The organism is bacterium (genome assembly GCA_030649055.1).
In the GTDB taxonomy this organism is placed as follows: Bacteria; Patescibacteriota; Minisyncoccia; order UBA6257; family JAUSGH01; genus JAUSGH01.
This window is the reverse complement of sequence record JAUSGH010000019.1, coordinates 1-56,456: the sequence shown is the minus strand read 5'-3', so window position 1 is coordinate 56,456 and position 56,456 is coordinate 1. Positions and strand designations below refer to the sequence as shown.

At 52.2% G+C, this 56,456-nt stretch carries 60 protein-coding genes and 1 rRNA gene (1 of these 61 running past the window's edge); 11 read left to right on the top strand and 50 right to left on the bottom strand.

Annotated elements, in window-relative coordinates; translation table 11 throughout:
* On the top strand, positions 1-1,594 hold the 3' portion of the coding sequence (locus Q7R85_04230; GenBank protein MDO8585293.1) for a VCBS repeat-containing protein. 377 nt of this gene lie to the left of the window's left edge; the window shows 1,594 of its 1,971 coding nt (coding positions 378-1,971); its start codon lies off the left edge, out of view; the stop codon is at positions 1,592-1,594.
* A 76-nt stretch (positions 1,595-1,670) separates the two neighbouring features.
* Here the strand turns inward: Q7R85_04230 and Q7R85_04225 are convergent, their stop codons facing one another.
* The 9 genes from Q7R85_04225 to Q7R85_04185 all read right to left on the bottom strand — a co-directional run bounded on the left by Q7R85_04225 (position 1,671) and on the right by Q7R85_04185 (position 6,488).
* A complete protein-coding gene (locus Q7R85_04225) occupies positions 1,671-2,105 on the bottom strand; it encodes a pyridoxamine 5'-phosphate oxidase family protein (GenBank protein ID MDO8585292.1) in 435 nt (144 codons plus the stop codon).
* A 10-nt stretch (positions 2,106-2,115) separates the two neighbouring features.
* Positions 2,116-2,511 carry a cupin domain-containing protein gene (locus Q7R85_04220; GenBank protein ID MDO8585291.1) on the bottom strand — a complete coding sequence of 132 codons (396 nt, stop codon included), beginning with the start codon at positions 2,509-2,511 and terminating at the stop codon, positions 2,116-2,118.
* 18 nt (positions 2,512-2,529) lie between these two features.
* Positions 2,530-2,853: a hypothetical protein gene (locus tag Q7R85_04215; GenBank protein ID MDO8585290.1), complete on the bottom strand. Its 324-nt coding sequence runs from the start codon at positions 2,851-2,853 to the stop codon at positions 2,530-2,532.
* Between the two features lie 50 nt (positions 2,854-2,903).
* The gene (locus tag Q7R85_04210; GenBank protein ID MDO8585289.1) at positions 2,904-4,166 is read right to left on the bottom strand and encodes an aminoacetone oxidase family FAD-binding enzyme; all 1,263 of its coding nucleotides are present in this window, start codon (positions 4,164-4,166) and stop codon (positions 2,904-2,906) included.
* Positions 4,163-4,666 carry a transcription elongation factor GreA gene (gene greA, locus Q7R85_04205; GenBank protein ID MDO8585288.1) on the bottom strand — a complete coding sequence of 168 codons (504 nt, stop codon included), beginning with the start codon at positions 4,664-4,666 and terminating at the stop codon, positions 4,163-4,165. The genes Q7R85_04210 and greA overlap by 4 nt, the downstream gene beginning before the upstream one ends.
* Before the next feature lie 51 nt (positions 4,667-4,717).
* The gene (locus Q7R85_04200; GenBank protein MDO8585287.1) at positions 4,718-5,008 is read right to left on the bottom strand and encodes a winged helix-turn-helix domain-containing protein; all 291 of its coding nucleotides are present in this window, start codon (positions 5,006-5,008) and stop codon (positions 4,718-4,720) included.
* 27 nt (positions 5,009-5,035) lie between these two features.
* Positions 5,036-5,686, bottom strand: a complete 651-nt coding sequence (locus Q7R85_04195; GenBank protein ID MDO8585286.1) for a phosphatase PAP2 family protein — start codon at positions 5,684-5,686, stop codon at positions 5,036-5,038.
* A gap of 76 nt (positions 5,687-5,762) precedes the next feature.
* Positions 5,763-6,269 carry a TspO/MBR family protein gene (locus Q7R85_04190; GenBank protein MDO8585285.1) on the bottom strand — a complete coding sequence of 169 codons (507 nt, stop codon included), beginning with the start codon at positions 6,267-6,269 and terminating at the stop codon, positions 5,763-5,765.
* A 9-nt stretch (positions 6,270-6,278) separates the two neighbouring features.
* On the bottom strand, positions 6,279-6,488 hold the full coding sequence (locus Q7R85_04185; protein ID MDO8585284.1) for a superinfection immunity protein: 210 nt from the start codon (positions 6,486-6,488) through the stop codon (positions 6,279-6,281).
* An 84-nt stretch (positions 6,489-6,572) separates the two neighbouring features.
* Here Q7R85_04185 and Q7R85_04180 point away from each other — a divergent pair, with 84 nt between their 5' ends.
* The gene (locus Q7R85_04180) at positions 6,573-8,303 is read left to right on the top strand and encodes a helix-turn-helix domain-containing protein (protein ID MDO8585283.1); all 1,731 of its coding nucleotides are present in this window, start codon (positions 6,573-6,575) and stop codon (positions 8,301-8,303) included.
* Positions 8,304-8,339: 36 nt separating this feature from the next.
* Here Q7R85_04180 and Q7R85_04175 read toward each other — a convergent pair whose 3' ends face one another.
* Positions 8,340-8,576 carry a hypothetical protein gene (locus tag Q7R85_04175; GenBank protein MDO8585282.1) on the bottom strand — a complete coding sequence of 79 codons (237 nt, stop codon included), beginning with the start codon at positions 8,574-8,576 and terminating at the stop codon, positions 8,340-8,342.
* Positions 8,577-8,755: 179 nt separating this feature from the next.
* Complete coding sequence (locus Q7R85_04170) at positions 8,756-10,609, bottom strand: VanW family protein (GenBank protein MDO8585281.1); 1,854 nt, start codon at positions 10,607-10,609, stop codon at positions 8,756-8,758.
* A gap of 75 nt (positions 10,610-10,684) precedes the next feature.
* Here Q7R85_04170 and Q7R85_04165 point away from each other — a divergent pair, with 75 nt between their 5' ends.
* Positions 10,685-11,200, top strand: coding sequence for a C39 family peptidase (locus Q7R85_04165; protein MDO8585280.1), 516 nt, complete (start codon positions 10,685-10,687; stop codon positions 11,198-11,200).
* A gap of 22 nt (positions 11,201-11,222) precedes the next feature.
* Here the strand turns inward: Q7R85_04165 and Q7R85_04160 are convergent, their stop codons facing one another.
* The 10 genes from Q7R85_04160 to Q7R85_04115 all read right to left on the bottom strand — a co-directional run bounded on the left by Q7R85_04160 (position 11,223) and on the right by Q7R85_04115 (position 21,648).
* The gene (locus Q7R85_04160; GenBank protein MDO8585279.1) at positions 11,223-13,937 is read right to left on the bottom strand and encodes a hypothetical protein; all 2,715 of its coding nucleotides are present in this window, start codon (positions 13,935-13,937) and stop codon (positions 11,223-11,225) included.
* A gap of 94 nt (positions 13,938-14,031) precedes the next feature.
* Positions 14,032-16,704 carry a hypothetical protein gene (locus tag Q7R85_04155; GenBank protein MDO8585278.1) on the bottom strand — a complete coding sequence of 891 codons (2,673 nt, stop codon included), beginning with the start codon at positions 16,702-16,704 and terminating at the stop codon, positions 14,032-14,034.
* 6 nt (positions 16,705-16,710) lie between these two features.
* Positions 16,711-16,992, bottom strand: coding sequence for a hypothetical protein (locus Q7R85_04150; GenBank protein MDO8585277.1), 282 nt, complete (start codon positions 16,990-16,992; stop codon positions 16,711-16,713).
* A gap of 72 nt (positions 16,993-17,064) precedes the next feature.
* A complete protein-coding gene (locus Q7R85_04145; protein MDO8585276.1) occupies positions 17,065-17,265 on the bottom strand; it encodes a cold shock domain-containing protein in 201 nt (66 codons plus the stop codon).
* A 106-nt stretch (positions 17,266-17,371) separates the two neighbouring features.
* Complete coding sequence (locus tag Q7R85_04140; protein ID MDO8585275.1) at positions 17,372-17,695, bottom strand: DsrE family protein; 324 nt, start codon at positions 17,693-17,695, stop codon at positions 17,372-17,374.
* Between the two features lie 3 nt (positions 17,696-17,698).
* Positions 17,699-18,019: a hypothetical protein gene (locus tag Q7R85_04135; protein MDO8585274.1), complete on the bottom strand. Its 321-nt coding sequence runs from the start codon at positions 18,017-18,019 to the stop codon at positions 17,699-17,701.
* Between the two features lie 9 nt (positions 18,020-18,028).
* On the bottom strand, positions 18,029-18,511 hold the full coding sequence (locus Q7R85_04130) for a hypothetical protein (protein MDO8585273.1): 483 nt from the start codon (positions 18,509-18,511) through the stop codon (positions 18,029-18,031).
* Positions 18,512-18,711: 200 nt separating this feature from the next.
* Positions 18,712-19,461 (bottom strand): hypothetical protein, encoded by a 750-nt coding sequence (locus Q7R85_04125; GenBank protein ID MDO8585272.1) that lies wholly within the window; start codon positions 19,459-19,461, stop codon positions 18,712-18,714.
* 23 nt (positions 19,462-19,484) lie between these two features.
* Positions 19,485-20,024 (bottom strand): Kazal-type serine protease inhibitor, encoded by a 540-nt coding sequence (locus tag Q7R85_04120; protein ID MDO8585271.1) that lies wholly within the window; start codon positions 20,022-20,024, stop codon positions 19,485-19,487.
* Position 20,025: 1 nt separating this feature from the next.
* Positions 20,026-21,648, bottom strand: coding sequence for a hypothetical protein (locus Q7R85_04115; protein ID MDO8585270.1), 1,623 nt, complete (start codon positions 21,646-21,648; stop codon positions 20,026-20,028).
* 480 nt (positions 21,649-22,128) lie between these two features.
* Between Q7R85_04115 and Q7R85_04110 the strand changes: the two genes are divergently transcribed.
* Entirely contained in the window at positions 22,129-22,413 is a 285-nt protein-coding gene (locus Q7R85_04110; protein MDO8585269.1) for a hypothetical protein, read from the top strand.
* A gap of 35 nt (positions 22,414-22,448) precedes the next feature.
* On the opposite strand, the gene Q7R85_04105 is transcribed toward Q7R85_04110, so the two are convergent.
* Complete coding sequence (locus Q7R85_04105) at positions 22,449-22,892, bottom strand: hypothetical protein (protein ID MDO8585268.1); 444 nt, start codon at positions 22,890-22,892, stop codon at positions 22,449-22,451.
* Between the two features lie 174 nt (positions 22,893-23,066).
* On the opposite strand from Q7R85_04105, the gene Q7R85_04100 reads away from it, so the two are divergent.
* The 3 genes from Q7R85_04100 to Q7R85_04090 are packed head-to-tail and all read left to right on the top strand — an operon-like array spanning position 23,067 to position 24,371.
* The gene (locus tag Q7R85_04100) at positions 23,067-23,447 is read left to right on the top strand and encodes a hypothetical protein (protein MDO8585267.1); all 381 of its coding nucleotides are present in this window, start codon (positions 23,067-23,069) and stop codon (positions 23,445-23,447) included.
* Positions 23,448-23,478: 31 nt separating this feature from the next.
* The gene (locus Q7R85_04095) at positions 23,479-23,931 is read left to right on the top strand and encodes a hypothetical protein (GenBank protein MDO8585266.1); all 453 of its coding nucleotides are present in this window, start codon (positions 23,479-23,481) and stop codon (positions 23,929-23,931) included.
* Between the two features lie 2 nt (positions 23,932-23,933).
* Positions 23,934-24,371, top strand: coding sequence for a hypothetical protein (locus Q7R85_04090; protein MDO8585265.1), 438 nt, complete (start codon positions 23,934-23,936; stop codon positions 24,369-24,371).
* A 124-nt stretch (positions 24,372-24,495) separates the two neighbouring features.
* Here the strand turns inward: Q7R85_04090 and Q7R85_04085 are convergent, their stop codons facing one another.
* The 10 genes from Q7R85_04085 to lepB form a co-directional block, all read right to left on the bottom strand.
* Complete coding sequence (locus Q7R85_04085; protein ID MDO8585264.1) at positions 24,496-26,790, bottom strand: ATP cone domain-containing protein; 2,295 nt, start codon at positions 26,788-26,790, stop codon at positions 24,496-24,498.
* A gap of 229 nt (positions 26,791-27,019) precedes the next feature.
* Entirely contained in the window at positions 27,020-27,760 is a 741-nt protein-coding gene (locus Q7R85_04080) for a nuclease-related domain-containing protein (protein ID MDO8585263.1), read from the bottom strand.
* 426 nt (positions 27,761-28,186) lie between these two features.
* Positions 28,187-29,419 (bottom strand): cell division protein FtsZ, encoded by a 1,233-nt coding sequence (ftsZ, locus tag Q7R85_04075; GenBank protein MDO8585262.1) that lies wholly within the window; start codon positions 29,417-29,419, stop codon positions 28,187-28,189.
* A gap of 424 nt (positions 29,420-29,843) precedes the next feature.
* Positions 29,844-31,076, bottom strand: a complete 1,233-nt coding sequence (gene ftsA, locus Q7R85_04070; GenBank protein MDO8585261.1) for a cell division protein FtsA — start codon at positions 31,074-31,076, stop codon at positions 29,844-29,846.
* An 8-nt stretch (positions 31,077-31,084) separates the two neighbouring features.
* Positions 31,085-31,471 carry an rRNA maturation RNase YbeY gene (ybeY, locus tag Q7R85_04065; GenBank protein MDO8585260.1) on the bottom strand — a complete coding sequence of 129 codons (387 nt, stop codon included), beginning with the start codon at positions 31,469-31,471 and terminating at the stop codon, positions 31,085-31,087.
* Positions 31,472-31,476: 5 nt separating this feature from the next.
* Positions 31,477-31,929 carry a GatB/YqeY domain-containing protein gene (locus Q7R85_04060; protein MDO8585259.1) on the bottom strand — a complete coding sequence of 151 codons (453 nt, stop codon included), beginning with the start codon at positions 31,927-31,929 and terminating at the stop codon, positions 31,477-31,479.
* Between the two features lie 101 nt (positions 31,930-32,030).
* A complete protein-coding gene (locus Q7R85_04055) occupies positions 32,031-32,255 on the bottom strand; it encodes a bS21 family ribosomal protein (protein MDO8585258.1) in 225 nt (74 codons plus the stop codon).
* A 7-nt stretch (positions 32,256-32,262) separates the two neighbouring features.
* On the bottom strand, positions 32,263-32,670 hold the full coding sequence (locus Q7R85_04050; GenBank protein ID MDO8585257.1) for an HIT family protein: 408 nt from the start codon (positions 32,668-32,670) through the stop codon (positions 32,263-32,265).
* Between the two features lie 34 nt (positions 32,671-32,704).
* Entirely contained in the window at positions 32,705-34,078 is a 1,374-nt protein-coding gene (gene hisS / locus Q7R85_04045) for a histidine--tRNA ligase (GenBank protein MDO8585256.1), read from the bottom strand.
* Positions 34,079-34,144: 66 nt separating this feature from the next.
* The gene (gene lepB, locus Q7R85_04040; GenBank protein MDO8585255.1) at positions 34,145-34,705 is read right to left on the bottom strand and encodes a signal peptidase I; all 561 of its coding nucleotides are present in this window, start codon (positions 34,703-34,705) and stop codon (positions 34,145-34,147) included.
* A 52-nt stretch (positions 34,706-34,757) separates the two neighbouring features.
* Here lepB and Q7R85_04035 point away from each other — a divergent pair, with 52 nt between their 5' ends.
* Entirely contained in the window at positions 34,758-35,300 is a 543-nt protein-coding gene (locus Q7R85_04035; protein ID MDO8585254.1) for a hypothetical protein, read from the top strand.
* Positions 35,301-35,321: 21 nt separating this feature from the next.
* Here Q7R85_04035 and Q7R85_04030 read toward each other — a convergent pair whose 3' ends face one another.
* From Q7R85_04030 to Q7R85_03970, 13 genes are all read right to left on the bottom strand, one after another.
* Positions 35,322-36,833, bottom strand: a complete 1,512-nt coding sequence (locus Q7R85_04030) for a PilN domain-containing protein (protein ID MDO8585253.1) — start codon at positions 36,831-36,833, stop codon at positions 35,322-35,324.
* 8 nt (positions 36,834-36,841) lie between these two features.
* Positions 36,842-37,306, bottom strand: coding sequence for a hypothetical protein (locus Q7R85_04025; GenBank protein MDO8585252.1), 465 nt, complete (start codon positions 37,304-37,306; stop codon positions 36,842-36,844).
* Positions 37,303-38,262 (bottom strand): hypothetical protein, encoded by a 960-nt coding sequence (locus tag Q7R85_04020; GenBank protein ID MDO8585251.1) that lies wholly within the window; start codon positions 38,260-38,262, stop codon positions 37,303-37,305. The genes Q7R85_04025 and Q7R85_04020 overlap by 4 nt, the downstream gene beginning before the upstream one ends.
* 3 nt (positions 38,263-38,265) lie before the next feature.
* Complete coding sequence (locus tag Q7R85_04015; GenBank protein ID MDO8585250.1) at positions 38,266-38,937, bottom strand: prepilin-type N-terminal cleavage/methylation domain-containing protein; 672 nt, start codon at positions 38,935-38,937, stop codon at positions 38,266-38,268.
* Positions 38,912-39,367: a hypothetical protein gene (locus Q7R85_04010; protein MDO8585249.1), complete on the bottom strand. Its 456-nt coding sequence runs from the start codon at positions 39,365-39,367 to the stop codon at positions 38,912-38,914. Before Q7R85_04010 ends, Q7R85_04015 begins: the two co-directional genes overlap by 26 nt.
* A gap of 115 nt (positions 39,368-39,482) precedes the next feature.
* Positions 39,483-40,697, bottom strand: coding sequence for a type II secretion system F family protein (locus tag Q7R85_04005; protein ID MDO8585248.1), 1,215 nt, complete (start codon positions 40,695-40,697; stop codon positions 39,483-39,485).
* 2 nt (positions 40,698-40,699) lie between these two features.
* A complete protein-coding gene (locus tag Q7R85_04000) occupies positions 40,700-42,406 on the bottom strand; it encodes a GspE/PulE family protein (GenBank protein ID MDO8585247.1) in 1,707 nt (568 codons plus the stop codon).
* Between the two features lie 37 nt (positions 42,407-42,443).
* Positions 42,444-43,034 (bottom strand): hypothetical protein, encoded by a 591-nt coding sequence (locus Q7R85_03995; protein ID MDO8585246.1) that lies wholly within the window; start codon positions 43,032-43,034, stop codon positions 42,444-42,446.
* Between the two features lie 10 nt (positions 43,035-43,044).
* Positions 43,045-43,626 (bottom strand): type II secretion system protein, encoded by a 582-nt coding sequence (locus tag Q7R85_03990; GenBank protein MDO8585245.1) that lies wholly within the window; start codon positions 43,624-43,626, stop codon positions 43,045-43,047.
* A 168-nt stretch (positions 43,627-43,794) separates the two neighbouring features.
* Positions 43,795-44,175 (bottom strand): response regulator transcription factor, encoded by a 381-nt coding sequence (locus Q7R85_03985; protein ID MDO8585244.1) that lies wholly within the window; start codon positions 44,173-44,175, stop codon positions 43,795-43,797.
* Between the two features lie 349 nt (positions 44,176-44,524).
* Positions 44,525-47,267 (bottom strand): 16S ribosomal RNA (locus tag Q7R85_03980).
* 390 nt (positions 47,268-47,657) lie between these two features.
* The gene (locus Q7R85_03975) at positions 47,658-48,173 is read right to left on the bottom strand and encodes a hypothetical protein (protein MDO8585243.1); all 516 of its coding nucleotides are present in this window, start codon (positions 48,171-48,173) and stop codon (positions 47,658-47,660) included.
* Positions 48,174-48,607: 434 nt separating this feature from the next.
* On the bottom strand, positions 48,608-48,811 hold the full coding sequence (locus tag Q7R85_03970) for a type II toxin-antitoxin system HicB family antitoxin (protein ID MDO8585242.1): 204 nt from the start codon (positions 48,809-48,811) through the stop codon (positions 48,608-48,610).
* Positions 48,812-49,387: 576 nt separating this feature from the next.
* Here Q7R85_03970 and rpmE point away from each other — a divergent pair.
* The 3 genes from rpmE to Q7R85_03955 all read left to right on the top strand — a co-directional run bounded on the left by rpmE (position 49,388) and on the right by Q7R85_03955 (position 51,970).
* Positions 49,388-49,639 (top strand): 50S ribosomal protein L31, encoded by a 252-nt coding sequence (gene rpmE, locus Q7R85_03965; protein MDO8585241.1) that lies wholly within the window; start codon positions 49,388-49,390, stop codon positions 49,637-49,639.
* Positions 49,640-49,720: 81 nt separating this feature from the next.
* On the top strand, positions 49,721-50,368 hold the full coding sequence (locus tag Q7R85_03960; protein MDO8585240.1) for a 50S ribosomal protein L25: 648 nt from the start codon (positions 49,721-49,723) through the stop codon (positions 50,366-50,368).
* Positions 50,369-50,575: 207 nt separating this feature from the next.
* Positions 50,576-51,970, top strand: a complete 1,395-nt coding sequence (locus tag Q7R85_03955) for a lytic murein transglycosylase (GenBank protein MDO8585239.1) — start codon at positions 50,576-50,578, stop codon at positions 51,968-51,970.
* 48 nt (positions 51,971-52,018) lie between these two features.
* Here the strand turns inward: Q7R85_03955 and Q7R85_03950 are convergent, their stop codons facing one another.
* The 5 genes from Q7R85_03950 to Q7R85_03930 form a co-directional block, all read right to left on the bottom strand.
* The gene (locus Q7R85_03950; GenBank protein ID MDO8585238.1) at positions 52,019-52,621 is read right to left on the bottom strand and encodes a hypothetical protein; all 603 of its coding nucleotides are present in this window, start codon (positions 52,619-52,621) and stop codon (positions 52,019-52,021) included.
* Between the two features lie 39 nt (positions 52,622-52,660).
* Complete coding sequence (locus Q7R85_03945; protein ID MDO8585237.1) at positions 52,661-53,410, bottom strand: PCRF domain-containing protein; 750 nt, start codon at positions 53,408-53,410, stop codon at positions 52,661-52,663.
* Positions 53,411-53,471: 61 nt separating this feature from the next.
* The gene (locus Q7R85_03940) at positions 53,472-53,774 is read right to left on the bottom strand and encodes a hypothetical protein (GenBank protein ID MDO8585236.1); all 303 of its coding nucleotides are present in this window, start codon (positions 53,772-53,774) and stop codon (positions 53,472-53,474) included.
* A 118-nt stretch (positions 53,775-53,892) separates the two neighbouring features.
* The gene (locus tag Q7R85_03935) at positions 53,893-54,768 is read right to left on the bottom strand and encodes a class II fructose-bisphosphate aldolase (GenBank protein MDO8585235.1); all 876 of its coding nucleotides are present in this window, start codon (positions 54,766-54,768) and stop codon (positions 53,893-53,895) included.
* A 350-nt stretch (positions 54,769-55,118) separates the two neighbouring features.
* The gene (locus Q7R85_03930) at positions 55,119-56,351 is read right to left on the bottom strand and encodes a hypothetical protein (GenBank protein ID MDO8585234.1); all 1,233 of its coding nucleotides are present in this window, start codon (positions 56,349-56,351) and stop codon (positions 55,119-55,121) included.
* Between the last annotated feature and the right edge of the window lie 105 nt (positions 56,352-56,456).

Genomic DNA, 56,456 nt, shown 5'->3' with positions numbered 1-56,456 from the left:
CCTTGTGGTGGCAAACGGTGGCGTCATCACTGTCTCCGTGCTCATCGGTGATGGCGCGGGTTTATTCGCCGACGCGGTTAATTATGGAGCCGTGTTAGCGGACTTTCCTTCAGGGCTCGCGCTTGGAGATATCAACGGCGCCAACGGCAAAGATATCTTGGTAACGAACGCCAATAATGCCGTCACCGTTCTTTTAAACAACGGTAGCGGTGTTTTCGGCGTGGTTAGCTTAGCGGCTACGGTTGGTGCCGCACCTACCTTTATCGTCGCCCTTGATCTTGACGGCGATACCGACATTGACTTCGCCAACGTCAACGGAGACGGTGATTCAATTTCTATCGGTCTCAACAACGGTAGTGGAAGCTTTACGGTAAGCTCTAAAGCGGTCGGCGACGATCCGGTTTCTATTACGTCAGGAGATTTTGACGGAGACGGCGACCAAGACCTTGCCGCCGCGAATTATTTTGACAACAATGTTTCCGTGCTTCTCGGCGTTGGTGACGGTTCATTTGGTTCGGCGACAAATTACACCGTCGGGACAAATCCGTGGTCAATAACTTCCGCAGATCTTGACGGTGATGGAAATGCGGATCTCGCAACTGCGAATAACACCTCCAACAACGTTTCCGTGCTTATTGGCGCGGGAAACGGCACCTTTGGCGCGGCAACAAGCATTGCCGCGGGAACAACGGCGACATTCGTCCGCGCCGCCGATTTTAGCGGCGACAACAAGTTAGATCTTGCGGTTGCGAATTATTCCGACAATACCGTCTCAATTTTTCTGAACACCACAGTCGCCGCCGCTTCTACTAATTCCGGTGGCGCTGGTCTTTCAGGATTTGTGCGACGCCTGCAAGGAGGTTTCGCGGCGCGGTATGCCTCCCGCGCATATATCCCACGCGATCTTGCGCTGCGCGCCGAACATTGCACGTCCACTTCTTGCGATGCGATTCTTCAATTCAAATCGCCAGAAGATGCCGAGCTTGAACGGTTTACCCTTCATCAAAGCGAAAATCATCGCCACATTCCCTTCGCCGTCGAGCGCAATAAAGAGCTGACCACTTTTCGTTTTCCCTGGCCTTCAAACGCGGAACTTCCCGTACAGCTTTGCTATACGCACCAAAACAACGCGGAGTTTTGCGTGGAATCGCGCATCTGGACTCCCGCCGCGTTTGCGGCAAGCGAGGTTAACATTGAGCAGTTGGGGCGCATAAAAGATCAATTTGTTGTTACCCTGCGTATCCCGTCATTCAATAATTTTTCATACATCACCTCCGGGAAAAGCCTGGTGTTAGTGAAGGTGTATGACGCGGACGGCAACCTCATGTTCAAGCAAAGCGTGAACCGATCCCAGACGATCAAGCTATTGCTTGACCCACGACGCTATACCATACGCATGACTCCCGTGAACGCCGCCGGGGAAGAAGGAGCGACGGTAACGATACCGCTCGATGTGTATCTGTTAACTACAAAAAACCCGTCAATCCACGCCGGACAAATCAACGTCGCGCAACAACGCATTTTTGACGCGCTCAATGCGCTATTCAACCGTCTCATACAGCGAATTAAAGATATGGGCGGCGAAGCGATGTAAGTACGCTTGATTCGTCACCGGCAACGCGAACGGAAACAGCTCAACTTTCTATAATTAAGTCTTTAACAATATCGTATTACGGAATAATCTGCTGAAAATTTTCCGCCTCGCTTTTTGTTTCGTCAAGAAACCGCAACCATGCGGGGTGTAACTTAAAAAACTTAAGAGGTGATGCAAAAAACGGTTTCATCGCGGGATTCTGTTCCGCGAAAAATATCTTCGTCTTCGTGATATCCGCTTCATGTTCAATCGGCTCCATCACGCCTTCAATTTGCGCGCTCTTCGGCTCTTTAACCGTTGCACCGACCACAATCGCCGCCTGTTTATTTTTTGCCAAGTTCTGATACTTCCGATATTTCTCGAACGTGCCAAAATAAAACACAAAGTCGTCATCAACCGCGAAAAGCACGGTGGCCGCTTCCGGTTTTCCCTCGGGCGAAACCGTCGCCAGTACGCACTCGGGATGCGCGCGCAGGAATTTCAGCACTTCCGTTTTTGTTATTGGTTCCATGTGGTGGTGGTTATTCGCTTGTTTTTCCGTCAAACGCTTCCTCGTCTTTCTCCGCGTCTGCTTTCGTGCGGTGAATCACTCCGTCGCGATGGTTCGGCGGAGCGTACAGCGTATATAATTTCATCGGCTTGTCGACGGACGTATTCACAATATTGTGTCTTGCCCCGGAAGGGACAATCACGACAACCCCATCGCTCAACGCATGCTCCGCGCCATCTAAAATTGCCTTGCCGGTCCCCGCTTCCACGCGAATAAACTGATCAAGATGGTGCACCTCCGCGCCGATTTCCTCTCCCGGATTCAAACTCATCACCACAAGCTGGCTGTGTTCCGCGGTATACAGCACCTTCCGAAAATAGTCGTTCTCGAGCGAAAGTTTTTCGATGTTTGCGACAAATCCTTTCATAATAATTTCATTATACTCTTATGCGCCGTCCATTTTTTTACTTTCATTCGGATCCGGCAGACCCCACATCCAACGCGGCCGTTCACCGGTCTTCCAGCAAACCGCGAGCAAAATGATAACCAAAATAACGTTCTGGATAACAAACGGTCGCACGGTGTCGCTTACGGAGTACGACTGCGCGTCAATGCGAAAAAAGTTCAACACCATAAGCCCGATAAACACCAGCAGTGTCAGCCACCCCTGCCACCGCACCGGAGTCCAGCCCCAGCCGTATGGCTTTGCTTTGAACCAATAACCATAGGGATTGTCCTTCGCGTACGCGATATATTTTTTGATAAACATAAAATGAACTCCGTACATCTAATATATCACGCGCCGCGGGAAAAATCCCGCTAACAACTGTTCCCCGCGACATACCCCGTTGTCCAACAAAGCTGCAGACTATATCCTCCCGACGGCCGGTCAACGTTCAGCACGTCACCAACAAGATACAGATTAGGGATAAGGCGCGATTGCATGGTCTTGAAGTTCACCTCTTGCAGTGCCACGCCGCCGGAAGAAACAATCGCCTTGTCCGCGCCGAGCAAGCCCGAAACATGGAGCGGAGTCGCTTTCATTAGCGCAACCAAGTTTTTTCGTTCCTCTGTACTCACGCTGTGACTTGCTGTTTCGCCGTTGATCTTCGCGATCTCCAAAAGCGCCGCAACAAGCGCCGAAGGAATCAGCTTGCTCAATATGTTTTTAAGTTTTTTGTTACTCTCGCCGACCAACAGCGCCTGCAGCTGCTTACGGAGCGCGCCAAGATTCGTCTTCGGAAACAAATCAATCTCAATCGTCACCGCGCTCCCTCGGGATACCTCGGGACCTTCGGCGTATTTCAGAAGCTCGCCTATTTCTTTGCTCATATTTAACACCGTCGGACCGCTAACGCCAAAGTGCGTGAACAGCAGTTTGCCGTTTGCTTTTGCCTGGGGCGATCCGCCCTGAAACGCCGTAAGCTTGATGTCCTTCAGCGTCACGCCGCCGAGTTTTTTTGCCCACAGGTCAGTAAGCGCCACCGGAACAAGTGCCTGATCATTCGGAAGAATCTTGTGCCCCAATTTTTGCAGCCACCGGAATCCCTCACCGGTTGACCCGGTCTCGGGTCGCGAAACGCCACCAGTCGCTACCACGCACGATTTTGCGGCAATAGGCGCTCCGGTTTTAGTTTTAACAATCACGTGTCCGGTTGCCTTATCAACCGTTAGACCGGTAACCGCGACGCCCACCTGAATATTCACGCCGACTTCCTTCATGTATTGCACCAGCGCGTCCCAAACCGACTTTGCGCTATCCGATACCGGAAACATTCTTCCTTCATTCTCCTCTTTTGTTGCAACGCCTCGTGCATTAAAAAACTCCAGCGCGTCCTTGACGCTAAACTGCGCGAACGCGGAAAAAAGAAATTGGTCGCTTCCGTTGTACTGAAGGAGCATCTCGCGAACCTGCTGTTTATTATTCGTCACGTTGCACCTGCCGCCGCCGGTGATAAGCAGCTTTTTGCCCAATCCCGAATTTTTTTCCAACAACAACACCGAACGGCCGCGCTCCGCCGCCCTTCCCGCCGCCATCATCCCCGCGGGCCCTCCTCCTATAATCACAACATCGTATATCATCGGATTTCTGCGATGCGATATGTCTGCGCTCCGCCGCGCGTTTGGATGGTAACGATTTCGCCCTTGGCATGATTAATGAGCGCGCTCCCAAGCGGCGACAAATGAGAAATGCGTCCCGCGTCAGGATCGGTTTCGAGCGGTCCGACGATATGAAATGTTGTTTGCGTTCCGTTGTGCTCAAGCACCGCCGTAGAACCAAGCTGCACAGTGCCGGAGGCATTCACACCCGAAGAAATAACTTCAACGCGTTTTAGCTGCTCCTCAATGTTTAAGATCTGCCAGTGCGTGCGGCGCAGCGTCCCTTTCGCTTCTTTGTATTCGGCATTGTCCGACCGGTCGCCATACGCCGCAGTCCGCGCCGTCTCGGCGATGCGTGCCGGTAACACTTGTTTCAAGTGCGCCAACTCCTCCCGCATCGCGGCCAGTCCCTCCGCAGTCAAATACACCGGTCCGCTGTCCCGCTTCCGTAATAAATCAGATTTTCGTCTGGGTATTTGCATAATTTTAAAATCCGTATTTAACATTCCAACATTCTCAAGAATGTTGGAATGTTAAATGAACGTTTTTATGAAGTGAACAAACTTTATTCCGTACGGCGAAAGGGCATGAAGCACGTTCCGGCCGCGATAGCTTTTATTCACAAGGCCGGCGTGAACCAGCCGCTTAGTGTGCTCGGAAACCGTTTTAAAATTTTTGTGCGTCCCTTCAGCAATTCCCTCCACGGTAATATCGGGGTTTCCGGAAATCAAAAACAAAATATCGATACGCGAATGATTCGCCGCACCCTTGAAGTGCCGCTCAAGCTGTTTTGAATTTTTCATCGTTCCAGCGTACCATAACATTCCGACATTCTCAAGAATATCGGAATGTTATATTTTCGGATTAAGAAAACTTTTGCCGATGGTTACCCCGGCAACGATGCCGATAATAGCGCCGGCGACGGCATCCGAAAACCAGTGGATGCTCATAGAAACGCCAAATCCGACGTACAGCGCATACAAAAATCCGAGATATACGACGTATGTATTTTTCGGATACAGCGTCGCAAGCGCCGCCGCGACGGCAAAGGCAACGGTAGTGTGCGAAGATGGCCAGCCCCAAAATACTCCGCCACGTAAAAATCCGAAATGGAACACGCGCGAAATGTCGCCAAGCGCCGCCGATATCAATTCCGGATGCGCCCTGCCCGTGAGTGCTTTATAGAAAAATGAAGCAAGTAATCCGACGATGGCCGCTTGCCCCGTCGCCCAGCCGGCACGGATGGTATAAGCGCTCCGCTTCACCGCCCCGAGCGTCACGATAACGAGCGGCAAAATAATCGGCAAAAGACCGCCGAAAAAAACTGCGGGGAATAAAATTTTTGCGACAACGCCGCCACGGGTTATAGTCGCGTAATACCAATCAAATCCGGAAAGAACCAGCCCGAGCGTCAACAGAACGGCGAGCAAGTGCCAATACAAGTTCCGCCCGCGAAACACGCCGGAAAGATTAGCGAAAAAATCTTGAAATAATATATTCATTAATTTCATTATACACCCGTAAATCTATAAAATAACATTCCGACATTCTTGAGAATGTCGGAATGTTATTTAGTCGTTAAAGCACATTCAACGCCCAAATACTGTAGTTCAAGTACGCCGCGAAAGCTACCCAAAGGATATAGGGTAAAAGCAAGTATGCCGCGGGGCGGGAAATTTTGGCGAACGCGATGATAGTGACAAGAATAGCGAGCCAGAGGAAGATGATTTCAATAAACGCTCCACCAAGTAAATGAAGACGGAAAAAGATAACTGACCAGAGAGTGTTAAGCGCAAGTTGAATAAAAAATACCGCGACGCCGATTTTCCATATTCGGAACATTCTAACATTCTGCAGAATGCTAGAATGTTCTTTCCAGATGAGGAAAAGCGAAATACCCATCAGCGCGTAGAGGGTTGTCCACGCGGGACCGAACACCCACGCCGGAGGGTTGATGGCGGGTTTGATAAGGCCGGCATACCAACCGGATTGTATCGCCGGAGTCGTATATAACGCGCCGATCACGCCGGCGAGTTCGGAGACGACAATGGAAATGATGAGCTTGAATATGTTGCCGAGGGTCATACACTAACTCTATTTTATCTCCACTTGGACGCTATCTTTTGTTAATGCCCACACCAGCGCAATAATCCAGCCGATAAATGTAAACCCGAGAAAAAAGTTTAATGCAAAAATCGCCCAGCCATTCCGCTTCCCACTGAAGCCGGCAATAATGGTCGGCAAAAAATAAATCAAGAAAAGAAGAAGGGCGAGTGCGGCATTAAACATTCCTTGCTGAGCCATATTTTAATTTTACTACACCGTTCGCTAATCTCCAATTTGTGCACCGCCTCGCAATGACGAAGAAAATTCTGCTACACTTGGTGCATGACACAAGAGGAGGCGCTCACAATATTGAAGACCGGAGCGAATGTATTTTTGACCGGCGAGCCGGGCAGCGGGAAAACGCACACGGTGAATCACTATGTACGCTGGCTGCACGAGCACGATATTGAGCCGGCAATCACCGCTTCAACGGGTATAGCCGCGACGCACATCGGCGGCATGACCATCCACGCGTGGAGCGGCATTGGCATCAAAGAAGCGCTCACAAAATATGACCTGCGCATGATAGCCGCAAATGAGCGCGTGGTGAAACGCATGCGCCGCGCGAAGGTGCTGATTATTGACGAGGTGTCCATGCTTTCCGCAAACACGTTGACGATGGTAGACGCCGCATGTAGGGAAGTTTTATCAAAAACAGAACCGTTCGGCGGGTTGCCAGTGGTGCTGGTGGGCGACTTTTTCCAGCTTCCTCCGATTGTGAAGCGGCGGGAAGCAGAAGCCGGGCAAGCATCATTTGCCGACGACAACCCGCCGGTGTTCGCGTATGACTCAACCGCTTGGGGAGACGCCAACCTCACGGTGTGCTACCTCGAGGAACAGCACCGGCAGGATGACCCGGAATTCCTCGGCGTGCTTTCCGCCATCAGGCAAAACATATTTAACGAAACGCACCTCGCGCACATCGCAAAAAGAATGACTTCACTGGCGACCGCGCCGAAAAACGCGCCGAAACTTTTCACGCATAATGCCGACGTAGACCGCATCAATGCGGAGATGCTCAAGCGCCTCCCGGGTCACGAAAATTCATTTTTGATGACCTCACAGGGAGCGCCGAAGCTCGCGGCTACACTCATCAAAAACTGCCTTTCGCCGGAAACGCTATTCTTGAAAATCAACGCGGCGGTGATGTTCACAAAGAATAATCAGAAGGAGGGTTATGTGAACGGCACGCTGGGAGTAGTGGTGGGTTTTAGCGCGCATGACGGTTACCCGATAGTGGAAACACGCCGAAGGGAACGCATTGAAGTTGAGCCGGTGGAGTGGATGATAGAGGAAAACGACCGGCCGCTCGCGCGCATCAAACAAATTCCGTTGCGCCTCGCCTGGGCAATCACCGTGCATAAAAGCCAAGGAATGAGTTTGGACGAAGCGGTGATGGATTTACGGAATGTGTTTGAATTCGGCCAGGGGTATGTGGCACTCTCCCGCGTGCGGCAACTTTCGGGACTGCATCTTTTGGGCTGGAATGAACGCGCGTTTCAGGTGCATCCGGAGATACTCGTGAAAGACGAAGCATTCCGCGGCGCATCGGTTGTGGCGGCACACGCACAGAGCGCCACGTCCGCGGAAACCGCCGCGGCGGCGCATAGGGATTTTATTCTCGCGTGCGGAGGCAATACAGCGAGCAATGAAACAATGAAACAAAAAAACATGGAAACAAACGGGGCTCGGGGCGGGGCAAAACAACCGACGATTGCCATGACGCATGCGCTGCTTCAAAGCGGAAAAACAATCGCCGAAGTTGCCGCAATCCGGAACCTCACGCCGGGAACGGTCTGCGCGCACATTACCGATCTCTATAAAAAAGGCGCCGTGACGCAAGCAGAACTCGCCACATTTATATCCACGGAATTAAAAAACGCCCTGCCGGAAATCCACGCCGCGTTTCACACCATCGGACACGAAAAATTGACGCCGGTGTTTCAACATTTCCGGGAAAAATATTCCTTCGACGACCTCCGCTTCGCCCGCATACTTTTCAAAGACGATTAATAACATTCCGACATTCTTGAGAATGTCGGAATGTTATTAATGCCGACTGACGAACTGAATAAACCAAGCGCTTTTCATTTTCCGCATGCTTGTGCTATAGTAGATCGGTGCTTCGATTGGTTTTTTTGAAAGGAGAACCCCATGAAGCGCGTCGTGCTCTGTCTCGGTTTTGCCATCGCCCTCGGCCTCGGCGCCGTCGGTTGCAATGGCATCGATTGGCGCGTCAACGTCGGCGTGGAATACGACCGCTGCGGACGGTGCGGTTACCGCCACGAGCAGGGAGCCTGCCCCAGTGACAACTGGAACCGTCCGCGGCACAACCCGCCGAGGTATACTCCGCCGCGCTGCGATCCGCCGCCCAGAAACGATCATCGCTGGCGCCGCGACCGCGGTTGCCGATAGGTTCGTCGCACAAGACGCCGGTCTCGCAAATGCGGGGCCGGCGCTTGCATTTACTGCAGTAATCCCACAAGACAAATGCGTTGCCACGGCTGATACACGCTGTGAAATTTCTGTTCCCTTATTTCTCCGTATACATAGCGCACCGTATAGGTGACATCGGCGGTAATCCCCTTGCGCGGCGTCTCGCTGCACTGAATCTCTCCGACGGGTAAATCGAGAGCGGCAACATAATTTACGTCCGGCGCCGGTAGTTCATCCGTCAATATCGGATCAGAAATCAACGCCAACCGCCCATCCCGCCGGCCATACAGCTCAAACACTACCTCATCGCCCTCCACTCTTCCCTGCAACAATAAATACGTATCCGTATCGTTCACAAACTTCAAATCCGGCTTCGGGTCGTAGATGGTTGCGTCCAGCCCCGGCCCGTAATATGACACAACGTAGCGGTGGTTAGTCCGCTCCGTGACCGGAAGTCCGGCATTTAACGCGAGCCGAAAAAGCGTTGTCGCCACCTGGCAAAGTCCGCCGCCCAATTCTTTGACGCTTTTATTTTCTTTGATGACGAATTCGGGAAGAAACCCTTCCGCCTCGCTAGTGGTGCCGATGGAGGTGACCGCGGAAAACTCTTTCCCGGGCGCGATGAGTATGCCATTCAACTTCGCGGCGCCGATTTCAATGTTATGCCGCCGGTCGGAACTGCTTCCCTTGAAACTTGTTTTCGCGGAGCCGACAAGATCCCGAATGCCATATTCCTCAATAGTCGCTTTAGTGATCTCCGGATTGGCTTCAATGGTTTCAATGGGGATTTCCATTGCGCCGCTATCCGCGGTGACGTTCACCTGCGCGTTTGCCGAAACGAGCGCGAGATACAAATTACCGTTCTGGGCATACGAACGCTGTACCGTGTACACCACCTTTTCCACATGCCGCACCGTCGCCTCAATATCCACCACATTGCCGGATTTTCCGGGAATAGTTTCGACGAGCGTGCCGGAACGCATTTCAAAACGGCTGTTGCGCGGAGGGTCGTTGATAACCGGCACCACGGTTTTGTCGAGGAAATTTTTGAGCTTCGTGGTATCAATACCGATTTCGCGGGAACTCTTGAGCGTGAGCCAGCTTGCGAGCGTCGCGCCATTCACCCGCCAGCGCGCGTCCCGATAATAAAAGGTCAGACGGGCCGAATTGGCGATGTCATTCGCGAGCTTCAAAAACGGCTCAAGTTTTTCCGCCGTCACTTCTGGCGTTTCAGTTTTGGCGCGCAAGCGAATGACGCTTGCGTCGAACACGGCGAGGTTCCGACTTATGGCATCAAATATCTCCGCGTCATCCACCCGCTCGCCGATTTTTTCCGATGCAATGACCATGAGCGAACCCCTTTTAACAAACTGCGCCGGCGCGGCGGTTGAAAAGAACTTTACAAGTTCGCGATTCAACAGCGACTGCACGGCGTTTCTGTTTGCGGTGCCGGGCATGTCAATATTTTTGCGGGAGACAAGCGCGCCGAATTGCTCCGTGCCACGGCGCCACAACGAACCCGTCCGGCCGAAGGCGTATGCATCACGAATGGTTGCCGCCCAATTACCAAGCGAAAAATATACCACAAGGTTGTCGGGAGTGAGACCGGCGATAAACGCGGGCACCCGCACTTCTTTTTGTTTGTCGCCACGCTCAAAAATAAAATCAAGCCCGTGCTCAGCGAACTCGCCGGCGCGCCGCTCAAACAACGCCCGCGCGTCCCCATAAGACTTCCCGCCAACATCAATGCCCCCAAGAATTACGCCCGGATAAAATCTCCCGCGGTATTGCTGTTCATACGACAAGCCCAATACGCCGATGCTGGCGAGCATGAGAATGATGAGAATAACCAAACGATGCCGCCGTACGATACGTTGCCACATGACTCTATTGTAGCGTTTTTAGCGCATCATTAGCTACCATTGACAAGAATAACGTGGAGTGCTATAATATAACCTATGATTATTCACGCGGACAACGTCCCCTTTTACTCGCAATTCCAGGACATTCCTCAGGTGGAGTGGCAGCGCGAGGGCTGCGGCGTGGCAAGCTTAGCCATGCAGCTGGAGTTCTATACCGCAAAACGCGTGTCGGTAACAAAGCTGCTGTTAGAAGCGCTGGAATTTGGCGCGTATACAAAGGATGTGGGCTGGAATCATAAACGGTTAGCCGCGCTGGCAGATTTGTACGGCCTTTCCGGAAAAAATTACGACTTCTGGAACGCGACAAACGATGCCGCATTCGCGAAGCTCAAAGAATTTTTGACCGGAGGACCGGTCATGGTGTCCATCCACAACAAGTTCAATCCCAAAACAACGCTGGGTCACCTCATTGTCGTTGTGGGCATTCACGACGACGGCACAGTGATATATCACGACCCCGCGTACGGAATTAAAAAGGACCGGAGTATTTCCGAATCGGATTTCTTAAAAGGCTGGAAGCGGAGATTTATCGTGGTGCGGGAAAAGCCGTAAACAAAAAGCCGGCAAGACACCATCAGCGTGGAGCCGGCAAGCACGCCCCGTCCTTGCAACCATTCGGACAGTTATATTCGACTACGCCAAACATATCGCCATATGCACTTGGCGAATTCAGACAATAATATTCAGCCAGCTTAGAATCGTCGCAACTATCATTTCCGGAGAACGTCGCGGTTTTAACGGATCCCTTCACGGTATAATTCCTTCCGTTATCACTGTCAGTGCAAGCTACGGGTGCCGGATTGATCGTGAATTGAGCGGTTTTTTGCGACTTATTTGCCGTGGCCGTAATGACCGCGGTTACGAGTGAACTGACTTTATTGGTTTGGATTTTAAACGTGCCCGTTGTAGCTCCGGCCTTCACTGTTACTTGCGGAGGAGGCGGCGACCACGAATACCACGAAGTAGTGAATGTGTCGCCATACAATGAGACGCCAAAGGTATTAGACGACAACATCACCACCTGACCGTTAGCGGGCGCGACGCTATCCAAAGTGACCGTGCCGACCGCGGCGGCGCCACCAACCAGTTGCGCCGGGGATACAGTCACCGCAGACATGGTGGGTGGCGGAGGCGTCGGATTCACTATGAACGTAGTAATTTTCTGAAAGTTATTCAGCGTAGCCGTAATGGTCACCGTAAGAGGCGCGGTCACCTTTTTAGTAGCCTGAATGTTAAACGTGCCCGTTGTCGCGCCGGCGAGAAACCTTACAATTGAAGGATACGTAATGGTACCTGTTGGATTCGCTAACAACTGCGCGACTTGACCACCGGCAGGCGCAGGATTACTCAACGTCACTGTGCCGACCGCAGATCCGCCGTTCACGAGACTATTCGGAGACACAGTAAACGCGAATATTGGCGGCGGCGGAGTCGGTTCAACGGTAAGCGTCGCACTTCCCCGATAATTACCCAGCGTTGCCTCAATGGTCGCGCGCGCGATTGAACTCACCGTATTGGTTTTAATCTCGAAAGTACCCATTGTCGCTCCAGCCGGGACTGTCGCGTTCGTGGGAACCGTTACAGCAGAGGTGTTGGCCGACAATTGCACAACTTGCCCGCCGGCAGGCGCGGGATAACCCAAAATAACGGTGCCGACCGCGGAAGTGTTATTGATCACTGATGCCGGAGAAACATTTAATATAAGAGGAATTGGGATGGGAACATAGCAAACCTGTGGGGTGTAATAATAGCACGTACTAAACAACCGGCATCTATAAGAACCGGTCTTCGCAGACGGACAACTATCGGTTCCTTGACCCATCATACCCGAAGGACCCGGCTGATCGGAGCGGACACATGTGCCGGCGCAAACCGCAGGCGCCGAATTGATCGTAAGCGAAGCGGTTTTTTGGGAGCTATCAAGTGTGGCTGTAATAATCGCACTCGCAGCAGATGTAACCTTTTTGGTTTTAATATCAAACGTAGCCGACGTCTCACTAGCTTTCACAACCACATTCCCTGGAATTATTAGCGAATCGCTTGGCGAAGCAGATAGCCGCACAACTTTATTGCTGGTAGGCGCGGGACCACTCAACGTCACCGTGCCAATTGCGGAGTCACCGCCCGTAACCGTTGCCGGAGATATAGACAACGCGGACACGGTTAGAATCGGTGTCGGGTTAATGGTTAATACAGCGGCTTGCTTTGGACTACCCATGCCCAACGTAGCCGTAATAGTCACATTCAACGGCGAATTTACTGCCTTGGTCGTGATATTAAAAATACCGGTTGTTGCGCCAGCACTCACTGTCACTTTCGCGGGAAACGACAAGGTGTTATTGGGGGCCATCAACAGCAACATCACCTCCTGACCGCCTACGGGCGCGGGCTTGACTAATGTAATTTTACCGACTGAAGTCGCGCCACCAATAACAGAAGCCGGCGAAAGAGCCAATGCGGCTACAGTAGATCTTGCTGCCGGCGCTGCCTTGAGATCAGAAACCGGTATTAATTCCGGTTCTGTTGCTAACTCCGGCTCCGGCGCAGGGATCATTGGTTCCGGCGCAACTGCCGGCGCATATGTTACCGTCCCTATTTCACGGCGAGGTCCCGGAGGCGCAGTCGGTTCTGCCGGTCTTGTGGGTTCAGATGGCCGTGTTGGCTCGGGTGGCTTTGATGGTTTGGTGGGTTTAGATTGTTGCGTAGGTTGTGACGACTCTGTTCCCCCGCTCCCCGGACCGGACGGCTGGGTTGGTTGTGACGGCGCGGAGGGTTTCGTGGGCGGAGCGGGTTTAGAGGGTTTAGGAGCGGGTCGCCAATCAAGTCCGGAGTCTTTCATTTCAATATTGGTAATTGTCTCAACCACCGTATAATCGCCCGAGGCGCTCCCTGCGGGAAACCGCAGCGACGCTACATTCGTCGCTGAATAACTTTCTCCCTGTTTTTGCGGGAAGGGTTCTACGGTAAGAGTTTGTAACGGATTCAACACGATCTCCTTACCGGTTGCTTTATTATTGGCAGTGTAACGATATGAAAATCTGACCGCATCCGCTGAAGATGGAGGGTTTTGCGTTGCAACGCCCTTGCTTTTAATTGTGGCGGTAAAAGTCCCCCCGTTCGTTATCAGAGTTTTACTGAACACCGTAGGCGAATAAGTAATTTGAAAATAATTAATCGGACTATACACTGCGAGCGAAAAACCGGCCGGAAATAAACTCGCGAACATAATAAAACCCGCGACAAACCGTCGCGCTGATGTACAATACGCATAATTATTACAGCCATTCATGCCTTCATTGTAGCACATTGCATGCGTGCCGCTTCCGCGAACAAACAAAAATAAAGCGGAGAAAACGCCCGCGGGGTTGCTACCGCGTCAGGAGTTACGGCTGCGGCGGCGGTTGTTGGGGTTGCATCTCTACGGGCGGATTGAATTGTCCCGGTTGTCCGGATTGGCTCGGCGGCGGCGGCACAAACTGACCGGGTTGCGTTCCGTCGGTCGGACCGGGTTGTCCCTGCATAAACTGCGGAGGGGACGGAAACTGTCCGGGGGACGGGAATTGACCGGTCGATCCGGGTTGCCCTTGTATAAATTGCGGAATGGAGGGGAATTGTCCGGACGATGCCCCTCCCGGAGGAAACTGTCCCGATTGTCCGGGTTGACCACCTTGACCAGAGCCATCTCCACGCTGTCTTGTGCCGGGATCAAAGCCTTGTCCCTCGTTAGGACCGCCGGGGCCGTTTCCCCTATTACCTTTCACATCATCAGGCCCTATACCCGAACAAGTACCCGGACCCGTACCACAGGGACCCAAGCCGGCACCTTGCTGTTTAGGCTGGTTAGGCTGTATTTGTCCTCGCTGACCGGTTTGCTTTTGTTGTTGCCCCTGCTGATTGCGTCCCGGCTGACCTTGTTGATTTTGTGGCGGCTGGAAATTTTTACATACTTCCGGATTAGCAGTACAGTATTTTTGGCACTCCTCCGGCCCTTTGCAGCCACCGGGACCGGCCTGTTGCGGCATCTGCTGATTACCCGGATTTATACCGCCCAGACCTGGCTGATTTTGTCCCTGCGGACCCTGCTGATTTGATTGATCCTGTTGACCCCCGAAGAACCCTTTGATGAACTGACCAAAACCCCGCCCTTGCTGGCCCGGCTGTCCGGGCTCACCCGGTTGACCGAACTGACCCCGATCATCTTGATTCTGACCGGGTTGGCCCTGATTAAACTGACTCCGTTGATTATCCTGATGATAATCACCGCACTTCGCCGTCGAACCTTCAGGACAAACCGGATTTCCATCTGAGCCTACCTTTGCCGATACTACAAATTTTCCGGTCCCGTCAACGCACGCCAACGCCGTCGGATTCCCGTTTCCATCAGGTTCGCACATATCCGCCCATGGCAGAATCTGCTCATTTTGCTGTCCGGTCTGATTTTGTCCTTGCTGACCAAATTGCCCAGGTTGACCAAACTGACCCGGCTGACCGAATTTCTCAAAACACGTTTGCACTTTCTCCATAAACGCGGAGTCGTCAACATTTCCGGACTGCATTCTTGTAAGACCATCTTCTCCAACTTGAGATCGAACACATTCTTTCAGATCCGCGGACATAGGATCGCCCGGACCGCTTTGTCCCGACTGGCCGAATTGACCGGGCCCTCCGGGCTGCTGCCCATCCGGCTGCCGCGGAGAATTTTTTTGGAAACATTCTCCCATCGCGCGGCCAACCGACGGATTGACCCCGGATCCGCTCTTTATCTTTTCAACAACATCAGCGCCGAGAGAAGTCGCGAGACAATCCGCAACTTCCTGCGGCATCTGCGAAAACGATTCCTTCATACGCTGCTGGCCTTCCTCCATGCGCTGCAAATCCTCAGGCGGAATCATTCCGTTGTCTCTTCCGAAATTAAAACAGGTTTCTTGGTTGTCAGGATTGCCGCAAAACGCATCGCACGCTTCCCTCCCCACGCATCCGCCCGGACCTTTGCCGCGGGTTTTTATAGAAACCTGCGCCTGCTCTTCCGTCATATTGCCGACCGCCACGGAAAATTTCACACATTCATCAACGTGGCTATCTTCGCCGCAATACTGGTCACACGACGGCAAGCCATTGTCCGGTCGATTAAATTGCTCACTCGGACCGCCCTGACCGCGACCCGGACCGTTGCCGTTCGCTCCGGAGCCCGGGTTAAAACCTTGGCCTTCATTCGGACCACCTTGCTGACCGGGTCCACCAGGTTGCCCTTGCTGATTTGGTGGCCGATTCGGCTGGCACGCCGGCGGTTTAATGCCCTGTTTGAGCGCGCCCAAAGTTTTCTGCATTTGCTCCTTTTGATTGTCCGGCATCATCCCGCTCTCTACGGCAAAATTCACGCACTCTTCCATGTGGTCGGGGTTACTGCAATACGCATCACATTCCTGCGGACCACGGCACGCAGGTGGTTTCACTCCCCGCTTTATGGCGGCAAGCGTCTTCTGCATCTGCTCTTTCTGGTTGTCGGGCATGAGTCCGGCCTCAATAGAAAAATTCATGCATTCCTCCATATGTTCAGGACTACCGCAATACGCATCGCATTGTTTAGGTCCGCCGCACGCAGGAGGCTTCACCCCTTTTTTGACAGCCGCCAACACTTTTTGCGATTCTTCCAATTGCCGAGACGACATCATTCCGTTCTTTTGCGCGAACGCGATGCATTCCTCCATGTGGTCCCCGTTGCCACAGTATTGGTCGCACTCCGCCTGCCCCTTGCAGCTGCCGGGACCGATCATTCCGCCATCCTTAAACTTTTTCGCGTGATCCAATTCCTCGGCGCTCATCAGATTATTCCGTTCAGCGAACGCGAAGCACACGTCGCTGTTTTGCGAGTCATTGCAAAACACTTTACACTCCTCCTTGCTTCCGCAGTTACCCAATTCCGCTATCGGAAATTGAATACCGGCAGGCGCCGAATCCGTTTCTTGCGCGTTCACGATTCCCGTAACGCCGACGATCGCGCCGGAAATCAGCATGCCGGAGATAAGAATACAAACGCTTAATATGTTTTTATTCATAACTTTTTATTGAAACGGATTAGTTTTTAAACCCGAGAACGGGTTGGTTTTGTTGTACGGGTTCGTATCGGTTGTAATCGGATTAACATTCGGCGTTGTAACATCCGGCGCAACACTACTTCCGACATCGGCCGAAACACCGGCAGCCGTTTGCTGAAGATCATCCAGCGCCTGCTCAGCCGCGGACTTCGGAGCTTCCCGCGTGCTTGTTTTCCAATAATAATATCCCGCGCCGAGTAACACAAAAACCGCGACCGCAAACGCGACCAATATAGTTTTTTTATTCATACTTCTATTATAACAAACTCGCGCAACAAAAAACCCGGTCGCCTCAGGCGACCGGGTTTTTGTTATCGGCGCTTAAGCGCGCGACACACCCGTTGCGTTCGGGCCCTTTTCGCTGTCCCCGACTTCAAAGGTGACCGCATCGCCAACATTCAGTTGGTCAAATTCGATACCTTTCAATTCGTTGGCATGGAAGAAAAGGTCTTTTACCTGACCCTCGCGGGCGATAAATCCGAACCGTTTTTCCTTTACGAGCGTTTTGATTGTTCCGTTCATAGGATGATTGATTTGCTTAATAATGTACGTGCGATAGAAGTTCGACGAGGAATCTAATGACGTGCTAAAAGTATAGCAGATAACTAAATTTTTGTCAATAGCTAGGTCAGAAGACGAGCACTTTATCCGATTCTTCAACCATCTTGAGCAAATCCGTCATGGTAGAGACCGGGCAAACCCCGCTTTCTTTTTTACCCCGGATCTTCAAACAAGTGCCGCAGGCATAGAGGCCTCCTTTCAATTCCTTGTATTCGGCAACCTTCCTGGAAATATCAAAGTGTTCCGTGTCAGCAATGGTGTCAAGTTCGGCTCCCTCACTCATCAAAAAGATGGTCACCGCGTGACCGGCCTTAAGGGAAGTAATGCCCAAACGGAATGTGTTCCAAATGTGCTCCGGGTTGTTGGATTGTAGTATGATACCGAGCTTCATACGTTAAAAGAGCTGGAAATGATGCCCCGTAAAGAATAGCGTGAGAACGACGGTGCCAAGCGCCGTAGACGCCAAAAGAAGTCCGAGCATTTTTTTAAGACGACTGTCGTTGTGTTGATAGGGCGACAAATACAACGCCGCAGTGGCGCCCGCGTACAGCAACGCGGAAAAGATACTCTTTGATGTCCAGTGATGACCGGAAAAATTCTTCAGCCAATCCTTCAGCGGAACCGACAATTCCGCCCAAACGGTAATGACCACGACAAAAATAATGGTCAAAATTGCCGCGTACGCCGATGAACTAATTAATTTTGGTTTGTCCATGAAAGTATGTTAGCTGACTGCTCCCCAACGGGCCGCGGCGGAAATAACAAACCCCATCGCGCCAATTAAAAGCCCGAGCGCGGCGACAACCCCGGCGAGCCACAGAGCGATGCGGCGAAGCATAAGCCGATCCATGTCCTCTTTCGGAAGCAGGGTAATAAACAATACGGTCATCGCAAGCGGAATAACGAACAGGAAAATATGCTCCTTGGTTTCCATGACAATATTGTGCACCCACGGCGCAACACCGGCTTTGATGATTGGCTTTACCAACGTTCCATAATATACGACGTAGTAGTAGCCGCCGGCAATCCAGCTCGCGACGAAAGCAACAACGCCGATCGCAGCGGTGACGATCGTGGCTTTCGACGACCCTCCATCCCCCTTCAATTTCCCCAACAGCCACAAAAACGCGTCAATGCCGATAATGGCAAAACCGAGATGGAGGCCAATAAGCACGGGCTTGCTTTGCAGTATGGCGACAATATCCATGCTTTGAGTTACGAAACTCCTTTCAAATGATTTTGTAGATAATTTCGAGCGAAGCGGGCGAGAAAAAATGAACGATATACACTAGTATCTCGTAAGTTTTTTATCGCACGCTGTAGTCGAAATTTGCACAAAAGCATTGAAATTGGAGTTTTGTAATTCAAAGCCATGGCTCAATTATAACATAGAACTATGTTCCGGAATCAAAACACAACCCAATTTTTGGAATCATCCTGATTAAGGAAATACGGGCCGTCATCCTTGTATGTACACGGATTCAGATCCCTTTCCTCTTTAGTAATCAGAAAATCTTCTTTTGACTCAATCCCCCTTGCTTGATATTGCGCGAAAACATCTTCCGACATGTGATTAAACACAGAGTCCAAATCACTAAACGGCCCCATCCAATTATCTATGCGTTTGGGGATCGGGCTTCCTTTGGCGTAAACGACATCAAACGTATTCCTGTTTCCGCCGGCAACTGCCGCGTAACCGATAAGCTCACCCGCCCTCACCTCGCTCCCTCGTTTTAATCCTTCGCGTATATTGATGTGCTGAACGCTAAAACTCCATCTCCATATTGGAGGAAGCATTACATATATATCATTTGGCACAATCCAGATCTCCCCCTCCAAGCCATCCGCGCGGTCTTCGCGAGTAACGGCGACAAAACCGTCATACGGAGCATAAATATTGACCGTGTTGCCGCCAAGATATTCCGGCTTCACCGAAAAATAGTGCTTCATGCTCCGCCGCATCTCGCGTTCGTCTTGCGGAACAGTAGTATGTCCGGCGCAACTTCGATATTTTGAGATTTTTTCTATTTTGTCGAGTTCGGTGAAATTAGCAACAATCTGCGGAGGTGACGCTTTCCGGGCTGCAATAAAAAGAAGGAGCATGCCCAATAGCAAAAACAATATGAGCGCACCGATGATTTTCAAAATCTTTTTCATAAACACGTCGCATTAATTCGTTGCTATCGCGCTCCGCACGGGCCCGCATGAGCAATTGCCACCTTCGCCTGTTCGGGCAAACAAGCGTTCACATAGGTTTTACCGTTTGCGGCGCACACGGTTCCGGACGAAAGACAGTTCGGCAACACAACGCCTGATGCCGGCGCTTCAAAAATCGGGAAGCGGTTACTGGGTAATTGTTCAAGCGGCGAAACGGGCCGATCTTCAATAGTGCGAACGTTTTGCGCCCGCAACTTGTCTTCGGGATTTAACTTTTGAAATACCCGGCCATACTCCGGATCATTTTTCAGTCTTTTCTCCAACGCCGATTCCGGAATTTTTTTCTCCGTCGTCTCCGGCTTTGCTTGTTCGGTTTTTGGCGCAACCTTTTCGCTTCGCGACAACGCCGAAAAAAAACGTGATATCTTTTTTACGGCAGCGTCAAAAAAAGCAAAGATGCTTCTTGGTGTTACTTCCGGCTCTGTTGCGCCAAAAGAAATAACCGGAATTGCGACGGTTATCGCGAGCGCCACGGCAATAATGTTGTTTTTTATACCGCTCATACTACATTCCGGATTGTTCCAGTACTTCGTTTGTGCTTTCGCATTGTTGCTTTGTTATCTCAATCGTCATCGGCACATCTACATGTCCGAACATACTATAAAAAATTGTTACCTGCTTATTGCCGTCGTAGTTACCAATTTGTCCATCGCCCTCAACCGACATAACCGTCTCCGGCACATTGATTCTTGGAACACGACCCGTGACCAAGACATTACCGCGCGTTACTGTTTGGAATTGTCCGCCACCATGTGGAAGCGTAAATCGGATATCCCCCGTATACACTTGCTCGGTCCAACCTTCAGTCAAATAAATCGTATAATCCGCGATTTCCGTTCCAACCCACTGTTCATCCAAGTACCCGCAGAGCTGAGCGTTTATTCCATACGTTGATTTGCCTTCGGGGACCGGCACATCCACGTTCGCATAGACAGAATAAATGCGTTTACAGGTTTGCATCAATTCCATTGACTGCTCCGCTTCCGGCTCAACGCCGAGTTGTTGAAGTAGCTGAATAAGCCCGAGCATTTCGCGACGAGTGACATGCTGGGGATCAGCTTCACAGCGTTGTTTCATCTCTTCAAACGCGCTCCTGCCGCAATCTTCTACGGCTTGCATAGCCGTAGCTTCGCCGCCGGCACCGGTTGCCATCTGCCAAGAAGCCACCCTAAGCATGGCGTTGATAAATGATGGAGTGCACGCTCCCCCCGCATCAGCCGCGCCATTTTGCAAATCATTTTGCCCAAGTCCGGGTCCCGCCGGTCCGCCCATATCAACCGTAGGAAAAGAACTTAAACTGCGGACAGTCGCGGTGATTTTGGAGCCATATACCGAATGAGTAGTTTCCGCGACATTCACACGCCCGGTATTATGGTCAACGTGAATAACGGCAAGTTTTTTAGGTAATGTGTTTTTTGATCCTTTTGTACCGTTGCTGAAGCTGCTCGGTTGAGGAGCGCTTACCGCCGGCGCCTTCGCAGGGACTGCATTCACGGGAAATCCGGCTTTTTCTAATTTCTGGATCGCGTCGCCGAACAAGTCATTCATGTATTTTTCGTTTTCTTCCGGTGTCTGATTTTTGAATTTTTCATACAGCGCCCGGTCTTCCTCCTCGCTCGTGAGCGCCAACACTTGTGCTAGATACGGATTAACGCTTGCGCGACTTGCCGATGCTGTCGGCTTATAGTCAAACGTCAGTTGCACATTTTTTTCAAATTGCAAACCCGCGGGTTCAATAACTACTCCGTTACTAAACGCATCGGTAAAATTCGCTATCGGCACTTCCTGGAGCGGCGCCATGGTGATGGTGGTGTCACGCTTCACGGCGCCCGCGGGAACGACAAGCGTTGCCACTACGCCTTTTGCATCGGTGACGGTGAGCGCGCCTCCTAATCGGGCAATTATCAGCTTTGATACCTGGCGCGCGATAACCGGCTTCGGCGGAACCACAGTAAAGATCGCGCTATACGGAATGTTTTTGTCTCCTTTTTGCGTCGCCAACCCGCTCATCTCCGGACCGCGCGAAATTTTTGCCAACCATGGCGTAAATATACCGCTAGGATTTGTTGACACCAGCGCAACCGCGCCAACAATGAGCACACCCAAACCGATAAAAACTTTTTTCATATGATTATTATTTTATTGTATCACATTCCGCGACCGCGTTTTCCCGACCCCTTCCCGTTCAATCCCTGCCGGTCGCAAAAACAAAAATACCCGTATATGGGTATTTTTGTTTTTGCTCCCCGGCCAGGGATCGAACCTGGGACCTTCGCCTTACACTTGTCCTACTATTACTAATAGGGGTGGACTATATCACTCCCGTGATCCAACAAATGTCGGATGTTAGGGATTTCGGTATCTAGTCTCTACGGTGCCTCCGACCTCGCGTCGGAGTTCCCACGGTATTGCCCCCGCACTGCGAGGGTTTCACCGTTATCCCGAAATTTTTCAATCCGCCTTTCGACGGAAAGCTGCAAATTGCTTACAGGGCGCCGCTCTACCGCTGAGCTACCGGGGAATGCGTTGTTTATGACGCTAGAACGACTATAACAAAATACGCGGCAATTTTCAAATGCCCGCGCAATGGTACAATAGTAGTACTATATGAACCAACTCTTTAAACTGCTCATCGGCGTATCGTTCGCGATCGGGTTTGCGATCGGGTTTTTTACGAAACGCTTTATCTTTTTGTTTGTGTCGCTACTCGCTGGCGCGGGCATTGCCGCGCTCTCACTTGGGCTTTACCTTTCCAGTAATCCGAAGGATGTTGGGCTTGGCATCATTGCTCTGCTTCCGGCACTCGTCATCCTGCTGGGAATGTTCAATGTCGGCGCGGCGGTTATCGGAGGAGTTATCGGGACGATGGTCGGGAAACGACGGAGGAAATAAAATGGTAGACGGTGGTCGCCTTTGGCGACCACCGTCTATTGCTCGTCCAATCCCTCTTTCACAAACCACAGTTTGTGGTCGTAGAAGTAGAGAATGTGCTCATGATTGTTGAGCACGCCAGCGATGCGTCTCCATACCGACTGCGCGCGCTCCTCGGGCTTCCGAAGATGCTCGGCAAACCAAAGGATGAGCACGTCGGTTATGAGGTATCGCCCGTCGGCCTCAACCAGCAGTCCCGCGCGTACAAAGTGCGGAAGATTGTCGCTGTGCATTCCCGCGAACTTCTTCGCCTGCCGCATCGTGAAGGTTTTCCAGCCGCGCGCCCCGACGCAGTAGTCCAGGATAAGCCGCGCGAGCCGTTCATGATCCGGACTCCATTGGAGAAGACCGGACTTTGCAAGCATGGGCTCATCTCGCGCGTCGCTCATTTCGACAAGCTGCGCCTCCAATGCCTGCGGCGTCTGTTTCTTTCGATTCACATACGGAATCTTCATTATCCTTCCTCCGAAACGAACCTCTGCGGATACTATAGACCAACTGCGCCGAGTTTTCAACAGCGAAAAAATTTGCGACGTGATATACTAAACATAGGTTCGCTTCATCGTCGATCTAACGCGGGGAAATTCCCCGCGAAATTATTTTATTCTCAACATATGAATTTTGAACATCAAGGCGAAGAACAACGCGAAAACGAGCCGTTATCCGTGGACAAGTTATTGGAACGGGCAATTTTGCTTCGCTCCATGAAAAATTGGCTGGAACCGTTTATGGCGCGCCATGCGGGAGAAGACGCCGAACAGCCGCTTGATGATGAGTCACGGCGTGAGAATTTTGCCGCCGCGATAACACACGATCAGCAAGCAGCCGAGGAGCAGGGCGACATTGAAGGCGCCGCAAAACTTGAAGAAATGCGCGAACGCTTTGCAAACAAGGATATTGTTCCGCCCGAAGCGCAAACAGTGCAAGAAATTATTGACGCATTAAGCGACGGATACGAGCGCATGGCTAAACTTGCGCGTGAGGCAAGGGGGTAATGTAATCCTTCGACAAGCTCAGGAAATATTTATGCCGACGGAAAGACCACAATTTACGGGACCGGGTGACGAATGGCAGGCGCGCAAAGAAGACGCGCGACTTCACGCCGAAATAGACGAATTTGAGCAAAGAGGCACGGAATACACGGCGTACATTAAAGAAACTAAGCGGTTCCTGGATTGGATCGGTGGAATGCTCTCGCGCCACGCCGTTGGTAAAGAACCCGGCCGTCATCTTGATCAATTCTCAACCATTTATGACCTTATTGAATTCGCCGGACGCGACGCGGCGGAAGAAATAGATGGTCGCCACAATTATGAGGGAGGGAACAACATCTCGGCAATGATAAGTAAGCTGAAAGATGAAAAATTTATGCCGTCCGAAGCAAAACACATCGGCGAATTATACGACTTACTTCAAGCTCAGCTTGATGAAAACGAAAAGAAAATAAAAAAGATGCGGGAACAGGAACACCAAGAATAACCATGGAAGGTAACCCGACATTCGAAGGCGCGCCGGATCCCGACAAGGGCGGAACGCCGGGCGAAATGGAAAAAGAATTTTACGAGATGCTGGAACGCGACCGCATTCATAAAATTCAGGAGCTCAAGCTTGAAATTTCCAAAATCCGCGGAATGCAAGACGTGTTAAATGACCTGTTCAAGTCCGGCAAATCCGAAACCTCTGCAACATTCGACGAACTCTTGAACGGACTCGCGACGTATCAATCTCCAGAACCGCCGCGAAAAGCGGCGGCAAGGGATTTACGCGGAGCGCTGAACGAATACAAAGGAAAACTGCCGAACACAACCGCGGGAGAATTTTTTGCGTGGCTGACGGAACGGCACAACGAACTCATGGAGGAGCTCATCAAAACAATCAAACCGGAGGAACAAGCAGAAGACGAAACGATAGGACAGTAATAACAGTGACAGATAACGCAAAAACAAAAAATGCGCGAGGTGCTTGAGCGCTCCGAGAAGGTGTACCCACTGAGGTACTCCGACGAAGAGCAACGCAGCAATCGCGCATTTTTTGTTTCTGCGCCTAGCTAATTTCGCACACACCGGCCACGCACGCCAGCTCCTTCGCGTTTTCCGTTTCGTCCTGATGCTCGTAGACAAAGATTTGCGAGAAATCAACGTCCGGGAACTTCGCGAGAAGCTCCTCGTACCGCTCCTTGGTAATTTCTTCGTATGGCGCCAAGGCATACACGTGGTTGTCCTTCGGCAAGAACGAGAGGCCGCCGATGTATTCCCAATTGTTATACAACCAGTTCGCCACCATGATCCACTCGTTTTCGGCAACATACACCGTGACCGAAGGGTTATGCTCGGTGTAGTTAGTCTTCACGAGCTTCCAGTGTTCCAGCTGAACAAGCGCGGTGATATCTTTGCGCGTCACCGCTCCCTCGGGAGCCTTAACCGGAAACTCCAAGACATATGTATTGGCGGTGTCCGCCGACTGCCCCACTTCCGGATGATACGGAAGTTTCTGATCCTTGAGCATTTTGAACAAACTGTCCGTTGCCGAAATGCGCACACGGCGGATATAATACTCCGCATAGCGCGTGTGCATGCCGGAGGAGGCATCCACAGTTTGTGAAAGATTGCCCGACGGCTTCACGCACGTGATACAGGTGGACGCACCGACACCAAACCGTTTCGCGTATTCTTCATTGACGCGGATTGCCGTATCGCGCATCTTGCGAAGCACTTCGGGGTTACGCGCCGCTTCGCAATCCCACTGGCCGGTGACCGAAACGCCGAGTAAACGCTCCGCCTCGCAATTTTCCCTCCACTCTTTGGAAAGATAGCCAAAATTCGTGAGCGTTGACTGATAGGTGCCCACAATCGTCGCGACGCGCACTTTTTCCAAAAGCGTCGCTTCGGTGTCTTCGGGGCGCGCCACCACTTCAGATAAGTTGCAGAATTGCCGCGACTGCAAAATAATTTCTCCGCACGGATTAGTACCCAAGTTACCCAAATATCCCTTCAACGCCTTAATGCGGCGCTTCGGAAGCATGGTGTGCAATCCTCCGCGGTTAAAGATGCCGCGCTCCCCTGTTCCGCTCTTCGCGAGCGACACCCATTCATCCAGAAACTGGCTCGCGGTCGGCTTTTCATTATAGACCGCCGAGTTATTCGCCAAGCTCCGTTGGGGTTCGGTCAAATAAAACTGGCCGTTCTTCGCGTCGCGCATTTCCGGATCGTCCAAATCCGAAAGCGAAATCAAGGCACTGCGGCGCACGCCGCCCGACACCACAATCTCGCCGATTTTGCAGATGATGTCGTGCACATCAATCGTCCCGAGCCGTCGCCCCTGTTTTGCCAAAATTTTCCGCCGTGTAAAGTCCAGTAGTTCGTGCAACGGCGCGGGGCCGGATGATCGTCCGCCCATGGTTTTCAACCGTACGCCCGCGGCACGCAATCCAGAATAGTCAAACACCACGTCCTTGCCGGCAAACCACGTTTTCATGCCGAAAAGTAGCGAATCCGCCCATCCTTCCTTGCTGTCTTCAATCACATAGTCCGGAAGTTTTTCGCCCGTTTGCCGTTCAATTTGCGGAAGTTTTTCCACATTCTGATGCTCCACGGAAAACCCTACACCCGTGCCGCACATAGAGATATAGACAATTTCGGCGAAATCTTCAAAACGCGTCGGCGCGATAAACGAGCAATTATAGGCGCAGACATTTGTTTTCCGCGCGGCTTTGCCCGCGAACTGCAACAAACGCATGGACGGCATCGCCTGCTGGTTCAAAATCGCCTCGTGGACTTCGCCATATTCTTTTTCGGAAAGCTTGTCGCCCAAATTCTCCTTCATAAAAGCCATATAGCGTCCCGCGGTCTCAATCCAAGTCTCGCGGCGACCATCTTCGTCAATCCAGCGCGAATAGGTGCGGTAATATACAAACTCCGCCAGCGGATTTTTGAAATACTTTTTACTCGCGGCGACCAGCTGTTTCACCGCCGCCGGCACTTCTTTGCGCGCTTCGCGCAACCGCTCGCGTTCTTTACGATACAAAATATATGCCTTCGCGGTTTTTGCGTAATCAAGGAGGATAAGGGCATTTTCCGCGGAATCCTGAATCTCTTCAATGCTCAACACATAGGTTGGAGAAAACTTTTTCAACAGAACTTTCACCACGCGGTCGGAAATCTTTTTTGCATCCCGTCCATTACCCTCGCCCGAGGCATGGAGCGCTTTCAATAACGCTTCGGTGATGCGCGTTTGATCAAATGGAACAATCCGGCCATCGCGTTTTCGCGTGAACTGAAACACCTTCGACACCGCAACCTTTTTTGAAACCTTTGCTTTCGTGAGCGACTTTTTTGCCATATATTTTGGCCCCTAGAGATGATTCAAGACTTCATCGCTGAAGCCTCGAAGTTCGTCTCGATTAAATTAATTAATAATTTATTTCTCCTTACTTTTAGTATAGCACTCGGCTCTTCACGGCGAGTGTGCATAAAATTTCCGCGAAACTTTCTCAAAAAAACGCAAGCGGAAAAATATCGTTCACCCATTCCCTCTTTCGGCGGGCAGGCGCGTGAATAAGGGGTATAACTTATTTCGATAAAACTGCTTTGATTCTTGATCGAAGTTCCGACGTATATCTAGGGTCAAAAGTTGCACCATCAAAAAACCTCTTTAACGCATCAAGTCCGCTTGCGATATAGACGCCAACGCTTCCAATAACATTTGCCGCGTCGCTTTTAGGAAAAACAATAGCTTTTAAAATTCTGACGTCGCGAAGCCCGTTATCCTCCAAATACTTTCTGAGATAATAAACATGCAATTGTACCTGAAATCTAGGATCGAAATCGACGGACAAGACGTATCTCTGTCCATCTTTAACCTGATAGTATTCATCCTCAATAAAAGTTCTCTGATCGCTAAAGTTTTTGACCTCCAACACAATGACTCCTTGAGGTCCGATGATAACAAAATCAATGTCAAACTTATGTTCGGGTAAAGTAACGTTTCGTAAAATTGAATACTTGTCTGTCGGTAACGACTCTTCAAGCCATTCAGCAACCTTGTCTTCCCCCTTGAATCCCAACTTTGCGGAACCTGCTTCGATTAAGATTTTTTCTTGAATTTCGTCAACTCTTTTTTGAAAAGCCGAGTGTATTGGGTAAAAAATATAACCGATGAACGTAGCCAGAAGTAGTTCAACGGTTTTGAGGGTAAAACTTGTGTTGCTAAAAAAATAGCGGAGATCAAGATACAAAAAAACCACCATTGCGAAAAGAATACCCCAAAGTTTAATTTGGGCTATTAAATACAATTTCCTTGGATAGGTCATCCTGATCATTTAAGACGGGCTACGCCCCCGCGATTCTGCCTTTGATTAAATTGCGAGAAGAATCAATGGTCTTGGTTTTATTTCAGCAACCGCGTTGCCGGCGCCACCATTTGTTCTTTTCTCTTGGGATCGCTTTCGATCGCAATTGTTTTCTTTTTGCTTCATCTTAATTTCTCCATTCTACCGCCGAAAACCGCGCGGAGTCAAAAAGGGCGGGTCGGGTGACGGGTGTCCGGAGACGGGGGGCACGGTGAAAACAAATATTAAATCCCCTCGGGCCCGCGGGCACCTTTTTGGATTTACTATTTAAAATTCACCGGCTTATCAGCCACTCCCTTTGCTCCTTCGTTAAAACTACGGCGGCACACAGTATGAAAGGGAGAATTGCTGGATTCCCGATCAGGGCGGGAATGACAAAATTAAACCCTACACATCCCCTCTCTTATTCCTCCTCAAAAACGTCGGGATATCCCAAATCTCATTTGATTTCTTTTTCGTTACCGCGGCGTTTTTATCCGCCTCTTTTTTCATATCGTTCGCCGCGTCCTTCATGTCTTTCGTCGCCGCGAGCGTCGCGCCGGCAAGTCCGGCCCGCTCGGTTTTTATTTCCGCCGCGGTTGACGCGAACAAGCTGGTTGCCGGAGTTTCCGCTCCTTTTTGCACTCCGCCTCCGTTGAAGTTTGTAGCGATGAGTGTCACCTTCAGCTGACCAACTTTCAGCTTTTTGTCGTGATACGCGCCAAAAATAATGCGGGCGTTCTGATCAATCGCGCCGACAATGACCTTCGCGATGTCGTTGATTTCATTCATCCGCAAATCCCGTCCGCCGGAAACGCTGAACAACACGCTCCGCGCGCCTTCGATAGACGTTTCAAGCAATGGCGAATTGATAGCCGCGTTCACCGCGTTGGTGGCGCGCTCCGCCCCGCCGGCATAGCCCACGGTCACCACCGCCCCGCCGGTATTCTGCATGGTCGCTTTCACGTCCGCGAAGTCCACGTTCACGAGCCCGTGCATCGCAATGAGTTCCGCGATACCGGAGATAGCGGACTTCAACACATTATCAATCACTTCAAACGCCTTCATTATCGGCGTGTCCTTGCTGATGATGCTGAAAATCCGATCGTTTGGAACAACGATGTAGGTGTCCACCTTCTCTTTCAATTTCGTGAGTGCCTCACCGGCAATACGTCCCCGCTGTACACCTTCAAAAGAAAACGGTTTTGTGACCACCGCAACGGTTAACGCCCCGGCTTCGCGCGCCGCCTCGGCAATGACTGGCGAGGCCCCTGACCCAGTGCCTCCGCCTAAGCCGGTAGTGATGAACACAAGATCCGCGCCTTTCAACGACTCCACGATTTCCGACCGGTTTTCTTCCGCCGCCTGACGACCAAGCTCCGGATTCATACCCGTGCCCAAACCTTTCGTCAAATTTTTTCCGATATAGATGCGCTTTTTCGCATTGCAATAATCCAAATCCTGCACATCGGTGTTGATGGCAATGAAATCAATGCCCTTAAAGTCCATTGAGTCGCGCATACGCGAAACCGCGCTGCAGCCGCCGCCACCGACGCCAACCACCTTAATATTCGCGGCATAACTCGGCCGGATGACCTTGTTCTTTGCCGCTGACTTTTTGTTGCTTCCGTTTTGCTTCATATATATCGTAGCCCTTCGACAAGCTCAGGGGCTATTTATCTCATGCATCCTATTATTTTCATCATGAACGCCTGCAAAAAATAATGCAAATGGCTTCGATGCGCCCATTCGCATTATTAAAGAGCCTGATTCGCATTATTTGCGATTACTTTAGAACCCATCTCGAAAATCTCTCCCGCCGCGATACTGGCCAATTCCGGCGAGTCCTAGGAGCGACGACCGAAGGTGTATCCTCTTGATACTCCGAGGAGGAGCGACGCCGGAATCGCCGGAATTGGCCGTATCCCTTCGGGTTCGTGCGATTTCCTCACCCCGCGGCGTTGCTCGTCGTCGACGTAACCCAGAGGTTACAACCTCCTCCTCGCGCCTAGCGGATGCGAGGAAATCGCTACGAACGCGACTGTGAGGGATTTTTGAGATGGGTTCAAGGCACGATGTAACTCACCAGTTTTTTCAACCAGCCGAAAGCATCTCCCTTTACGCGCACTCCTTCGCCGGACTTATCCACACCCCAGAGCACTAATCCCAGGGCACACGCGTATTCAGGGTCTTCCACCGTGGCGGCAAGCTCCGCAGAGGGAATCTGGAACATAGAAAGATCCGGAATGCCAACCCGAGTGGGCAAACGCAACTCTTGTCGGACAAGGTCAACAAGTCCCGGAGTTTTTGCCCCGCCACCCACAAGCACCACGCCCCCGGGAAGCTGACCGGACTTATTCACCGCCTTAAGGTCATTATTGACGAACTCCAAAATTTCTGCAAGCCGGGCTTCCACGATGTCCGCGATGAATCGCCGAGTGATGCTCCCCCGCGCGTGCGGCTCAAATTTAGAGATATCCACAGTCTCGCGAACGGACACATCTTTCGCAAACGCGGCGCCATAGGCAAGCTTCACTCCCTCCGCGGCTTCCACGGAAATTTTAAGTCCGTGCGTCAGGTCATTGGTAATATGGCCAGAGCCATACGGAAAAATATTCGTATGTAGCAGTTTGTGCTCCTGATACAGCGCGATGCCCGTGGTGCTGAATCCGATGTCAAGAAGTACCGTGCCGAGCTCCCGCTGATTTTTACTGAACACCGACCGCGCGCCGGCGATAGGTCCAAAAATAAGACCCGCGATGCCACCACCCGCGACCTCCACCGCGCGCGTGATATTTTTCACCGCCGGAGCGAACGCGTCGATAATCATACTTTTTGCTTCCAGCCGATGCCCGATCATGCCCAACGGGTCCTTGATATCCGCGACATCATCCACCACAAACTCATCGGTGATAGTGTGAATCACCATCCGGTTCGCCGGAAGCTTCACGGACTCCGCCGCTTCAATCGCGTGCCCGATGTCATCATTAAAAATTTCAAAATCCGCGCGGGAAACAGCGACGATTCCCTTAGATATCTGCACGCGGACGTTCGGCGTGCCGATGCTGAGGTAAATATGTTTTGCCGCGTTTTTGTGGATTTGCCGAATATCCGCCAAGACGACGTTGACCGACCGCGTCACCGCGCCCAAGTCATCCACCATTCCTTTGCGCATACCTTCCACCGGAGCTTTAGTCGCGTATTGCAACACTAAGCTACCGTCGCTCTTTTGTTCGAGCACGGCAGCTTTGATGGCGAGCGATCCGATGTCCAACCCGACGATGAATCGCGATTTCATAAAAATTTCTACGAACTTTTGCTCCGGTAAAATTGCTTCAACAACGCGTCTTCTTTCTTTTCCATCTTTATTCTATCACTTTTCCGTTTGTGGTCATACCCCAGCAAATGCAAAAAGCCGTGCACAAGCATAAGATCAACATCTTCGCCGTGCGCGGCAATGTAGGTCGGGTTCAAATAAATCTCTCCAAGCGCCTTGCCGGAAATATCCGGACGAAAAAATTTCCGCGGTGAAACATAAGACAACACATTTTTGTTCATCACCGCGTTCCCCACAAGATGCACCTCTACCGCGGCTTTTTCCTTTACGAGCCGCCCCAAGAAACGCAACATCGCGCGAGCGCGCGATGCATAGCGTCCAAATTTTTTTTCTGCAGTGAGTATGATCTGCAGCATACGTATTACGCTCCAAGCCGCTCTTTTACAAGACGTGAAACAAGCGAGGAGTCCGCTTTTCCCTTGAGCTCCGCCATCACCGCCTTCATGACCGGACCTAATTCCTTAACCGGCGCGGCATCAACAATGCGGGTAACCGCCGCCACGGTATCCGCTTCGCTCATCTGCGCGGGAAGATATGCGCCAAGAATAACGAGCTCTTTTTCCTCCTGCGCCGCGAGGTCGCTCCGTCCGCCGGAAACAAACACCGCGATGGATTCTTTGCGTTTTTTTGCTTCTTTGCCGATGACTTCCATAACCTCATCATCGGTCAAATCTTCGTCTTTGCCGGTCTTCGCGCGCTTTTCAATCTTCCGATTGCCAATAGCGGATGAAAGCATGCGCAAAACTCCAAGCCGCTCTGCGGCTCCGGATTTCATCGCCTCTTTAATATCCGCGGTGATTTTTTCTTTTAACATACGATGGCTTCGTTAGATGGTTAGCTGGGTTAGCTTCGTTAGCTTCATTAGACCGTACAACCTCCCTTCTAATGAAGCTAAAAGCTAAGGAAGCTACCTCTCTATCTCTCGGGGGTCAATCCCAATTTCCGCATCCGATCCATCTCCACTTTCTTTCCTACGCGGTGCAGGGCGGAAAGCTTGCGCTTCAAACCGCTCTGAGCGCGCTTATGGAATCGACGCTTCTTTGCTTCTTTTAATACGCCACTCTGCTGCACTTTTTTTGTAAAGCGGTAGAGCAAGCTGCTCGCGGACTCCCCTTCTTTTTTACGTACTTCGACAGACATAGTATTATTAATTCTGCTTAATTTTTGCTGCGACCTCGTCTAATGATAATAGTGAAGAGTAGTTGACGACGCTATGGATTGAACCGCCGCCGTCCCCCTCGTAGCGCGGGATAACATGCACGTGCAAGTGATCCACCGCCTGCCCGCTGATCCGCCCGTGATTGATGCCGATAGTGAATCCTTTGGGGCTCAACGTGTGTTGAAGCATAACAGTTATCTTCTTCACTGTCAAAAAGGTCGGGGTGATGAGCGCCTCCGGTGCCATCACGATATTTTCGGTATGCGTTTTGGGAATGATGACCGTGTGCCCCATCGTCCGCGGATGAATGTCCAGAAACGCGAGCGTTGCATCGTCTTCATAAACAATGCGCGCGGAAATTTCTTTGGTTGCGATGTTGCAGAAGAGACAGTTCATATACGACCAATAGGTCCTACAGGACGTATACGTCCTATTTCAACCGGCGCTTCACTTCCCCCGCCATTTTATGAAGCGGCACGGTTTCTTGCGCGCCGGTGCGGAGATCTCTGATGATAATGGATCCCTCCAACGCTTCTTTCTGTCCGAAGATAAGTGCCATCGGAGCGCCGCCTTTGTCCGCGGAACGGAGCTGGGCCTTCAACGATTCCTTGCCCAATGTTTCGGCGGTGGTGATGCCCTCATGGTGAAGCAGTTCAATAATCGCCAAACTTTTTTTCTTCGCGAGGTCGCCGATGTGAATCAAAAATACTTTTTCTATCGTACGGAGCGGAGCCGTGCCAAATGCCTTCATGACTTCAATGAGGCGGTCAAGTCCCACCGCGCCACCAACCGCGGACGTAGGCCTGCCGCCGATCATTTCGGCAAGATAATCAAACCGTCCGCCGCCCGCCAAGGCAAAGTCAAATTTTCGCGGCACGCCCTTCAGAGCCCCTTCGGCTTTCGGATCAGCCGGCGCCTCACCTTCTGTAAAGATTTCAAACACGGTGCGGTTATAGTAATCCAAACCGCGGACAAGAGCGTGATCCAGCGTATACGGAATCTTCAGCTCTTCCACATATTCCAAAACGTTCTTGAAATGGTTTTTGCAAAAACTGCAGAGCTGATCCAGCATAACGGGGGCGTCCTTTTTGAGCTCAATGCACCCGGACACTTTGCAATCCAACAAACGCAACGGGTTTGTTTCCAGCCGACGGCGACAGTCCTTACAAATCAATTTTTCCTTATTAGTATTTCCACCGCGTCCGGTATAGTAGTCGGTGAGTTTTTTACGGTAATTCGGGCGGCAATTTTTGCAGCCGATGGAATTGATGTGCACCATGAGCTGCTTCACCTTCGTCGACTCAATAAAACGGTAACACGCAAGCATGATCTGCGCGTCGTAGACCGCGTCTTCATCGCCGCCAAGAATTTCAAACCCCGCCTGATGCAACTGGCGCAACCGTCCGGCCTGCGGCTGTTCATAGCGGAACATCGGGCCGATGTAATAAAGCTTCAGCGGAGTCCCCATGTGGCTCATCCCGTGCTGGATGTACGCGCGCATTACGGAAGCAGTCCCTTCCGGGCGCAAGACTAACATATCTCCGCCTTTCGTGCGGAACGAAAACATTTGTTTTTCAACAATGTCGCTCGTGGCGCCAAGCGACCGCTCAAAAAGGTCCGTTGTTTCCAACAATGTCGTGTCAATACGGCGAAAATTGTACACCTCCGCGACCGCGCGCAAATCACGGCGGAGCTTCTCCCAATACGGCTCCTCCAACGGCAAGATATCGTGCATACCCTTCGGCGACTGAAACGGCGCTTTCACCTTTCCTTTTTCTGATACTTTTTTATCTTTTTGCGGCATATTTTTTGCTTCGTTGCTTTATTGTTTTCTTACTTTTTTGCTTCGTTGCTCTTTTGCTTCGTTGCCTTATTGTCCCCCCTCATAACTCGGCACCGTAAACGTCTGCGCGGCGCGAATCGGAAGCAACCGCAACCGCACAACGCCGATGATATCGCTCTTCGGAAGGACGCCCCAGTTGCGCGAGTCAAAGCTGAAGTAACGGTTATCACCCAGCACAAAGTACTCATCGGTATCAAGCGTCCGGTCCACATCACCGATGGTAGTGACGCTCGGCGCGATGTACTCCTCGGAAAGCAACAATCCTCCGGGATACTCGCTGTTGTATACACGCACCACGCCATCCTGAATCACCACGCGCTCACCGGGCAACCCGACGATGCGCTTAATGTAAAATGTTTTGACGTCCCCGGGGTAGCGGAACACCGTCACCTCGCCGCGCGCCGGCTGACGAAAACGGTACGTCAGTTCATCGATCAGGAGATAATTACCGTCGGAAAAATTCGGCTCCATGGAAGCCCCGGAGACCAAAAACGGCTGCACAAGAAAAGAGCGGATGATGTATACCGTAAAGAGCGAAATGAGCACAACCTCCAAAATCTCGCGCGATGCCAGGAAGAATTGCTTCATACATCATATTCTACTAGAATAAAAGCATTAAAGCAAATATGACGAGTGTCGGGTGACGGGTGACGGACGGTCAACCTCGGACATCGGACATCCGACATCGGACATGAAGCCATTCAAACTGATTATCGGCCTCGGAAACAACGATCCCCAGTATGCCAACACCTACCACAACGTCGGACATCTTTTTGTTGACTACCTTGAGAAGCATTATCCCGCGCTGGCAGCGAAAAAGACCGCGGGCTATATGAACGAATCCGGCGCATCCGTCGGCGCTATGATGAAAAAAACTTTTGCCTCGCCCGAACACACACTCATCGTTCACGACGAATCCGACATATATATCGGCGAATATAAAATTTCTACCGCTCGTGGCGCCGCCGGACACAAAGGCGTACAAAGCGTTTTTGACGCCACGGGGTCAACAGACTTCACGCGTCTACGTGTCGGCATCCGACCGAAGACAGAAGGCGCGCGCCACCCAAAGGCGGAAACGTTCGTGCTCAAAAAAATCTCCGCGACCGGAAAAAAACAGTTCATGGATGTATTCCAAAAAGCGGCGAACGAGCTTTTCGGCGCGCCCGAAATACCGCAATAACGTCGTAGCGGAATGAAGCGGCTACGGCGCCTCTTTTTCCACGCGCAGCGTAAGCTGGAACGTCACCTTGCCGTCAGAATCAGGAACGATATTCGCGAGCGGTAAATTCACCGCGGTAAATCCCTCCCGACGCGCCAAGGCGTTTTTGAAGTTAATCGCCGCAAGTTCGGAAATGGCGCGCCCCGAAATATTCATCTCACCACCGGACGGCGAAAACGAAACACGTTCAAGCGTCACGGTTTCACCCGAAATTTTACGGAGTTCCGTAAACAGCGGCGATAAAACTTTTGCCGATCCGCGCGCGCGGAGCGCCGCGCCGAGATCGGAATTAAACGCTTTTGCCTGGCTCTCTAACATTGCCACTTCATTCGCGTCCACGCCCGGCGGAACAAGCGTGGAAGTGGTGCGCAGCGACGTCTCAATACGCGCGGAGATACTTGCCGCGACAAGTGTGACAAGAAACAGAAAGCTACAGGCAGTCAGCGCCACATTGCGCCAAAACGCGAGAAAACGCAGTAAACGACTCCACGCGAACGCCTCTTCCGTACCCACCGGAGCAACGCTGATGAATGTGTCGCTTTCACGGGAAATACTGCCACGAAGATACGCGCCCAAGGCGCCGGCAAACGACGGAATAACATCTCCGAACTGCGTCACGGCAAGCGGCATGACCGCAAGGTCAAAATATTGCGTAAGCACACGCTCCACGCGCGGCGCGACATCCCGCGCAAGAAGAATAACGCCCTTGAAACTCCCCGGCCACTTGCCGGAGTAAAAATTCAGGACGCGCTGCACTTCGCGACGGAGCACGTCTTCAAAACGGGCATCATCAATCGCACGCGCGCCATCCGCGCCGACCTCACCCCACGGAGAAAAATGGTCAAAGTGCAAATTACCGTTCCGGAGTATGAGCAACTCAAGACCTCCGGCGGAAACACGCAATACAAGATAGGATTCACCTTTGACATACCCAACGCCGAGCGTGCCGATAAGGCGGGCAACGGAAAGCCCGGTAAATTCCAAAGCCAATAGCACAAAACCGGAGCTCGCCAATGCCGCGCTAAACTCGTCGGCAATCGCGCGCTCCAAAAACGCTCCGAGGTATTCCGTTTCTCCGGAGGCGCCGGATCCCACGCGTTCGGCATCCGCGTACACACGATCAACACTCATAGGAGAAATCATCCGCAGATTCAGCTCCACTGCCTCACCGAGACGATCAGGGGCGACAACGGGCACGGAAAATATCTGGCTATACACGGCCGGCGTCTCAAGGGTGACGACCACGTGGCATCGCGCCTCGCCACCTGCGACATTCGCGCGGAGTTCGTGGAGCGCTTTGCGGAAATTCACCGGCTCGGCAACGCGTCCTCCAGTGACAACTCCGGGCGGAAGATGGATTGCCGCGGTTTTAGGAACGCCCGCCACTACGCCAAAAAACCGCAGAAAATTATCGGAAATTTCAAGCCCGCCCACGGGAGTAGCGGGACTCACAAGACGAAGAAACTTAGTGAAAGCGGTTTTGATATTTATCATAACAAGTTCTACTCAGCGATATTCAGCACCCGGACTTCCCGCGTTGAGGGATTGATGTCGAGCGTTGCCGTAAGCGTCCGGCGCTTCCCTAACGCTTTTCCGGTAGAGGAAATGATGTACTGCGTTTCAGCAACGCTACTGCACGCGACATTTTGAATCGTCACATCCGCGCTTACAGCGCCGCTGACGACAAGGTTGTATGTTGTTTCGCACGATGGGTAAAACCTCGCGCGCACGATGCGAATCATGGCATCGTCAACACCGGCACGCGCCGCCGCGAACGCCTCATTGGTGAGCCGGATACCATAGTTGGAACGATTCAAAAAATACACCAGAAGACTCGCCGCGATGCCCACCTCAACAACGATGGCGCTAAGGACCAGTATAGTTGAAAACGCCACTACCCCCCGTTGCTTTCTTGATTTCCCTGCCCTGAGCCGCGTCGAAGGGTTGTTTTCTTGTTTTATTATCATGGGCTCCAATTGATGATTATGTCGTTGATTTCGGGCGTCACCGCGCCGAACACATCGGAGTCAATAAAAACCTCGTAACGGAAGTAGCGGACGTTGTTGTGGTCGCGCGTATCAATCGCCGCGGGAGCGTCCGGACCGGTGGGAATATAATAATCAGTTGTAGAGCTGTTAGGTCCCAAAAACTCCCACGTTCCCGAGTCGTCGCAAACCGGCGGATTGGTTTTCCCATTACTGCAATTGGAAGACGCGACGCGGAACCGCACCGACGAAGATACAAGACTGTTCAGCGTGCCCTTCCAAAGAATGGCATTCAAGGCAACAGGTACCTCGGCGTCAAACACGCTGGAGGTCAAGGAACCGCTATACATCGGAACCCCCGGAATATACGTCGTCTTCAATTTATAACTTGAGGTCGTGCACTGATTAGCCCCCCCATCGCCCGAATGATCACAATTAAAACTGATCCAGCCGATGGCGTCATTCCACGCCCAGCCGTGGAAATCTCCGGCGCCATCAATCGTCACCTGATAATTTGAAGATTGGCAATCGCCCGGCGAAACATTACCGCACCAAAAACTGATCCAGCCGATGGCGTCGCTCCACGCCCAGCCCGAAAGATTACCGTAGCCGTCATTCACAACCTTAAAATTACTCACTGCGCAAATATTGCCGATGGATGTAGTGGCGCAATCCATTGCCACTTCTCCGATGGCGCTTCCCGTCCCATACCCCTGAAGCACCGGTGGAGTTGCCGTCACGCCGAAGAAATCAATCCAGCCCACCGCGTCGCTCCACGCCCAACGCTCCGACGGCTGTGATGAGATGTTTCCGGCGAGCGCAGGGATAACAAAAAGCAAAGAAGCAAAGAAGCAAAGAAGCAAGACTGCCCTTTTATGTTTTACCGCAATGCTCCCTTGCTTTATTGCTTTATTGCTTTGTTGCTTTGTTGCTTCCATGATTTACGGTAGCTGCAATTTAATCGTACCCGGCTGCGAAACGGTATCAATTCCGGCGCCGGCAACATCATATTTATCGCTCGCCGCGAAGGTACCCACCTGCCCCGAACCGCCGGACCAGTCGACTTGCGCGCTTGACGTATTCCGCGCCGAACGCGCGACATACTTCACCAGAGAAAATTTCGGCGTTGACACCCCCTCCTGCCACTCCGCCGTCGCGGTAATCTTTTTTGTTGACGGGTCAAGCGTTCCGGGAGTCGCTATGGCGCCTGTCGTGTCACGCGTAACGTCTTCAATCGTAAAATAACGGGTATATTGCACGGCATCGATAACGAGCGTTTCAGCGCCGGAAAGAATAGCGAGATCGCCCCCCAAAGAGTCCACGTAATACGTAGCCGGCGCGGGCGAAAGCGCGCCAATATTCCCCCGCCAATCCGCCTCCCCAAGCACCGCGATATTATCAATCAAACCCTGCGCGGCAAAGAGCGCGCCTTGCAACGGCTTATTTACCGCGTCAACGCGCAACGCGAGCGCAATGACCGTCGCGGCGCCGCCGATAAGTAACGCGCTGATGCCGATTGCCACCATCAGCTCAAGCAGCGATTGCCCGCCTTGGCTCGCCGAAGCCTTTTGGCGCAGGCGTCTTTCATTAAAATTCAATCCGTCCGTTCGCATAAATATTGAGCGTTGTACTGACGGCATCATTTCCTATGACGCCTATTTCTATTATAACAGCGGTGCCCCCAATTGGATATCCGGTTAACCGGTCAAAGATAACGTCTTTGGTGCTGCCGGTTGCCGGATCACGGAACTCCAAATCGCTTTTTAACGTCATTGTCGCGGATGCCAGATAACTTGTTCCGTCGGTAGAGAATAGCGTGGCGGATCCCCTCACGCCTCCCACAAAACGCACACCCCACCGCAATCCGTCTTCCCCTGTTGTCGCGTTGGAGCGCGCGTCGCGAAGCGTTGACGCAACCGACTGCGCGGCCAGCCGCAAATCCTGGCTCGCGCGATAATTCAAAAGCCCTAATGCGCCCACGGAAAGAATCACAATCGAAATCCCGCTGACGATAAGTAATTCAATGAGAGTGTAGCCGCGCATAATGCGTTTATGAAACATTTGACCACTGACATTTAACCATTGACTTGACGACGGACGAGAAGTAACACCCGCGTCCGTTGGTCACCTGTCAATTGTCACTTGTCCAATGTTCAAATTAAAACTGTCCCACTAATTGATAAATCGGAATAATGATGGCAAGCGCGATAAGTCCCACGATGCCGCCGATAAAGAACAACATCAGCGGCTCCACGAGCGACACCAAAGTCTTGAGCGACGAGTCAATTTCGGAATCGTAGAACTTCGCGAGCGTGTCCAAAATTTCAGCGGTATGTCCGGCTTTTTCCGAAACCGCGATAAGGTTTGAGACGACAAGTGGAAACGCCGGTTCGCGGCGGAATGCTTCGCCCAGGCCAGTGCCCTTCGCGACGCCTTCATCCGCGATACGATGCAGACCATCATGCATTGAAGGGAAACTCACCACGTCCCCGGTAATCCGGAGCGCTTCCAGAATCGGCATACCTGACCGCATGAGTGCCGAAAGCGTTGAAGCGAACTGCTGCAATGAAATACGCTGGAATACCGTCCGAAAAACGGGGGCATACGCGAGCCCAAGATACAGCATCCGCCGCCCGGCAAGTGTTTGCGCGAAGAAAAACCACGCGCCGCCGGCAAGGAGCACGATACCCGCGACAAAGAACCAAACGTAATCCGCCAGAAAAAGCCCCACAGTAAACACGATGCGGGAGAACGCCGGCGGCTCGGCGCCAGTGCTCAAAAACACGTTCGCGATTTTCGGCAGATCGAAGGTGACGAGGAAAAAAAGAATGGTCGTCGCGAGCACGAGCAGAATCACAGGGTAAATAACCGCCGCTTTCACCTTATTCCGAAGCGACTGCTCCCGCTCCAGCGAAACACTCAAACTCTCAAATGCAAAATCAAGATTTCCGGAAAGCTCGCCGGCTTTAATAAGATTCACGAATACCGGAGAAAAATAATTCGGATAACGGGCGAACGCAAGATAAAACGGCTGCCCTTTTTCAAGTCCACCTTTCAACTCCATCAAAAACGCCTTCATCGCCGGCTTTTCAACGTCCGCAGTCAGAATATCAATAACACGGAAGAGATCCACGCCGACTTTGAGCATTAACCCCAAATAACGCGTGAGAAAAATCTGGTCGGCGACAGTAATCGGCTGGCCGAAAAACCGCTTCGCGCGCTCACTAGACGCCGAAGCATCAGCGCGCCTAACGGTAATAGGCTTCAACCCTTTTGAACCGAGGTACACCAGCACGTCAGCGGTGGCAGTCGCGTCATAATCCCCTTCAACAGTCTTTCCGGACGACGTAGTCGCAATATAATGGAATTTCATATTTATTCTCTTATCACTCTGAACACTTCTTCGATGGTGGTCATCCCACGCTCGACTTTGCGCAGGCCATCTTCAAACATGGTAATCATCCCCTCTTCACGCGCCGTTTTCCGCAACCCATCAAGAGAAAAATCCGAAGAAACAAGCATCCGGCGGGTGGATTCGGAGATCTGCAGCAACTCATAAATACCGAACCGTCCGCGATAACCGATGTGCCCACAACGCTCACATCCCGCGCCGCGATACATCAGTTTCGGCGGCTTGTACGCGGTAACAATGCCCATAGTTTGAAACTGCGCCACGATCGCGCTCGCTGTCGCCGCATCCGGCTCATAAGACTCAATGCAGTCAAGGCAAATACGCCGCACCAGACGCTGACCGACAACAAGGTTCAGCACCGCCGCGACCAAAAACGGCGCGATGCCGATATCCAAGAGCCGCGGCACCGCGGTCGCGGCATCGTTGGTGTGCAGCGTTGAAAGCACTAAGGAGCCCGTAAGCGCCGAATGCACGGAAATTTCCGCGGTTTCCTTATCGCGGATTTCGCCGACCATAATAACGTTCGGGTCCTGGCGCACAATCGACCGGAGCCCCGCCGCGAACGTGATGCCCGCATCGGGATTAATTTGCGTCTGGTTCACATTGGGAATACCGAACTCAATTGGATCTTCAATGGTCACGATGTTCACCTCCGGACGATTCAATGTGGTAAGAACAGCGTATAGCGTCGTGGTTTTTCCGGAGCCGGTCGGTCCGCACGCCAAGACCATCCCGTACGCCTTGGAAATATTTTCCCTGATAATCGCGACAGTGTCCGGCAACATGCCGATTTCTTCAAACGACAGCGGCCGCTGCGTGGCGGTCAAAATTCTCCCCACGATTTTTTCACCATACAGCGTCGGCATCACCGAAATACGGACGTCCACATTGTCATCGCCGATTTTGTAGCGAAACCGTCCGTCTTGGGGCTTGGCGTGTTCATCAAGTTTCAAGTTGGAAAGAATCTTGATGCGCGCGATAACGGCGCTGTGCACTTCCTTCGGCATACGGATCACTTCGTGCAGCACGCCGTCAATGCGGTAGCGCACCAGCAGTTCGCTCTCCAGAATCTCCAGGTGCATATCGGACGCGCGCATTGCCACGGCATACGAAAGTATCGTATCCACAATAGCGACAATAGGGAGCTCTTCGGCGGACTCTTCGCTTCCGCCGGCCTTAAGACGCAGCGTCGCCTGAATGTTTTCATCTATAGCGCGCTGAAAATCTTCATAACGACGCTTGCTGTAAAATGAAAAACCGCGGTTCAAATCATCCTGCGACGCAAGATATGGCTTAACCGGCTGTTGGAGATACTGCTGTAAAAAATCTATGGTTTGTAAATCACTGGGGTCCGCCATGGCGACCAAAAGAGCCCCTGCGGATTCGCCGAACACAATCGCGTGTTTTTCCCGGGAAACATCCTCCGGAAGCTTGCGCAACAATTCCTCGTTGATGGTGATGCCCCCGAGGTTGGCGCGCGGAACGCCCAAAAACTTCGCGAGCAGGTCATAAAAATATTCCCACGTAATGATGCCGTGCGCGATGAGCACGTGCACCACGTCCTGGCCCAAACGAGCGGCATCCTTGACCGCCGCGGCAAAGTCCGCCGGCGAGACAACGCCATCCCGCTGTAAAATCTTTTCAAGTTGTTCCGGAGGAATTTGGCGCATGCGCTTCAAAGAACTTGGTATCCCAAGCCCCAGGACCCTATGGCGCTGCAAATTGCATTAATCGAAGCACCGGCAACTGTGCACCCCATGTATATATCAGTATATCAAAGAGCGCGACGGGCAGCCATAACTCACGCAGCGAAAACTTATCAGAATGATGCAAAAAAACCGTCCGAAACGCGATAATGGCCGCCGCGACAGCAATCATTGAAACCGCGTACAATATCCAACCCGGAGTTCCCGAAAGAAAAAGGCCAAGTCCGATCATAAAAAATTCATCGTCATAGAAAAACGCGCCGTCGTGCCGCCTATTATATATCCGCGCCAGCGCCACCATCACAAGCGCGACAAGAAGCGAGAGAATGTAAGGCGCGAACAGTCGCCATCCGACATATGTGAAGAAGTATCCAATAGGTTGATGCGGTGGTAGCAAAAACTTCTGCGGAGCGGAAAGCGTCCACGCGTGATATTGAGTCGCCGCCTCAACGCCGAGCAAAATAAAAAGTCCGGCAATAATTGCCGAGGCAAAAAAGCGTGGGCGTCCGACCACAAAAGGACGGTAGCCCAAGGCTACCGTCCCAATGAGTATGACAAGCACTGCAATGCTATATGCTGCAGCGAGCGTCATAAGGCGTCAACTAGAGGTCAAGACCCGGGTCGTTTCCGACTTCGTAAACCGCGGCCGTCAGACCACCATCGGTTGACTCAACATCGTTCGTTCCACCATTGGAATAGCGCGTGCTCTCCATCTTCGCGTCTATTTCAAACCAGCGATTCGTGCTGTCACAGCCATACTGGTAGTTGTACTCAACTCCGCCCACAGTTGCATTGGTCGGGTCTTTCGGCAAAGACGAAAGTGGAGCTCCGCCTGATGCGCCGGAGAAGTCCACCGGCACCCAGCCCGCGCCTCCCACCGTTAACGCAACGTTTGCCGACTGATCAACGTTAAGCGCGCCAGTCAAACGACGCGCCGCGGGGGTTACGCTTGCCCAATAATTTGCCGCGCAAGTTCCACCCGCCGCATCCAAGTCCGGCGTTGCCGCAGTTGCGAGATAAAAACCAAGCGCGCTCTTTAATGCCGAGAGGTCCGAGATGCGCTGTGAATCGCGCGCTTGCGCGAACAACTGCGCCGGGTTCAACACGAGAATTGTCGCTGTCGCAAGAATGGCAAGAATGCCGATAACGATCAAAAGTTCAATGAGGGTAAATCCTTTTTTCATTTTTTTATTTTTTTAATAACGAATATTTTTCTTTGTATCTGCTACTCTGTCGCATCGACCTTTTATACTTCAACAATAGTGCTTTTTCCGAAGCACTATTACCTGCTTACTATACCGCGATTACTTCGCGCGCGCAAAAACGCAACTGTGGATAACCAAACAGCGCGATTACTCTCCTATCATCGCCCGAATCTTCACAATCAAGTCGTCAATGGACGTATTCGCCTTCACGAAATATTCAACGGCGCCAAGCGACTTCCCGCGCGTGACATCCGTTTCCTGACCAAGATTAGACATAACGATCACCGGCGCCTTCATGCCGGGTTTCGCGCGCATTTCCTCCAACACCTCAAAACCGGAGCGGCCGGGAAGGATGATGTCCAGAACAATAAGATCGGGCGTCATTTCGTCCAACGCTCCCAACGCCTCATCTCCGTTTGTCGCCAGCGCCACCTCAAAACCGCCGTCTTTCTCAAGACGGCTTTTTAACAGCGACGATAAAAAATGGTCGTCCTCAACTAAAAGAATTTTTTTATGTTCGTCTGCCATACCCTGTGCTACAACTTCGATTGATGTTGATAATGGGTTGTCGTTGATGTTAAGAGCATCTCTTGTTCCGCGCCGACTTCGCCTATCTCTACGCGCTTATGCGCCATCGAAGTTGTAGCACGGGGCATGTATTCTATGTTACACGACAACCAAAAAACGCGAAAGAGAGCGCAATGCCTCATTCGCATTTTTTGTAAAAACTAAGGATCAAAAACTTTTGCGTTATCCCAACCTTGCTTCATCAGAAAGCAAGTCCGCGTCGAGACTTTTGGCTCATCGACGAACGCCATACGCGCGCCTTTCGACGCGCTCCGATCTATTATGTTCTATAACAAAAATTATAGAAGTTTATGTAGATGATCCACGCACAGCTTCCGCTACGCGTGCCTTGTTACGACTTAGCCCTCATCATCGATCCTACCCTTACCCAGCACTTTGTTAACAACTGCGTTGCGAACAAAGTGCTGGGCTTCAGGTATTACCGACTCCGCTGGCTTGACGGGCGGTGAGTACAGGACTCGAGAACGTATTCACCGTAGTGTAGCTGACCTACGATTACTAGCGATTCCAACTTCATGGAGGCGAGTTGCAGCCTCCAATCTGAACTGGGGCCGTGTTTTTGGGATTAGCTCCGCCTTGCGGCTTGGCAACCCTTTGTAACGGCCATTGTAGCACGTGTGTGGCCCAGGGCATCAGAGGGCCATGCGGATTTGACGTCATCCCCGCCTTCCTCCCCCGTTTTTGAACACAAGCATTTCATTGCTTGCGGGCAAAAACGGGGGCGGTTTCCGGTGACACTTATAACACCAGAGAGGGGTTGCGCTCGTTACCCCACTTAAGGGAACGTCTCACGATACGAGCTGACGACAACCATGCAGCACCTGTGCACTTGTCCTTGAGAGACGACCGACGTTTCTGCCGGTCTTCAAGTGCATTTCAAGCCCTGGTAAGGTTCTTCGCTTACCGTCGAATTAAACCACATGCTCCACCGCTTGTGCGAGTCCCCGTCTATTCCTTTGAGTTTTAGCCTTGCGGCCGTACTTCCCAGGCGGCTGATTTAACGCGTTAGCTACGCCACCCCGAGGGTCGATACTCGAGACAGCTAATCAGCATCGTTTAGGGCGTGGACTACAAGGGTCAACAATTTTGCTTGGCAAAATTGCAATTTCTAATTTCTAAATCCTAATTCCTAAGCGTTAGGGATTTAGACCTATTAGATGCTCCGATTACTCGGAGGATCGGACTATATCATTTTCTGAAATCGCTTATATTTCGCTTTTTTCTCAGCAAGATACCTTTCAATAATCTCTCGAGAAAAATGCGTTGCTTCAACAACTTCAGAAACCCAGCGTTGCTGTAATTGGGAATCTTTGTAAAGAATAAGAACTTTAGGCAATGTAGATGCGGATGGTATTTCGGGGAGGATTATCCGAAGAAATTTTTTTAATTCTTCGCTTGAACGAATCCATAGCCGATAGTACTCAACTTTTTTTCCTTCCCGCTCGCGGACAATTTTTCCAATCGCAGTTTTTACTTTCCAAACCTTGAGTAAATACTGCGATAAAATCTCTTGTTCATGAAACGAAAACGGGTCGGTACAAAACACACCTCGCTTTCCATTGCCAATAAGCGAACCATCATCAAGCCACCAAATCGCAAGCGATAATGGCGTCATCATGTTCAGCCATTTTCGACGTATTACGAGACAATTATGCTCGTAAGTCAGCCGATGCAGTTCCGTAAGCAATTCTAATGCTAAACTTTGGTATCGCAACATATCTCCTCCCAAACTATTCGGTTTTTGTTCCCAAAAAGATTTCTCTCCGGAAATTTCTTTTAATTCTTCAACTTTCCAGAAAAAATAATCTTTTTGATGTACCGAATGTCGAAAGGAAAATCGGGCATTTTTGTAGGGCTTATAGATCTTTAAGGACCCATCACCCAACAAAGAACCCAGAATAATTTCCTTACATCGATCCAACAAAAATGACTTGGTCATTTTCTATTTTCTTACTTACATAGTCTCTACGGGGTTACACAAGCTCCACTTTTCTCTATAATTAAAGAGTCGAAAGTGAGGCTTGAATAACTTCCCTCGGGATTAACCGCCTGACAAGACGGCCTTCCCCGATATAGCTGAATGCGCACCCCGACGTCGCCGTCGGAGGGGACACCCTTTGTTCCGTTTCTTTGGAGCCGGAACGGGATTTATCTAATCCTTTTTGCTCCCCACGCTTTCGCGCCTCAGAGTCAGGAGTGTCCCAGCAGAATGCCTTCGCCTTTGGTGTTCCACACGATATCAACGGATTTCACCCCTACACCGTGTGTTCCATCTGCCTCTAACACCCTCTAGTTCGGCGGTTTCCCCCGCGGGTTCGGAGTTGAGCTCCGAGATTTCACGAGAGACGGACCGAACCTCCTACGCGCCCTTTACGCCCAATGAATCCGGATAACGCTCGGGGCCTTCGTATTACCGCGGCTGCTGGCACGAAGTTTGCCGCCCCTTATTCCCACGGTACCGTCAATGTGCGCAGCACATAGTTGACTAGTTCCGCTCGCTCCGCTCGCTGTTCGTTTGCTAGTTAATTAGTTTCACCAACTAATAAACTAGAGCGAAGCGTAACTGACGAACTAACAAACTGTGTGCTACGCACACTTCTTCCCGTAGAAAAGCAGTTTACAATCCTAAGACCTTCATCCTGCACGCGGCGTCGCTCGATCAGGCTTTCGCCCATTGTCGAATATTCTCGACTGCTGCCACCCGTAGGTGTAGGAGCCGTGTCTCAGTCTCCTCGTTGGGGATCGGGCTCTCACCCCCCCTACCCGTCGTAGCCTTGGTGAGCTTTTACCTCACCAACTAGCTGATAGGACCTAGGCCGCTCCCCGAGCGAATCGCTCCTTTAGTCGCCTAAGGCGACACCATCGGGAATTAGTCCCGCTTTCGCGGAATTATGCCCGACTCGGGGGTACGTACCAGGGCGTTACTAACTCGTTTGCCACTACCGAGCGCAACGTGCGCTCGACCGTTCGACTTGCATGCCTTATCCACGCCGCCAGCGTTCATCCTGGACCAGGATCAAATCCTCGAAAGAAGGTTCGCGGCTCGCCTCGAATGTGCACGAGTGCACACAGTCGGCGAAACGCCCACCTTCGGAACAGATTTGGGGTAACATAGAAAATTTCCAGCGGTTCGACAAGCTCACCGTAATAGAAACATTCTATGTTACATTCATTTTTTTACTTTTAGTGCTTCTAATATTCAGTTCGGAACGTTCGGTCGGTTCAATCGATGTTCTGACCGGCAGAAGCCCCGCCGGTCGTACAGACCCGCCTGCCACATTCACGTCGGGCAAGCCCGCCTGCCACATTCACGTCGGGCAAGCAGGGGGAAGTATAGGGGGTGAGTTGGGTTATGTCAACAAGCCGGAGCGAGAAAACAAGCACCCCCTTGTGTTGGGGTGCTTGCTGTAGAAAACCGATTGCTACCGACTATTTTCCTTTCCCTCAAATCGTGTTTTTAATTTTTCGTAGAGCTCGTGTAACTTCTTTTCTCGCACTTTCAGGCTCCTTTCGCCCTCTTCATGATTTACCCTCTCTTCAGCAAACGCCTCTCCTCGTTCCATACTCGCTTCATAGGCTTCCTTATGTCGTTTTGAAATTTCATTATAAGATGGAAGAAAAGAGTCTCCCTCTATCGCGCGCTCAATGAAGTCAATCGCTTTATAAATCACGTTGCTGTTATAGTGTTCTCCTGTCTGCTCAAATAGCTCAAGCTCTTTGTCGGCAGACTCGTACTCTTCGTTGGTTGCCTCATGCGTTATTACATCAACAAAATCGGTGCGGGCTCTTCTTTTTGCCCCCTCAGCACCTTGACCCGTCATCACCCGCATGGCATTCGCCCGAGAACCAGCCTCCTCGAGAGTTAGCTTACACGCGCCGCACCCTTCAGGAACATTTCCGTGTGGGCAAGTCTCTATGTTTTTTTCTCTTTCAAACATAAATTTTAGTTTCCTCAAAGGTCACCCCGACCTTTCCTTTCCCATAATCCTACCCCCCCCTCTCGACCTGGGCGCAAGAGCCCGAGATGTCATGGGGGGGCTGGGCGCAAGTGGTTGGTGTGTAGGTGCTAAGATACAAACGTCGCACCTCTATAGGTGCGGTCATAATCTTTGGAAGTCAGACTTTCCCGGGAAGTCTGACTTCAATGACCGCTACAGGAGCTTCTTGAACTCCTCATCAGTTAATCCAGCGTCTCAAATAATGCCCTTGAGTGTGTACGGGTTAATTCTCGTAGCTCGAGGTATCACAATCTTCCTGGTACCATCCGTCATCCCAATATGTTTCCGACCGAACGTCTTCGCAACCCAAAAACCAGCCTTGAGAAAAGCTGTTACCGCGCGTTTCGCGGAAACATCGGTAAAGAGCATGACAGCTATGCAGGAATTGCAACCTCCACCTCCCGCACCTCCGCCCCCTTGAGTTCTCTGTGAGACATCGCCAGATACGTGAAAATGGCGTCTCTGATGTTTTCGAGCGCCTCTTTTTTTAGTTTCCCCTGGCTGTGACAGCCCGGGAGCACCGGAACGTGCACGTCATACCCATATCTGCTCTTATGAATGACGGTCAGATACTTCATGGCCCTATTGTATATGATTCCAACAAGGGTAACAACCTTGCGTTGCAACGCCGACTTGCCACTCCCGCGAACAAAAACAAACCCTACGCGGGGCTTGCTGTTCACTCTTGCCCAAGGGCGGGGCTACGGTTGCATTCTTTCCGCCGCCGGACATTTTCACGCTCCGCCCCCGCCGGACTTATTCGCACATTCGTACGAATAAGACCGGATGTTTCTTGCCTTTTCCGCCCCCATCCGGGGGCGCCATAATTCCCCCACTTTTATCCACAATTGACGAGTCATGCACGGCTGTTAAACTTCAATCGCTTATATGTTCATACTTAAGTGCGATCGCTGTAAGAGAATAATAGCCGAAAAGAGTCCGTACGTGACCGTCGGGTACGGCACCATGCTTGCTCACCGCTCGCTCTGTGCTGCCTGCGGAAAATCAATTGTGGGAATCCTGAAAAAATATAAACTTCTACCCGAGAGAGACGAGAAAAGAATCGCAACGCGCCGCACAAAAAAATAAGCCCCGCGGCTTATTTTTTTTACAATCCTTGCTATTTTCGACTTCCTGGGTACAATAAAAACACCATGAAACAAGGTGTTCACCCCCGGTACTACCCGAACGCCAAAGTGATCTGCGGTTGCGGCAACACGTTCACGACCGGCTCCACCCGGGAATCCATCCGCGTCGAAATCTGCGCGAAGTGCCACCCCTACTACACCGGGAAGCAATCCTTAATTGACACTGCGGGCCGCGTCGAGCGCTTCACGGCGCGCCGCACGAAAGCCGCGGCCGCGCCAAAGACGGCAAAGAAGCAGAGGGTGAAGAAGCAGAAATAACCAACAACAAACAACCGACAACAAACAACGTGAACCTTATGACTGTTGTCCGTTGTTGGTTGTAGGTTGTACGTTACTCTTATGGACCTCAACGTCACCACCCGCACCATCCTCGGCAAGAAGGTCGCCGCACTCCGCACAAAGGGACTCGTGCCCGCGGAGCTCTTCGGCCGCGGTATCGAGAACCGGCACCTCGCGGTCGCGGCGCGCGACGCTGCCGCGGCGTATAAGACCGCCGGCGAGCACACGGTGGTCACGCTCGTCGTGGACGGTGCCGAACGCATCCCCGCCGTCTTCGCAGACATCCAGCAGGACTACCGTGCGGGCACGGTGCGTGCCATTGATTTCCACTACGTCCGCATGGACGAAAAGATACAGGCGAACGTGCCCATCCGTTTGGTGGGCGAGGCGCCCGCAAAGAAAGAGGGGTTCCCCATCCTCCTGGTGCTCTCTGAAATCGAGCTTGAGGCGCTTCCCGACCGCATGCCGCACGAACTGATTGTTTCCGTTGAGACGCTTGCACAGCCCGGCCAGACAATTTACGTCCGCGATCTCATCGTGTCTGCCGAGGTCAAGGTCCGCGCAAACGAGGATACCGCAATCGTGACGGTTGGCGAGAAGGCGAAGGAGGAGGTTACCGCCCCTCCGCCAGCTGGCGGACCGGTGGCGGCGCCCGCGGCCGGAGCGGTTGCGGCGAATACAGCCACAGAACCGGCAACGCAGGCATAGCCGAGCCGTTTCTCGCACCACATTATAAAACCGCGCGGTGCTGGATTGCACGTGACGATACGCTTCCTGTATCGTTCTATCTGATAGATGCCTGAATCCTCGATTCCTCCGATTGTCCGAGATGTCGCCCGAACCCTCCCGCGGCGTATTTCACTTGGGTGGACGCCGGTCCATTCGGCATCGCAGCTGCGGCTCGCGATAAAATGTGTGGCCATCCTCGGGGTGGTGAGTTTCATGCTTGGTTCCGTACAAGCGCCGGGCCAGGTTGCCGCACAGGAAGACCAGGGAGTCGCGGAGCAGACCGCCGAGACGACGCCGACAACCAAAGAACAGCGGAGTGAGCTCGAAGCGCAGCTCACAGAGCTTGAGACGCAAATCGCGGAGCACCAAAAGACCATCGCGTCGTACCAAAAGCAGGGTAAGTCGCTCTCCGGGGAAATCAGTTCGTTGAACGCAAAAATCAATAAGCTGAACCTCCAAATCAAGGCGGTGAACTTGAACATCAGCCAGCTTGAGAAGGATACTGCCGCCACGCAACGGACCATCGTGAGCACCGAGAACCGCATCGTGGTACATAAGGATGCCATCTCGCGAGCGGTCCGAAACCTTTACGAATCAGACCGCGAGCCACTCTTAGCGGTTTTGGTGGGCAACGCCCGTCTCTCTGACTTTTTTGGTAATATTGAAAATGTGATGCTCGTTCAGTCGAGTCTCCGGAACTCACTCGCGGAAATCACAAAGCTTCGGGAACAGCTCCTGGACCAGAAGCAGGAGCTCGCGCTCGAACGGGAGGATACTGAAAACTTGAAGGTAATCCAAGAGGCGCAGAAGCGTGGCGTTCAGTCGACCCAGACGCAAAAGGCGACCCTCTTGAAAACAACGAAGGGGAAAGAGGCTGAATATCAGAAAATTCTTACTAAGACGAAAGAGGAGGCGGCGCAAATTCGAAACCGCATCTTCGAGCTCCTGGGCGGCGGTGAGCTCACCTTCGAAAAGGCGTACGAGTACGCGAAGCTCGCGGGCGGCGCGGCCGGCATCCGTCCGGCGCTCATTCTCGGCATCCTGAACCGTGAATCGCTCCTCGGCAAAAACACCGGACGGTGCGCGTATGACCAGGTGATGAAGGGCGGTACCACCGCCATGAACCCAAAGGACCATGCCTACTTCCTCGAGCTCACCGGAGGGCTCGGCATCGATCCGCACTCCGCTTTCGCGCGCATCTCCTGCCCGAACCAGGACGGCACCTACGGCGGCGCCATGGGGCCAGCGCAATTCATTCCCTCAACCTGGAAAATCTACTCCCCCGAGATCACGCGTATCACCGGGAGCGAGCCCGCGAACCCGTGGAACAACTCGGACGCATTCACCGGGACCGCACTCTACCTGGAGGACAACGGCGCGGCGGCACAAACCGCGGCGGCAGAAAAAAAGGCGTCCGCTACCTACTACTGCGGTTCCCGGTGGCAACGCTCCGCCTGCCAGTTCTATGCATCGAAGGTGCTCGAGGCGGCCGCCGGATTCCAGGACGACATCGAGGTGCTCGAGCAGGCGAAGCAACCCGCCGGAGGCGGATCGACCTCCCCGAGCCAGTCGAACGGCTAGCGACCTATTCGAACGAAAAACCCCGGCCAAGGTCGGGGTTTTTGCACTTTAGATTGCCTCGAGTCTCTCTATTGAATCAGTTGACTCATCAATGATTTTTTGAATTTCCTTAATTTTATCCTCAAACTTCTCAAGGCGAACAGAACTACCACGGTTAGAAAGCGTATATTTATTTCCGCTTTCATCTTCAAGTATATAAGCGTCATAAGAACCGCGACTGTCGAAAATAGTCACTGGCTCAACCTGCGATCGAAGATTTTCTAATATTTTTGTTAGTTCGACAACCGCCTCTCTGGATAGTGGCGGATTTTTATATTGCTGCTTCACCACCTCTTCTTCTTCGGGATTTTCTGACGAGAATCTGACACTAGAACTTTCCGTATGGTTCTTATCCGTTTCCCAACTAAAAGTTGCTTCAACCTCACGCATTGCGTCCGCTGGTCTTTGCACTAGTGTCCCGTCAGTATAGTGAAGATCACCCTTCCTTAAACTAAGATCATGCTCGAATTTATCCAAAACATCTTCAAAAAGGGCAGTGATTCCACACCTTGGGTTATTTCCGCCCATCGCGGATTTGAGTGAACTCCCCAAGATTTCTGGCAATATTACTTTCGGAGACTTTTTCTCCTTTTCAGGTTGATACGTTTCCATATCTCTACTATACCACAAACTCCAGAAGATCAAAATTTGTTAACTATTTACGCTCCCCTGCTTCGCCCACGCCTCCACGATGGGGTCGAATGCACCTTCCAGTATCTTCTCGATGTTGTGGAACTTCTTCCCAATGCGGTGGTCGGTGATGCGGTCCTCGGGAAAGTTGTACGTGCGAATCTTTTCCGACCGGTCGGCGGTGCCGATCTGCGACTTCCGGAGGTCTGCAACAGACCCCACAGACTGGCGCTGCTCGGCGTCATAGAGCATCGCGCGCAGCATCTCCATCGCCTTCTCACGGTTCGCGTGCTGGGAGCGTTCCACGCGGCAGGAAACCACGATGCCGGTCGGCTTGTGTGTGACACGCACCGCCGTCTCCACCTTGTTCACATTCTGCCCCCCGGGGCCGCCGGCACGCGAGAATGAAACCTCAATATCGCTCTCCTTCAGGTCAACCTGCTTCGCTTCCACGACAGGCAGGACGGCGACCGACGCCGTCGAAGTATGTATCCTTCCCTGTCGCTCCGTTGAAGGGACGCGCTGGACTCGATGCACACCGGACTCGTGCCGGAGAGCTTCATAGGCGCCAGTTCCCTTTACCTCCGCGCTCACCGTTTTATAGCCACGCGCACCGGACTCGGACGCGTCGAGAATCGCAAATCCCCACCCGCGCTTCTGCGCGTACCGCTGGTACATGCGCATGAGGTCGCCCGCGAAGAGCGAGGCCTCATCACCCCCCGCACCCGCGCGGATTTCCATAATGATCTTTGCAATCAATGTCGTATCCATATGACCTCATTAAAGCAAACTTCCTCAGAAAGAGGAAGTTTTTTATTGGAGCAGCGTCGGTTCAGTTCAAATACAACCTTTCTTTCTTTGGCAGATACCTCTCATACACCACAAGACTCGGCAAGCTCTTAACCTCTTCCGGAGTAACGACCGAAATCTCCAGTAAATCTCCGAGGCCTTCATATGAATTCGTTTCAAGCCCCTCAAATCGTTGTGCGTACCTGCGTGCCTTGTCCTCATCCTCTGCTTCCACCCAAAATACCTCGCGCCGACTCCGAACCTCTTCCTTTTCCTCCTTTGAAGCGCTGTCAAATATCGGTTCGCTCCAATCAACCCAATACCCAAACACAACTTTGAAAAGCATGCGCCCTCCACACTATATGATACAAAAACGCGCGAATTCCCTTTTGAATCAGGACGCTCATCGCACGAAGATCTGCGAGAATTATCCTAAATTCTAACTTCAAATGCAATAGATTGGCCTAGATTCGGTTGAAGAGCCGAAGCCGGGACTCTGCTACCCGTTCCATCTTCGCGAGGGCGAGCTCGGTGAGCTTGTAGGGCGCCACCTCGTTCGGGTTCGCCCGGAGCGATTCCGCTATCCCCTCCCGCCAAGCGAGGCGGAGTTCGGTCGAAATATGAATGATTGAAATGCCGGCCTCGATGGCCGCACGGAAATCCTCGTCGGAGACACCAGACCCGCCATGGAGGACGAGAGGGATGTTTACTGCCTTTTTGATTTCACGGATTCTGTCAATATTAAGCTTCGGGTTCCCCCCCTCAACGAGGCCATGCACATTTCCCACGGCGGGTGCCAAGAGGTCCACGCCCGTTTCTTTCACAAACCGCGCCGCCTCCTCGGGTGTCGTCATCTGCACTGGCGTGACCGCCGCACCCTCGGGAATTTTCTCGAGAACCTGGGATCCACTTCCGATGTACCCGAGCTCCCCCTCAACGAGCACATTCGGTTGCACCTCCCGCGCGAGCGTCGCCGCAGTCCGCGTGAGCGCCACGTTCTCCGCAAACGGCAGCTTCCCGCCATCAAAAAGCACCGCGTCGAACCCCACCCGCGCCGCCTCGCGCACCTTCCCCGGGTCGTGCGTGTGGTCGGCGTTCAGGTACAGGCGGAAGCCGTGCTCCTTCGCGTGTTCGGCGTTGTAGCTCGCGACAAAGTCCTTCACGTGGTGAAGGCCGAGGTAGGCACGCTCCCCCTCCGAGACGCCGATAATGACCGGCACGTCGAGCCGCATCGCGGCGTGCGCCACGGCTTTCAACTGCTCGAGGTTCGAGATGTTGAAGTGCCCGATGGCGACTTTCTTCGCCTCGGCATCCCTAATTCGTTCGCGGAGGGGTTGCATGAGTCTTTTTTGCCCTCGTGCGTAAAGTGACGATAGCACACACAATAAGGTACGAGACTGCAAAGTCGGCAAAGAGAGCAATAGCATCAAATGTCCAAGTTCGCCCACATCCGCCCCCTGGCGGGCATGCAATGAGCGTGAAGTTTATTCCGCCAGTAAGCCAATACCAGGGAAGTCCGTACCGGAGCACGTTGAAAGTACTCACACCGAGCCATGGAAGCACGATGAAGCTGATGCCGCTCAAGACGACGAATACAACTGCGGTCCAAAGCAATTTTCGCAGGGTCGGCTTGAAAAATTCTTTCATGTTATTCGTATTTTCGTATAACTTCGTATTTCGTAGCCAAACACTAGAATTGTACCACTCCTGTATCGAAATTCTCGATGAGTAGCTGCTCCATCTTTTCCTCCCCTCCAACGTACTCCTGAAACAACCGCGTCCAGAGCGCCTCGCGCTGGTGGTAACTAAACGATTCGTTTTTCCCTTCGGTGAATGAAACGAGCGACATTGCGGTGTCCTCGAGGTCGAAGCTCACCTCGTTTCCCACCCAGTCAAGCCCGTTCCAGAAGGAGAGGTCCGGGAACCCGGCCGCAACGTACGTCGCGAGGTCGCGCTGGCCGCGCGCCCAGTGGAGCGACTCCGGGTTCACGCGCGGGAGCATGAGCCGCGGGTCATTCGGATTTTCCTTCACGAGGTACTGCTGGACAATGAGCCACTCGCCATCCTCAATGTGGTTTTTATCCGGCACATCACCCCGCAACAACGAGGTGAGCCGGTCGGGGAAATTCGGTTGCCGTACCGCGCGACGGAAGAGCTTCGTGTAGAACTCGATTTCGTGGAAGTAGTGGAGCAGGAGGGCGAAGTCGCGCAGGAAGGCGCCGGAGACGTCCTCGCTGATGGGGTTCAGGAAGATGACCCCGAACTCCTTGAGGTGTGATACGTTGTGGTGTTTCTTCGCGACGAACACCGCGGCGACCTTCCGCCACACGGGACCCAAGACCTTCACCTCGATAGGACGCTCCTCGAAGTCGTCTGCAGTGAATCCGCGATAGACGGCATCGAACGTCTCGTGCATCCACTCGACCGGTTCAATAAACCGGAGGGCACTCATAACCTCCGTGATATCGTACTTCGCAAGCACAGTCTGGATCGACGGCTCGCCGAGGTGCTTGAGGAGCGCGAGCGGCGGCCGCTCCGTAAGGATTTTAACCGCCCGGTCCCGCTTCAAGAAGTACCCCGCCTGCCCCGAGCGGAGTCGAGGGGTTCCTGCCTCTGCGATGGTCCGCGCAAACGTCGCCGCGCGGTCGAACCGGTCCGCGCCGGGTAGCGTACCTAGGAACTCGACGAGCTTCTGTTCGTCCTCCCTGATACGCTCACGGAGGAGCTTGCGAATGTCACCCGAAGATGCGGCTTGCCCAAGCACAGAGAGCGTCCGTCGGACGCGCTCGTCGTTCTCGAGGACCAGCCGTTCCGGAACGTCCGATGAGAACCCACGCTCAACCATCGCATCGTCAAGCGCTCGAATCGTTGCTTCGGAAACACCGAGGAGCGAGGAGAGTATGCGGGAGACGTCAGGTGGCATAAATTCAGATTATGATACCAATATGCTAATTGTACGAATGATACGAATCATACTAATCCGTTCCCATTCGTATCTATTAGTATCATTCGCATGCATTCGTATATT

What these genes read in the sequence shown, in the direction of transcription:
- Q7R85_04125 (MDO8585272.1), bottom strand. Translation starts at nt 19,461, where the DNA reads ATGAAAAAGATTTTGAAAATCATCGGTGCGCTCATATTGTTTTTGCTA.
- Q7R85_04050 (MDO8585257.1), bottom strand. Translation starts at nt 32,670, where the DNA reads ATGAACTGTCTCTTCTGCAACATCGCAACCAAAGAAATTTCCGCGCGC.
- Q7R85_04170 (MDO8585281.1), bottom strand. Translation starts at nt 10,609, where the DNA reads ATGTGGCAACGTATCGTACGGCGGCATCGTTTGGTTATTCTCATCATT.
- Q7R85_03975 (MDO8585243.1), bottom strand. Translation starts at nt 48,173, where the DNA reads ATGTTTGAAAGAGAAAAAAACATAGAGACTTGCCCACACGGAAATGTT.
- Q7R85_04155 (MDO8585278.1), bottom strand. Translation starts at nt 16,704, where the DNA reads ATGAATAAAAACATATTAAGCGTTTGTATTCTTATCTCCGGCATGCTG.
- Q7R85_03960 (MDO8585240.1), top strand. Translation starts at nt 49,721, where the DNA reads ATGGACCTCAACGTCACCACCCGCACCATCCTCGGCAAGAAGGTCGCC.
- ybeY (MDO8585260.1), bottom strand. Translation starts at nt 31,471, where the DNA reads ATGCTGCAGATCATACTCACTGCAGAAAAAAAATTTGGACGCTATGCA.
- Q7R85_04135 (MDO8585274.1), bottom strand. Translation starts at nt 18,019, where the DNA reads ATGGACAAACCAAAATTAATTAGTTCATCGGCGTACGCGGCAATTTTG.
- Q7R85_03940 (MDO8585236.1), bottom strand. Translation starts at nt 53,774, where the DNA reads ATGCTTTTCAAAGTTGTGTTTGGGTATTGGGTTGATTGGAGCGAACCG.
- Q7R85_03930 (MDO8585234.1), bottom strand. Translation starts at nt 56,351, where the DNA reads ATGCCACCTGACGTCTCCCGCATACTCTCCTCGCTCCTCGGTGTTTCC.
- Q7R85_04015 (MDO8585250.1), bottom strand. Translation starts at nt 38,937, where the DNA reads ATGCGAACGGACGGATTGAATTTTAATGAAAGACGCCTGCGCCAAAAG.
- Q7R85_04060 (MDO8585259.1), bottom strand. Translation starts at nt 31,929, where the DNA reads ATGTTAAAAGAAAAAATCACCGCGGATATTAAAGAGGCGATGAAATCC.
- Q7R85_04025 (MDO8585252.1), bottom strand. Translation starts at nt 37,306, where the DNA reads ATGATAATAAAACAAGAAAACAACCCTTCGACGCGGCTCAGGGCAGGG.
- Q7R85_04210 (MDO8585289.1), bottom strand. Translation starts at nt 4,166, where the DNA reads ATGATATACGATGTTGTGATTATAGGAGGAGGGCCCGCGGGGATGATG.
- Q7R85_04010 (MDO8585249.1), bottom strand. Translation starts at nt 39,367, where the DNA reads ATGCGCGGCTACACTCTCATTGAATTACTTATCGTCAGCGGGATTTCG.
- Q7R85_03945 (MDO8585237.1), bottom strand. Translation starts at nt 53,410, where the DNA reads ATGGATACGACATTGATTGCAAAGATCATTATGGAAATCCGCGCGGGT.
- greA (MDO8585288.1), bottom strand. Translation starts at nt 4,666, where the DNA reads ATGCAAATACCCAGACGAAAATCTGATTTATTACGGAAGCGGGACAGC.
- Q7R85_04110 (MDO8585269.1), top strand. Translation starts at nt 22,129, where the DNA reads ATGAACCAACTCTTTAAACTGCTCATCGGCGTATCGTTCGCGATCGGG.
- Q7R85_04090 (MDO8585265.1), top strand. Translation starts at nt 23,934, where the DNA reads ATGGAAGGTAACCCGACATTCGAAGGCGCGCCGGATCCCGACAAGGGC.
- Q7R85_03970 (MDO8585242.1), bottom strand. Translation starts at nt 48,811, where the DNA reads ATGAAGTATCTGACCGTCATTCATAAGAGCAGATATGGGTATGACGTG.
- Q7R85_04190 (MDO8585285.1), bottom strand. Translation starts at nt 6,269, where the DNA reads ATGACCCTCGGCAACATATTCAAGCTCATCATTTCCATTGTCGTCTCC.
- Q7R85_04160 (MDO8585279.1), bottom strand. Translation starts at nt 13,937, where the DNA reads ATGAATGGCTGTAATAATTATGCGTATTGTACATCAGCGCGACGGTTT.
- Q7R85_04030 (MDO8585253.1), bottom strand. Translation starts at nt 36,833, where the DNA reads ATGATAAATATCAAAACCGCTTTCACTAAGTTTCTTCGTCTTGTGAGT.
- hisS (MDO8585256.1), bottom strand. Translation starts at nt 34,078, where the DNA reads ATGCCGCAAAAAGATAAAAAAGTATCAGAAAAAGGAAAGGTGAAAGCG.
- Q7R85_04100 (MDO8585267.1), top strand. Translation starts at nt 23,067, where the DNA reads ATGAATTTTGAACATCAAGGCGAAGAACAACGCGAAAACGAGCCGTTA.
- Q7R85_03935 (MDO8585235.1), bottom strand. Translation starts at nt 54,768, where the DNA reads ATGCAACCCCTCCGCGAACGAATTAGGGATGCCGAGGCGAAGAAAGTC.
- Q7R85_04120 (MDO8585271.1), bottom strand. Translation starts at nt 20,024, where the DNA reads ATGAGCGGTATAAAAAACAACATTATTGCCGTGGCGCTCGCGATAACC.
- Q7R85_04220 (MDO8585291.1), bottom strand. Translation starts at nt 2,511, where the DNA reads ATGAAAGGATTTGTCGCAAACATCGAAAAACTTTCGCTCGAGAACGAC.
- Q7R85_04095 (MDO8585266.1), top strand. Translation starts at nt 23,479, where the DNA reads ATGCCGACGGAAAGACCACAATTTACGGGACCGGGTGACGAATGGCAG.
- Q7R85_04020 (MDO8585251.1), bottom strand. Translation starts at nt 38,262, where the DNA reads ATGGAAGCAACAAAGCAACAAAGCAATAAAGCAATAAAGCAAGGGAGC.
- Q7R85_04115 (MDO8585270.1), bottom strand. Translation starts at nt 21,648, where the DNA reads ATGAAAAAAGTTTTTATCGGTTTGGGTGTGCTCATTGTTGGCGCGGTT.
- Q7R85_04200 (MDO8585287.1), bottom strand. Translation starts at nt 5,008, where the DNA reads ATGTTATGGTACGCTGGAACGATGAAAAATTCAAAACAGCTTGAGCGG.
- Q7R85_04130 (MDO8585273.1), bottom strand. Translation starts at nt 18,511, where the DNA reads ATGGATATTGTCGCCATACTGCAAAGCAAGCCCGTGCTTATTGGCCTC.
- Q7R85_04140 (MDO8585275.1), bottom strand. Translation starts at nt 17,695, where the DNA reads ATGAAGCTCGGTATCATACTACAATCCAACAACCCGGAGCACATTTGG.
- Q7R85_04145 (MDO8585276.1), bottom strand. Translation starts at nt 17,265, where the DNA reads ATGAACGGAACAATCAAAACGCTCGTAAAGGAAAAACGGTTCGGATTT.
- Q7R85_04085 (MDO8585264.1), bottom strand. Translation starts at nt 26,790, where the DNA reads ATGGCAAAAAAGTCGCTCACGAAAGCAAAGGTTTCAAAAAAGGTTGCG.
- Q7R85_04215 (MDO8585290.1), bottom strand. Translation starts at nt 2,853, where the DNA reads ATGTTTATCAAAAAATATATCGCGTACGCGAAGGACAATCCCTATGGT.
- Q7R85_03985 (MDO8585244.1), bottom strand. Translation starts at nt 44,175, where the DNA reads ATGGCAGACGAACATAAAAAAATTCTTTTAGTTGAGGACGACCATTTT.
- lepB (MDO8585255.1), bottom strand. Translation starts at nt 34,705, where the DNA reads ATGAAGCAATTCTTCCTGGCATCGCGCGAGATTTTGGAGGTTGTGCTC.
- Q7R85_04150 (MDO8585277.1), bottom strand. Translation starts at nt 16,992, where the DNA reads ATGAATAAAAAAACTATATTGGTCGCGTTTGCGGTCGCGGTTTTTGTG.
- ftsA (MDO8585261.1), bottom strand. Translation starts at nt 31,076, where the DNA reads ATGAAATCGCGATTCATCGTCGGGTTGGACATCGGATCGCTCGCCATC.
- Q7R85_04185 (MDO8585284.1), bottom strand. Translation starts at nt 6,488, where the DNA reads ATGGCTCAGCAAGGAATGTTTAATGCCGCACTCGCCCTTCTTCTTTTC.
- Q7R85_04180 (MDO8585283.1), top strand. Translation starts at nt 6,573, where the DNA reads ATGACACAAGAGGAGGCGCTCACAATATTGAAGACCGGAGCGAATGTA.
- Q7R85_03995 (MDO8585246.1), bottom strand. Translation starts at nt 43,034, where the DNA reads ATGACGCTCGCTGCAGCATATAGCATTGCAGTGCTTGTCATACTCATT.
- Q7R85_03990 (MDO8585245.1), bottom strand. Translation starts at nt 43,626, where the DNA reads ATGAAAAAAGGATTTACCCTCATTGAACTTTTGATCGTTATCGGCATT.
- Q7R85_04005 (MDO8585248.1), bottom strand. Translation starts at nt 40,697, where the DNA reads ATGAAATTCCATTATATTGCGACTACGTCGTCCGGAAAGACTGTTGAA.
- Q7R85_04080 (MDO8585263.1), bottom strand. Translation starts at nt 27,760, where the DNA reads ATGACCTATCCAAGGAAATTGTATTTAATAGCCCAAATTAAACTTTGG.
- Q7R85_04165 (MDO8585280.1), top strand. Translation starts at nt 10,685, where the DNA reads ATGATTATTCACGCGGACAACGTCCCCTTTTACTCGCAATTCCAGGAC.
- Q7R85_04055 (MDO8585258.1), bottom strand. Translation starts at nt 32,255, where the DNA reads ATGTCTGTCGAAGTACGTAAAAAAGAAGGGGAGTCCGCGAGCAGCTTG.
- Q7R85_04195 (MDO8585286.1), bottom strand. Translation starts at nt 5,686, where the DNA reads ATGAATATATTATTTCAAGATTTTTTCGCTAATCTTTCCGGCGTGTTT.
- Q7R85_04225 (MDO8585292.1), bottom strand. Translation starts at nt 2,105, where the DNA reads ATGGAACCAATAACAAAAACGGAAGTGCTGAAATTCCTGCGCGCGCAT.
- Q7R85_03950 (MDO8585238.1), bottom strand. Translation starts at nt 52,621, where the DNA reads ATGGAAACGTATCAACCTGAAAAGGAGAAAAAGTCTCCGAAAGTAATA.
- rpmE (MDO8585241.1), top strand. Translation starts at nt 49,388, where the DNA reads ATGAAACAAGGTGTTCACCCCCGGTACTACCCGAACGCCAAAGTGATC.
- Q7R85_04000 (MDO8585247.1), bottom strand. Translation starts at nt 42,406, where the DNA reads ATGCGCCAAATTCCTCCGGAACAACTTGAAAAGATTTTACAGCGGGAT.
- ftsZ (MDO8585262.1), bottom strand. Translation starts at nt 29,419, where the DNA reads ATGAAGCAAAACGGAAGCAACAAAAAGTCAGCGGCAAAGAACAAGGTC.